The sequence below is a fragment of the Pseudoalteromonas sp. BSi20480 genome (assembly GCF_000241365.1).
Lineage (GTDB): Bacteria > Pseudomonadota > Gammaproteobacteria > Enterobacterales > Alteromonadaceae > Pseudoalteromonas > Pseudoalteromonas marina.
In genome coordinates, this window is sequence record NZ_BADX01000114.1 from 1 (window position 1) to 57671 (window position 57671).

At 40.4% G+C, this 57671-nt stretch carries 53 protein-coding genes, 1 rRNA gene and 2 pseudogenes (1 of these 56 running past the window's edge); 25 read left to right on the forward strand and 31 right to left on the reverse strand.

From position 1 onward, the window contains the following. Window positions 1-379 precede the first annotated feature (379 nt). On the reverse strand, window positions 380-2173 hold the full coding sequence (locus P20480_RS06635) for a choice-of-anchor I family protein (protein WP_008130733.1): 1794 nt from the start codon (window positions 2171-2173) through the stop codon (window positions 380-382). An 85-nt stretch (window positions 2174-2258) separates the two neighbouring features. Next, window positions 2259-3314 (reverse strand): acyltransferase family protein, encoded by a 1056-nt coding sequence (locus P20480_RS06630; protein WP_138922294.1) that lies wholly within the window; start codon window positions 3312-3314, stop codon window positions 2259-2261. 319 nt (window positions 3315-3633) lie between these two features. Here P20480_RS06630 and P20480_RS06625 point away from each other — a divergent pair, with 319 nt between their 5' ends. Then, entirely contained in the window at window positions 3634-4476 is an 843-nt protein-coding gene (locus P20480_RS06625) for a LytR/AlgR family response regulator transcription factor (protein ID WP_008130739.1), read from the forward strand. Window positions 4477-4504: 28 nt separating this feature from the next. Here the strand turns inward: P20480_RS06625 and glmU are convergent, their stop codons facing one another. From glmU to rpmH, 20 genes and pseudogenes are all read right to left on the reverse strand, one after another. Beyond that, window positions 4505-5863 carry a bifunctional UDP-N-acetylglucosamine diphosphorylase/glucosamine-1-phosphate N-acetyltransferase GlmU gene (gene glmU / locus P20480_RS06620; RefSeq protein ID WP_008130740.1) on the reverse strand — a complete coding sequence of 453 codons (1359 nt, stop codon included), beginning with the start codon at window positions 5861-5863 and terminating at the stop codon, window positions 4505-4507. A 291-nt stretch (window positions 5864-6154) separates the two neighbouring features. Next, complete coding sequence (locus tag P20480_RS06615) at window positions 6155-6577, reverse strand: F0F1 ATP synthase subunit epsilon (RefSeq protein ID WP_006793948.1); 423 nt, start codon at window positions 6575-6577, stop codon at window positions 6155-6157. 13 nt (window positions 6578-6590) lie between these two features. After that, window positions 6591-7976, reverse strand: coding sequence for a F0F1 ATP synthase subunit beta (gene atpD, locus P20480_RS06610; RefSeq protein WP_006793949.1), 1386 nt, complete (start codon window positions 7974-7976; stop codon window positions 6591-6593). Window positions 7977-8009: 33 nt separating this feature from the next. After that, window positions 8010-8870: a F0F1 ATP synthase subunit gamma gene (atpG, locus tag P20480_RS06605; RefSeq protein ID WP_008130741.1), complete on the reverse strand. Its 861-nt coding sequence runs from the start codon at window positions 8868-8870 to the stop codon at window positions 8010-8012. A gap of 60 nt (window positions 8871-8930) precedes the next feature. Beyond that, window positions 8931-10472 (reverse strand): F0F1 ATP synthase subunit alpha, encoded by a 1542-nt coding sequence (gene atpA / locus P20480_RS06600; RefSeq protein ID WP_006793951.1) that lies wholly within the window; start codon window positions 10470-10472, stop codon window positions 8931-8933. Window positions 10473-10486: 14 nt separating this feature from the next. Continuing rightward, window positions 10487-11020 carry a F0F1 ATP synthase subunit delta gene (gene atpH, locus P20480_RS06595; protein ID WP_006793952.1) on the reverse strand — a complete coding sequence of 178 codons (534 nt, stop codon included), beginning with the start codon at window positions 11018-11020 and terminating at the stop codon, window positions 10487-10489. A gap of 16 nt (window positions 11021-11036) precedes the next feature. Beyond that, entirely contained in the window at window positions 11037-11507 is a 471-nt protein-coding gene (gene atpF / locus P20480_RS06590) for a F0F1 ATP synthase subunit B (protein WP_006793953.1), read from the reverse strand. 41 nt (window positions 11508-11548) lie between these two features. Further along, the gene (atpE, locus tag P20480_RS06585) at window positions 11549-11782 is read right to left on the reverse strand and encodes a F0F1 ATP synthase subunit C (RefSeq protein ID WP_004335261.1); all 234 of its coding nucleotides are present in this window, start codon (window positions 11780-11782) and stop codon (window positions 11549-11551) included. Window positions 11783-11835: 53 nt separating this feature from the next. Further along, window positions 11836-12693, reverse strand: a complete 858-nt coding sequence (gene atpB, locus P20480_RS06580) for a F0F1 ATP synthase subunit A (protein WP_006793955.1) — start codon at window positions 12691-12693, stop codon at window positions 11836-11838. 15 nt (window positions 12694-12708) lie between these two features. Then, a complete protein-coding gene (locus P20480_RS06575) occupies window positions 12709-13089 on the reverse strand; it encodes an ATP synthase subunit I (RefSeq protein WP_006793956.1) in 381 nt (126 codons plus the stop codon). 142 nt (window positions 13090-13231) lie between these two features. Continuing rightward, on the reverse strand, window positions 13232-14158 hold the full coding sequence (locus P20480_RS06570; protein ID WP_008130759.1) for a ParB/RepB/Spo0J family partition protein: 927 nt from the start codon (window positions 14156-14158) through the stop codon (window positions 13232-13234). 20 nt (window positions 14159-14178) lie between these two features. Continuing rightward, window positions 14179-14964: a ParA family protein gene (locus P20480_RS06565; protein ID WP_006793958.1), complete on the reverse strand. Its 786-nt coding sequence runs from the start codon at window positions 14962-14964 to the stop codon at window positions 14179-14181. Between the two features lie 14 nt (window positions 14965-14978). Next, entirely contained in the window at window positions 14979-15599 is a 621-nt protein-coding gene (gene rsmG / locus P20480_RS06560) for a 16S rRNA (guanine(527)-N(7))-methyltransferase RsmG (RefSeq protein ID WP_008130761.1), read from the reverse strand. 15 nt (window positions 15600-15614) lie between these two features. After that, window positions 15615-17504 (reverse strand): tRNA uridine-5-carboxymethylaminomethyl(34) synthesis enzyme MnmG, encoded by a 1890-nt coding sequence (mnmG, locus tag P20480_RS06555; protein ID WP_006793960.1) that lies wholly within the window; start codon window positions 17502-17504, stop codon window positions 15615-15617. 426 nt (window positions 17505-17930) lie between these two features. Further along, the gene (mioC, locus tag P20480_RS06550) at window positions 17931-18380 is read right to left on the reverse strand and encodes an FMN-binding protein MioC (RefSeq protein ID WP_006793961.1); all 450 of its coding nucleotides are present in this window, start codon (window positions 18378-18380) and stop codon (window positions 17931-17933) included. A gap of 942 nt (window positions 18381-19322) precedes the next feature. Continuing rightward, entirely contained in the window at window positions 19323-20687 is a 1365-nt protein-coding gene (gene mnmE, locus P20480_RS06545) for a tRNA uridine-5-carboxymethylaminomethyl(34) synthesis GTPase MnmE (RefSeq protein ID WP_008130768.1), read from the reverse strand. Window positions 20688-20821: 134 nt separating this feature from the next. Further along, window positions 20822-22455: pseudogene (yidC, locus tag P20480_RS18335) on the reverse strand (membrane protein insertase YidC). An 8-nt stretch (window positions 22456-22463) separates the two neighbouring features. Next, entirely contained in the window at window positions 22464-22739 is a 276-nt protein-coding gene (gene yidD / locus P20480_RS06540; protein ID WP_006793977.1) for a membrane protein insertion efficiency factor YidD, read from the reverse strand. A 126-nt stretch (window positions 22740-22865) separates the two neighbouring features. Further along, window positions 22866-23291, reverse strand: coding sequence for a ribonuclease P protein component (gene rnpA, locus P20480_RS06535; protein WP_006793978.1), 426 nt, complete (start codon window positions 23289-23291; stop codon window positions 22866-22868). Window positions 23292-23298: 7 nt separating this feature from the next. Then, a complete protein-coding gene (gene rpmH, locus P20480_RS06530; protein ID WP_004335215.1) occupies window positions 23299-23433 on the reverse strand; it encodes a 50S ribosomal protein L34 in 135 nt (44 codons plus the stop codon). A 518-nt stretch (window positions 23434-23951) separates the two neighbouring features. Here rpmH and dnaA point away from each other — a divergent pair. From dnaA to P20480_RS06495, 7 genes are all read left to right on the forward strand, one after another. Continuing rightward, window positions 23952-25340, forward strand: coding sequence for a chromosomal replication initiator protein DnaA (gene dnaA, locus P20480_RS06525; protein WP_010558115.1), 1389 nt, complete (start codon window positions 23952-23954; stop codon window positions 25338-25340). A gap of 13 nt (window positions 25341-25353) precedes the next feature. After that, window positions 25354-26457, forward strand: a complete 1104-nt coding sequence (gene dnaN / locus P20480_RS06520) for a DNA polymerase III subunit beta (protein WP_006793980.1) — start codon at window positions 25354-25356, stop codon at window positions 26455-26457. 15 nt (window positions 26458-26472) lie between these two features. Beyond that, on the forward strand, window positions 26473-27567 hold the full coding sequence (recF, locus tag P20480_RS06515; protein ID WP_008130777.1) for a DNA replication/repair protein RecF: 1095 nt from the start codon (window positions 26473-26475) through the stop codon (window positions 27565-27567). A 12-nt stretch (window positions 27568-27579) separates the two neighbouring features. After that, a complete protein-coding gene (gyrB, locus tag P20480_RS06510) occupies window positions 27580-30006 on the forward strand; it encodes a DNA topoisomerase (ATP-hydrolyzing) subunit B (protein ID WP_008130779.1) in 2427 nt (808 codons plus the stop codon). Between the two features lie 140 nt (window positions 30007-30146). Next, entirely contained in the window at window positions 30147-31049 is a 903-nt protein-coding gene (gene glyQ / locus P20480_RS06505; RefSeq protein WP_008130780.1) for a glycine--tRNA ligase subunit alpha, read from the forward strand. Between the two features lie 2 nt (window positions 31050-31051). Next, window positions 31052-33121, forward strand: a complete 2070-nt coding sequence (glyS, locus tag P20480_RS06500; RefSeq protein WP_008130782.1) for a glycine--tRNA ligase subunit beta — start codon at window positions 31052-31054, stop codon at window positions 33119-33121. Between the two features lie 104 nt (window positions 33122-33225). After that, window positions 33226-33675: an early set domain-containing protein gene (locus tag P20480_RS06495; protein WP_008130788.1), complete on the forward strand. Its 450-nt coding sequence runs from the start codon at window positions 33226-33228 to the stop codon at window positions 33673-33675. A gap of 122 nt (window positions 33676-33797) precedes the next feature. On the opposite strand, the gene tusA is transcribed toward P20480_RS06495, so the two are convergent. From tusA to fadB, 3 genes are all read right to left on the reverse strand, one after another. Next, window positions 33798-34037, reverse strand: a complete 240-nt coding sequence (gene tusA, locus P20480_RS06490) for a sulfurtransferase TusA (protein WP_006793987.1) — start codon at window positions 34035-34037, stop codon at window positions 33798-33800. A 290-nt stretch (window positions 34038-34327) separates the two neighbouring features. Next, complete coding sequence (fadA, locus tag P20480_RS06485) at window positions 34328-35497, reverse strand: acetyl-CoA C-acyltransferase FadA (RefSeq protein ID WP_008130791.1); 1170 nt, start codon at window positions 35495-35497, stop codon at window positions 34328-34330. Window positions 35498-35501: 4 nt separating this feature from the next. Continuing rightward, window positions 35502-37661: a fatty acid oxidation complex subunit alpha FadB gene (fadB, locus tag P20480_RS06480; RefSeq protein WP_008130792.1), complete on the reverse strand. Its 2160-nt coding sequence runs from the start codon at window positions 37659-37661 to the stop codon at window positions 35502-35504. 192 nt (window positions 37662-37853) lie between these two features. Between fadB and P20480_RS18340 the strand changes: the two are divergent. From P20480_RS18340 to P20480_RS06445, 8 genes and pseudogenes are all read left to right on the forward strand, one after another. Further along, window positions 37854-39740 (forward strand): annotated as a pseudogene (locus P20480_RS18340) (transglycosylase SLT domain-containing protein). Between the two features lie 116 nt (window positions 39741-39856). Further along, window positions 39857-41179 carry a Xaa-Pro dipeptidase gene (pepQ, locus tag P20480_RS06475; RefSeq protein WP_008130795.1) on the forward strand — a complete coding sequence of 441 codons (1323 nt, stop codon included), beginning with the start codon at window positions 39857-39859 and terminating at the stop codon, window positions 41177-41179. Window positions 41180-41236: 57 nt separating this feature from the next. Further along, window positions 41237-41851 carry a YigZ family protein gene (locus P20480_RS06470; RefSeq protein WP_006793993.1) on the forward strand — a complete coding sequence of 205 codons (615 nt, stop codon included), beginning with the start codon at window positions 41237-41239 and terminating at the stop codon, window positions 41849-41851. A 96-nt stretch (window positions 41852-41947) separates the two neighbouring features. Continuing rightward, the gene (locus P20480_RS06465) at window positions 41948-43399 is read left to right on the forward strand and encodes a TrkH family potassium uptake protein (RefSeq protein WP_008130797.1); all 1452 of its coding nucleotides are present in this window, start codon (window positions 41948-41950) and stop codon (window positions 43397-43399) included. Between the two features lie 36 nt (window positions 43400-43435). After that, window positions 43436-44098, forward strand: a complete 663-nt coding sequence (locus P20480_RS06460; protein WP_008130798.1) for a flagellar brake domain-containing protein — start codon at window positions 43436-43438, stop codon at window positions 44096-44098. Window positions 44099-44562: 464 nt separating this feature from the next. Further along, window positions 44563-44775: an EF-hand domain-containing protein gene (locus tag P20480_RS06455; protein WP_006793996.1), complete on the forward strand. Its 213-nt coding sequence runs from the start codon at window positions 44563-44565 to the stop codon at window positions 44773-44775. A 144-nt stretch (window positions 44776-44919) separates the two neighbouring features. Further along, window positions 44920-45132 (forward strand): calmodulin, encoded by a 213-nt coding sequence (locus P20480_RS06450; RefSeq protein WP_006793997.1) that lies wholly within the window; start codon window positions 44920-44922, stop codon window positions 45130-45132. An 80-nt stretch (window positions 45133-45212) separates the two neighbouring features. Then, entirely contained in the window at window positions 45213-45428 is a 216-nt protein-coding gene (locus tag P20480_RS06445) for an EF-hand domain-containing protein (protein WP_006793998.1), read from the forward strand. Window positions 45429-45493: 65 nt separating this feature from the next. Here P20480_RS06445 and trkA read toward each other — a convergent pair whose 3' ends face one another. The 4 genes from trkA to def all read right to left on the reverse strand — a co-directional run bounded on the left by trkA (window position 45494) and on the right by def (window position 49725). Continuing rightward, entirely contained in the window at window positions 45494-46870 is a 1377-nt protein-coding gene (trkA, locus tag P20480_RS06440) for a Trk system potassium transporter TrkA (protein WP_006793999.1), read from the reverse strand. 85 nt (window positions 46871-46955) lie between these two features. After that, window positions 46956-48251 carry a 16S rRNA (cytosine(967)-C(5))-methyltransferase RsmB gene (rsmB, locus tag P20480_RS06435; protein ID WP_008130806.1) on the reverse strand — a complete coding sequence of 432 codons (1296 nt, stop codon included), beginning with the start codon at window positions 48249-48251 and terminating at the stop codon, window positions 46956-46958. Further along, entirely contained in the window at window positions 48244-49197 is a 954-nt protein-coding gene (fmt, locus tag P20480_RS06430) for a methionyl-tRNA formyltransferase (protein ID WP_006794001.1), read from the reverse strand. The genes rsmB and fmt overlap by 8 nt, the downstream gene beginning before the upstream one ends. A 21-nt stretch (window positions 49198-49218) precedes the next feature. Next, entirely contained in the window at window positions 49219-49725 is a 507-nt protein-coding gene (def, locus tag P20480_RS06425; RefSeq protein WP_006794002.1) for a peptide deformylase, read from the reverse strand. 119 nt (window positions 49726-49844) lie between these two features. On the opposite strand from def, the gene P20480_RS06420 reads away from it, so the two are divergent. From P20480_RS06420 to hemF, 6 genes are all read left to right on the forward strand, one after another. Beyond that, complete coding sequence (locus P20480_RS06420) at window positions 49845-50966, forward strand: LysM peptidoglycan-binding domain-containing protein (RefSeq protein ID WP_006794003.1); 1122 nt, start codon at window positions 49845-49847, stop codon at window positions 50964-50966. A 31-nt stretch (window positions 50967-50997) separates the two neighbouring features. Next, complete coding sequence (dprA, locus tag P20480_RS06415) at window positions 50998-52089, forward strand: DNA-processing protein DprA (RefSeq protein WP_008130810.1); 1092 nt, start codon at window positions 50998-51000, stop codon at window positions 52087-52089. Window position 52090: 1 nt separating this feature from the next. Further along, window positions 52091-52564, forward strand: a complete 474-nt coding sequence (locus tag P20480_RS06410; RefSeq protein WP_008130811.1) for a DUF494 family protein — start codon at window positions 52091-52093, stop codon at window positions 52562-52564. Window positions 52565-52682: 118 nt separating this feature from the next. Next, window positions 52683-53252 (forward strand): DNA topoisomerase family protein, encoded by a 570-nt coding sequence (locus tag P20480_RS06405; RefSeq protein WP_008130812.1) that lies wholly within the window; start codon window positions 52683-52685, stop codon window positions 53250-53252. A gap of 24 nt (window positions 53253-53276) precedes the next feature. Continuing rightward, entirely contained in the window at window positions 53277-53840 is a 564-nt protein-coding gene (gene tsaC, locus P20480_RS06400; protein WP_006794007.1) for an L-threonylcarbamoyladenylate synthase type 1 TsaC, read from the forward strand. A gap of 1 nt (window position 53841) precedes the next feature. Continuing rightward, a complete protein-coding gene (hemF, locus tag P20480_RS06395) occupies window positions 53842-54792 on the forward strand; it encodes an oxygen-dependent coproporphyrinogen oxidase (RefSeq protein WP_006794008.1) in 951 nt (316 codons plus the stop codon). Between the two features lie 42 nt (window positions 54793-54834). Here the strand turns inward: hemF and P20480_RS06390 are convergent, their stop codons facing one another. Further along, a complete protein-coding gene (locus tag P20480_RS06390) occupies window positions 54835-55272 on the reverse strand; it encodes a group II truncated hemoglobin (RefSeq protein WP_021032469.1) in 438 nt (145 codons plus the stop codon). Between the two features lie 53 nt (window positions 55273-55325). Between P20480_RS06390 and aroE the strand changes: the two genes are divergently transcribed. Together aroE and P20480_RS06380 are read left to right on the forward strand one after the other, a co-directional pair. Further along, window positions 55326-56150, forward strand: coding sequence for a shikimate dehydrogenase (aroE, locus tag P20480_RS06385; protein WP_006794010.1), 825 nt, complete (start codon window positions 55326-55328; stop codon window positions 56148-56150). Next, window positions 56147-56407, forward strand: a complete 261-nt coding sequence (locus tag P20480_RS06380) for a DUF1488 family protein (protein ID WP_008130816.1) — start codon at window positions 56147-56149, stop codon at window positions 56405-56407. The genes aroE and P20480_RS06380 overlap by 4 nt, the downstream gene beginning before the upstream one ends. Here P20480_RS06380 and P20480_RS06375 read toward each other — a convergent pair. Next, complete coding sequence (locus tag P20480_RS06375; protein ID WP_006794012.1) at window positions 56390-56926, reverse strand: gamma carbonic anhydrase family protein; 537 nt, start codon at window positions 56924-56926, stop codon at window positions 56390-56392. The two genes, P20480_RS06380 and P20480_RS06375, sit on opposite strands and share 18 nt — an antisense overlap. Before the next feature lie 580 nt (window positions 56927-57506). On the opposite strand from P20480_RS06375, the gene P20480_RS18345 reads away from it, so the two are divergent. Continuing rightward, a 16S ribosomal RNA gene (locus tag P20480_RS18345) occupies window positions 57507-57671 on the forward strand; its annotated part runs 41 nt beyond the window's last position; the annotation flags it as partial.

Consider the following 57671-nt stretch of genomic DNA (forward strand, 5'->3'; position numbering starts at 1 on the left):
AGAACGTTGCGACGTTGTCGCTAGGGATGCGTATAATACATCCTTTATTTTTCGAGTCAATACTTTGTTTTCAAATTTCTTTTTAGAATCTTTAAAAGTAAAGTTTTACTTAACTCTCTGATTAACTCTTGCCTCGCTATGCGTTGGCGCCTGCCGTCTCAGTGGGTCGCATTATAGGGATATTCGAGTGGGGGTCAACGTTTAATTCATGCTTTTTTTGAATAAAAATACTTTTAGTACGAAAGGTATACAAATAAAGGGGTAGAGGGCGCTTTTAGCTTAAAAAACATGCATTTTTAATCTCTACTTAAATGCTAATACTCTATCAATATAGAAAGCGGAAAATAAAGCATGATATTTTCCGCTTTTTACAGAGTGGTTAATTAGCTGAAACTTCCCATACTGCGATAGAACCAGATATCTCATTACCTATGATAAGTAGCGGTTCGCCAGTTGCACTTTGTTCGCGTGGTATGAATGTCATCCCTTCTGGTGCTAGATCACCGGTAATTTCTGCACCAGCTATTAAACCTCGGTTATAAAAGTAGTCTTCAAACTGCACATCATATGGGTTAGTAATATCGTAAATCATGATCCCGCCCATACGCTCGAGTCCAATAAATGCAAAGGTGCGTTCGCCAATTGTACCTATAGTTAGCGCTTCGGGTTCTGCGCCTTTATCGTCTGAGCGTGTATCGCCTTTATTTTCATCTTCATTATTATTAAACGCCTCGCCATGAACTGATGCGGTAATACGACCTATATCGTCTCCAGAATCAAACACCACCAGCCCATTGCTGTCCCAAATGGTAAACGAACGTGCGCCATAGGCATAAAGCGATTCGTATTGACCATCGTTATTATTATCACCTTTAACCGTTGTCACTTTTAAACGGCCGATGTCGTTATCGTCGTTATTTAAGTAATCAAAATTAGCAGCAAGCGTTAGGTCTTCGACGCGGCTTTCATCTATGTAAGCAAGACAACCATCGTCTTCATCGAAATCTACGCCGCCTTTAGCTATGCAATCTGCCTCATTGGTTGTATCAAAAAAGTATTCGCGTGCATCACCTTCATTAGCCGACACTATAAAGTTTGCACCTTTCCAGCTAAAGCTTGAAATTGTGTCTGGCTGATACATGCCATATAAGCCAGGGTATGATTTAAAATTAACACCGCCGTCTTTATCTGATGCGTCTATTTGCAAGCTAGACCAGTCTTTAAACCCTAACCCTTTTAACTCAAGAGAGTTATCTTCTAAATTAACGATGGCTAGTCCATTATTTTCTTGAATCGATACGTAGGCATATTTGTTATCTTTAGAAATACTGACGTATTCTGGCTCTAAGTCCATAGCTACGGTGGTATTGATTAAATTACCATTTATGGTGCGCCCTGCTGGATTAGCAAATACCAGTCCGAGTGCTTCAAGTTCAGATTGCTTATCGTTGTATGCTGTAAAATCAATATTGGTAGCATTGTCGGCAATTACACCATCATTAACATTGATAATGCTGATAGAACCCTGTGGATCAATACTATAGTCGCCGTTAGGTTCCCCTTCGTTGGCAATAACTACTTTTGCTCCATCATGGCTAAATGTAACCATATCGGGCAAAAAACCAGCAGTTACATTTTTTATAAATATTGGTGTATCGCCGCTTATGTCGTAAAAGGCAACTTGACCTGCCTCTCCAACACTTTTAGCAGCCATTGCTACAGCAAGTAACTGGTTATTTTCATCTATTGCTATGCTGTTTGCGTCACCGGAGGTGTTGTCGTTTAAGGTAAGTGTAATTGCCGTACCTAAGTTGGTTGTATTTACAATGCCTTCGTTGTCTTGCACTAGAGCAGCTGTATCGAATGTGTCTGCAGGAATAATATTTACAACCGCAGCATCTCCCGAGCTATTAATAGCGTAAATCCATTTTTTTGATGCTTGATATGCGACTATTTCGGCAGCACCTTCAGGGCTTTGCGCATTGAGTACTGCTCGTCCTATTAGGTTAATAGTTAAAGCCGAATTTGCATTAGTGCCGTTAATTCCATTTTCACCTGCTGTACCTTGCTCGCCTTGAGCTCCTTGTGCGCCATTTTGACCATCATCGCCATCTAATGAGCAACCAGTCAGCATAGATAAAAGTGAAAGCGCTATTATTGATTTTTTTAACATTGTTCTTTTCCTTAGTGTGGTATTTGGTAAATATCAACACAGAGGTATTACAAAGTTATGGCACTTTTAATAAAGCTTTTTTACCTTAAAAAACCAGCTGATAGGCTAAAGGTAAAATAAGCAACATACCCAATACATAACCCATTTTTTTAAGCGCTGGCGAATAGTTGTTTTTTATTTTAAGACCTAGCAAGGGCCTAATAATATCAATGCGCATTACCAATAATGTAATAGCTGCGCACGTCCCCCAAGTGCACACAATAATTAAAAATAACTCAACCATAAGACCAAGGTTAAAAGGTTGTAGCACAAAGCATAAAATAATTAATACACTTTGATGCAATACATAAAAGGGAAACACCCAGCTATTTAGTGTGTTTAAGTAAGCTGCTTTAAAATTTAAAAAACGCTGCGCTAAGGTAAGCATGGTAAGTACACCAACTACTCTTTGAGTATTATATATTGCAGTCCACACATAGTTTCGTAAATCCAGTTCATTTTGATACGCCAAAGCAATACACACATACAATAGAGTAAAGCTTGCACACAATAGCCAAAGGTATCGATTTAAACTTTTCCAAAAATAAGTGTTTTTAGCTAACAAGTAGCCTGTAAATAAAAATATGAAGCCGCTTACTTCGCGTATTGCATCACCTTTTAAACAATTATTAGCAAGCAACATGGCTATTACCAATAGGCCTGTAAGCATAGAAAATGATAGGTTTACTTTAATCGTATTTAATAAAGAAGAAAAAATAGAAAACTTTGCTACTAATGAGTATATAAAAACAATAAGCATAAACTGCCACAAAGAGCGTAAATACCATAAATGATTTACATCAACATGCGGCCATACTCCAGATTGGTAATTAACAAATATGCTATTACTGGTATCTAAAAACGCTAAATAGAACTGCCAATACGTCATATCTATAACGCCTTGTTGATGCATTTCGGCATAAAGCTGAAAAGGCACAATTAACCATAACCCCACCAGCAGGGGGAGTAATATGAAAATAGAACGCTTTAAAACAAATAAGGCACATAATTTATAGCCACTTACTTTATCAAGCATAAAACGAAGTGCTACCCCTGATATAAACCAAATAAGCAGCATTCTCCAAGGGGAAAACAGCAACATAAAATACTCTACGTGTTCAGACGTATAATTACTTTTAAAATCGAAACCCCCAATTTTGGCTATACAACATACTTATGTGAATAAAAAATGAGAGTCGCAAATGCAATTACTCTCAACCAATCAATAAAGTAATGCCGAGAGTGCGCAGATTGTATTGCGTTTAATTGAGTACTCATACGTTAACCAATGTGTTTGTGATACCAGTAGTTAACTTAAAATAACTCGCAAAAACTATACATAAGTGCTTATATTACAAGCAATAGTGATAAAAGGTGGTATACAGGGATAACTGTCGCCTATAAATATAAAAGCACACATAATGAACCTTCAACACTTTCAACGTTTTCAAACTTTTTATGCCGCGGTACTCCTGTTTAGCTACGTTGTAATAAACAATACGGTTAATGCGACAACTCAAATAATGGAGGCGCAAAGAGACGGCGCACTTCCTTTTTTAATATGGGAGCCGTTTATATGGGAATATTCAAGTGCATTTAGCACGTTACTTATATTTCCGGCTGTAGTGTGGCTATTAAAAAAAGTACCTTTTAATTGGCATAATATTGCGCTTTCGCTGTGCACTTACTTTGTAGCGTCTATTATTTTCAGCGTATTCCATATTAGTGTAATGGTTGGAGGACGGAAGCTCATTTATTGGTTGAACGAACTTCACTACAACTTTGGCCTCAGCTGGTTTGAATTTTTATATGAATACCAAAAAGATGCGATAAGCTTTTTATTCTTTATCACCCTTATTAAAGTTTATCAGTATATTGTTAAACAGCTGTTGGGAGAGGCTTCATCTATTGATGAAGGTGCGCAACACAGTACTGACACTATAAATCGCTTATTAGTTAAAAAGCGGGGTAAAGAATTTATTATAAAAATTGACGACGTGGATTGGCTAGAATCTTCAGGTAATTATGTAAACTTACACATTGGCACGTCCATTTACCCTTTAAGAGTGACGCTCACTGAATTAAGTAAACAACTAGAAGTGCAGGGCTTTTGTAGGATTCACCGAAGTCATGGCGTAAAACTCGATAAAGTAGAATGCATTACACCACTCCCCAGCGGCGACAGCGCAATAAAACTAACTACAGGTAAAGTGCTCAACCTTTCTAGGCGTTATAAAGATCAATTTAAACTTAAGCTGCAATAAAAAAGGCTACCTAAGTAGCCTTTAATTATTATTTTTTAACTGGTCGTTTCCAGCCAGTTAAATTACGTTGCTTTGAACGTGCTATTGCCAGCTGCTCGTCTTCAACAGTGCTAGTGATCACAGAGCCTGCTCCCACAGTTGCAGTAGAACCAATGTTTACAGGAGCAACAAGTGATGAGTTAGAGCCAATAAAAGCGTTATCGCCAATAATGGTTTTTGCTTTATTAACACCATCGTAGTTACAAGTAATAGTGCCTGCGCCAATATTCACCTTTTCGCCAATTTCAGCATCACCTAAATAACTTAAGTGATTAGCTTTAGAGCCTTTACCTAAACGCGTTTTTTTCATCTCAACAAAGTTACCAATGTGAGAGTCTTCTTCCATTACCGCACCTGGGCGAAGGCGTGCATAAGGGCCAAGTGTACATTTAGCCGCTACGCTTGCATCTTCAATAAGGGTATTAGCTTTTATTACCACGTTATCGCCAATGGTACAGTTTTTAAGGACGCAATTAGGGCCAATGTGTACGTTATTGCCAAGAGTTACATTACCTTCAAAAATAACGTTTATATCAATTAATACGTCTTCGCCTGTTTTAACATTGCCACGTACATCAATACGGGCAGGGTCGGCGAGGGTAGCACCATTTAACATTAACTCTTCTGCTAGCCATGCTTGGTAAGCACGCTCTAACCCTGCTAGTTGTACGCGGTTGTTTGCGCCTTCAACTTCCATTGCATGATCTGGCTGAGCCGATGTAATTTCTACACCTTCACTGTGCGCCATTGCCACTATATCAGTTAGGTAGTATTCGCCTTGCGCATTATTGTTAGATAAGTTGCCTAACCAGGTTTTTAACAGTTTGCCATTAACCGCCATAATACCGGTGTTTACTTCGCTAATTAGTAACTGTTCTGCACTTGCATCTTTTTGCTCAACAATACCAACAAGCTTGCCACTTTCACGTAGCATACGACCGTAGCCATTTGGATTAACCAAGTTAACGGTTAATACCGCTAGCCCATTTTTTGGTGTTGCAGCTAATAAGCGCTCAAGCGTTGATTGCTTAGTTAAAGGAACATCGCCGTATAAAACCAATACAGTATCGTCATCGTTAATATGAGGGTTTGCTTGTGCTACTGCATGGCCAGTACCAAGTTGCTCTGCTTGCAGTACCCACTTTACATCGTTATCGGCAAGTTGTTGTTGTAATAGTTCGCCGCCGTGTCCGTAAACTAAATTAGTGGTTGTTGCACCCAGTGCCTTTGCGTTATCAATAACATGCTGCACCATAGGTTTACCTGCCACTTTATGCAGCACTTTTGGTAGAGCAGAGCGCATACGAGTACCTTTACCCGCAGCAAGAATTACTGTAGTTAGAGCCATTAAAACAATTTCCTTTTTCCGTTGTTTTAGTTAACAAGTCTGTTTATGCAGAAGATTGCGTAAGTCACGCCCTGTGCAAATACTCAGTAAACTAATTTGCTAGCACTGAATCTTGACTGAAAAATAGACTTAATTGAATAGCGTTATTGTAGCGAGGATTGGTGAAGGATATAAGTGAAAAGCTCAGTTAATAACTTCGACGACTAAAAAAAGCTTAAATTTAAACACGGAACTTAGCAACAAGCACAAAAAAGCCCACTTTAAAGTGGGCTTTTTATAAACCAGATAGGCTTACTTTTTACGTAATTGCTGAATAACACGTAGTTGTGCTACCGCTTCAGCTAGCTGCATTGCCGCTTGATTATAATCAAGCTCTGACGATGCACCTTTTGCCATTTGCGCTTCAGCGTCACGTTTAGCTTGCTCTGCAGCTTGTTCGTCTAGGTCTTCACCACGAACGGCTGTGTCTGCAAGTACGGTCACTATGTTCGGTTGAACTTCTAGTGTACCGCCAGCAATATAGATGAGTTCTTCTTCACCAAATTGCTTAACTAAACGCACCATACCAGGTTTAAGGGCAGTTAGTAGTGGCGCGTGACCGGCATTAACACCAAGCTCACCTTCACTACCAGATACTTGAATCGATTCAACCAAACCAGAAAACAAGTTCTGCTCTGCGCTTACTACGTCAAGATGTACAGTCATAGCTGCCATACTACCCTCCTAATTACATGCTTTTGGCTTTTTCTTGAGCTTCTTCGATAGAGCCAACCATGTAGAACGCTTGCTCTGGAAGGTCATCAAACTCACCGTTTAAAATGCCTTTGAAGCCAGCAATTGTGTCTTTAAGTGAAACGTATTTACCTGACGCACCTGTAAATACCTCTGCCACGAAGAACGGCTGAGATAGGAAACGTTGGATTTTACGTGCACGAGATACAAGTTGCTTATCTTCGTCAGAAAGCTCGTCCATACCTAGGATTGCGATGATGTCTTTAAGTTCTTTGTAACGCTGAAGAACTGTTTGAACGCCACGCGCTGTATCGTAGTGCTCTTGACCAATTACTAATGGGTCAAGTTGACGTGAAGATGAATCAAGTGGATCTACCGCTGGGTAAATACCAAGTGATGCGATATCACGTGAAAGTACTACTGTTGCATCTAAGTGAGCAAACGTTGTTGCTGGAGATGGATCCGTTAAATCATCCGCAGGTACGTATACCGCTTGGATTGATGTGATTGAACCTGTCTTAGTAGATGCGATACGCTCTTGAAGTACACCCATTTCTTCAGCTAGTGTAGGCTGGTAACCTACCGCTGATGGCATACGACCAAGTAGTGCTGATACTTCTGTACCCGCAAGTGTGTAACGGTAGATGTTATCTACGAAGAAAAGTACGTCGCGACCTTCGTCACGGAACTTTTCAGCCATAGTAAGACCTGTTAACGCTACGCGTAAACGGTTACCTGGAGGCTCGTTCATCTGACCGTATACAAGCGATACTTTATCAAGTACGTTTGAATCGTTCATTTCATGGTAGAAATCGTTACCCTCACGAGTACGCTCACCAACACCTGCGAATACTGAGTAGCCGCTGTGCTCGATTGCGATGTTACGGATAAGTTCCATCATGTTTACGGTTTTACCAACACCGGCACCACCGAATAAACCAACTTTACCACCTTTAGCAAACGGACATACAAGGTCGATTACCTTGATACCTGTTTCTAAAAGTTCTACTGAACTTGATTGCTCTTCGTATGAAGGCGCTGCACGGTGAATAGACATACGGTCTTCTTCGCCGATTGGGCCAGCTTCATCGATTGGCTCACCAAGTACGTTCATGATACGACCAAGTGTTGCTTTACCAACTGGAACTTGAATCGCTTCACCTGTGTTTGATACTGCTGCACCACGACGTAAACCGTCTGTAGTACCTAGTGCGATAGTACGTACCACACCGCCACCTAGCTGCTGTTGAACTTCTAGAGTCAAACCAGCTAAATCGCCATCTGTTACTTTTAGCGCGTCATATACGGCTGGCACGTTGTCTTGTGAAAATTCAATATCCACAACGGCACCGATAATTTGGACGACCTTACCTAAACTCATGTCTATTCCTCTCGTTAATCTTTGCCTGAAGCATTAAACTGCGGCTGAACCAGAAACAATCTCACTAATTTCTTGTGTGATTGCCGCTTGGCGGGCCTTGTTGTAAACAAGCTGTAACTCATCCATAAGGTCGCCAGCGTTATCAGTTGCGGCTTTCATCGCAACCATACGGGCAGCCTGTTCAGAGGCAGCATTCTCAACCACACCTTGGTATACCTGAGATTCTACAAAGCGAACTAACAAAGACTCTAAAATAGCGTCTGGGCTAGGTTCGTATAAGTAGTCCCATGTGTGGGCAGATACTTCTTCTTCAGCTTTTGGCAAAGGGAGTAACTGATCTATTGTTGGCTCTTGCTTCATGGTATTAACGAAGTTGTTATATACCAGGAATAAACGGTCAATTTTACCTTCAGAGAATGCATCAAGCATTACTTTTACAGGACCAATAACGTCTTGTACTGAAGGTTTATCTCCTAGGCCTGCTTTTTTAGCAAGCACTTGACCACCAAAGCGTTGAAAGAAACCAGCAGCTTTGCTGCCTAAAGTTGCAAACTCTGCGTCTACACCTTTTTCTTTCCATGCTTTTATGTCTAATGCAACTTTCTTAAACTCGTTTGAGTTTAAGCCGCCACATAGACCACGGTCAGTAGAGATAACAATATAACCAACTCGTTTTACTTCACGTTCTTCTAAGAACGGGTGAGTAAAATCAAGATTTGCTTGAGCAACACGACCAATCACTTTGCGTAATTTGTCAGCGTATGGACGGCTTGAAGCCACTCGTTCTTGCGCCTTTTTCATTTTAGACGCAGCAACCATTTCCATTGCGCTAGTGATCTTTTGAGTATTTTTAATACTCCCGATCTTGCTTTTAATCTCTTTTCCGCTGGCCATGACTCTCTCTCCGAATCAAGGTGTGCTTTAGTAAACTAAAGCGCACCATTAATAACTAAATTACCAAGTTTGCGTAGACTTGAACTTCTCTAGAAGTTCTTTAAGCTGCGCTTCGATCTCGGCGTTGTAGTTACCAGTTTCATTGATTTGAGCCACAAGCTCTGCGTATGTGCTACTTGCGTAAGAAAGTAAAGCTGCTTCGAAATCCATGATTTTAGCGATTTCGATATCTTTAAGATAACCTTTCTCAGCTGCAAATAACGACAAAGACATTTCAGCAACAGACATTGGCGCGTACTGTTTCTGCTTCATTAGCTCTGTTACACGCTCACCATGCTCAAGTTGAGCACGTGTAGCATCGTCAAGGTCAGACGCGAACTGCGAGAACGCAGCTAATTCACGGTACTGAGCTAGGGCTAGACGGATACCGCCACCTAGTTTCTTAACGATTTTAGTTTGTGCAGCACCACCAACACGCGATACCGAGATACCAGCGTTTACTGCCGGACGGATACCTGAGTTGAATAAGTCAGTTTCTAAGAAGATCTGACCATCGGTGATAGAGATAACGTTAGTCGGTACGAACGCAGAAACGTCGCCGCCTTGAGTTTCAATGATTGGCAATGCCGTCAATGAACCAGTTTGTCCTTTCACTTCACCGTTAGTGAACTTTTCAACGTAATCAGCGTTTACACGCGATGCACGCTCTAAAAGACGCGAGTGAAGGTAGAATACGTCACCTGGGTATGCTTCACGACCTGGTGGACGCTTAAGTAGCAATGAGATTTGACGGTAAGCAACAGCTTGCTTAGATAAATCATCATATACGATTAATGCGTTTTCACCACGGTCACGGAAGTATTCACCCATAGTACAGCCCGAGAACGGTGCTAAGTACTGAAGTGCCGCAGACTCAGAAGCAGATGCTACAACTACGATAGTATTTGCAAGTGCACCGTGCTCTTCTAATTTACGTACTACGTTAGCAATAGTAGATGCTTTTTGACCAACCGCTACGTACACACACTTAACGCCTGTGTCTTTTTGGTTGATGATCGCATCGATTGCTAGTGCAGTTTTACCTGTTTGGCGGTCACCGATTACAAGCTCACGCTGACCACGACCAACTGGAATCATCGCATCAATAGATTTGTAACCAGTTTGTACTGGCTCATCTACAGATTGACGCTCGATTACACCTGGTGCAATTTTTTCTACAGGTTCAAACCCGTCGTTGTCTAAAGCGCCTTTACCGTCGATAGGAGCACCTAGCGTGTTTACAACACGACCAAGTAAGCCAGCACCAACAGGAACTTCTAAGATACGACCAGTTGTGTATACTTTTACGCCTTCAGTAAGGTCAGCGTATGGACCCATTACTACTGCACCAATTGAGTCGCGCTCAAGGTTTAGTGCGATAGCATAACGGTTGCCAGGAAGCTCAATCATCTCACCTTGCATACAGTCAGCTAGACCGTGGATGCGGATGATACCGTCAGTAACAGATACAATTGTACCTTCGTTACGAGCTTCACTTACAACTTCGAACTTCTCAATACGTTGTTTGATTAGTTCTGAAATTTCAGTGGAATTAAGTTGCATGCTCTTTTTCCCAATTACGATTGTAGTGTTGTGGCTAAGCGGTTTAATTTTCCGCGTACAGAGCCGTCGATTACAGTGTCGCCTGCCTTAATAATAAGGCCGCCAACTACTGACGCGTCTTCACTACAATTCAGCTTAACTTTGCGTGCGAAACGTTTTTCAAGTGTCGCTACCAATGACTCTTGCTGCGCTGCAGTAAGAGGGGTTGCCGAAATCACGTCTACATCGATTTCTTTGTCATACTCTGCTTTAAACGCAGCGAATAACTGTGCAACCTCAGGCAGTGCAATCAAACGTCCATTTTCAGCCATCACCTTCACTAGGTTCTGACCTTGTTCGTTGAGCTGCTCTGCGCATAAGTTAATAAATAACTCAGCTTGTGCAGAAGCAGTAGGCAATCCAGCTAAAATGGCTGATGCTTGCTCGTCGCTGGCAACGTGGCCAGCGAAAAACAACATGTCATTCCAGCTTTCAATAGCGCCTTTTTCAACGGCAAGTTCAAAAGCCGCTTTAGCGTATGGGCGAGCGATAGTAGTCAATTCAGACATGCTCATACCCTCCTAATTACAGCTCAGCGACAAGTTTTTCAACGATGTCACTATGTGCGGCTTGATTGATTTCACGCTCTAAAATTCTCTCTGCGCCAACCACAGCCAGTGTTGCTACTTGCTTACGTAGCTCTTCTGTCACACGGTTACGCTCTGATTCAATTTCAGAGTGCCCTTGAGCAATAATTTTTTCACGCTCTTCTTGTCCACGAACTGTTTCTTCGTCAACAATTAGCACGGCACGCTTTTTAGCTTGATCAATGATATCAGCCGCTTGAGCTTTTGCATCTTTAAGCTGTTCTGCAGCTTTTTGTTGCGCAAGTTCTAAGTCTTTTTCGGCTCTATCAGAGGCAGCTAAACCATCTTCGATTTTCTTCTGGCGAGCTTCAATTGCACCGTTTAGTGGTGGCCATACGAACTTCATACAAAAAAGTACGAACACCGTAAACGCAATTAATTCACCGATAAGAGTGGCGTTTAAGTTCACAACCGCTCCTCCTTAAATAGTAAGCTGTTCAAAAAATAAAATTAAAGTACGAACAACAATACCATCGCGATACCAACACCAATCATTGCTACAGCATCGATTAGACCAGCAAGGATAAACATTTTAACTTGTAGCGATGGTGCAAGCTCAGGTTGACGCGCACATGCTTCAAGGAATTTACCGCCCATGTTACCAAAACCGATTGCTGTACCGATTGCACCGAAGCCGATAAGTAAAGCTACTGCGATGTACTTAAGACCTAATACTAGTTCCATTTTTTTCTCCAAAGTTTCAATTGTAATTAAAAGTAAAAATTAAAAGTTATAAATTAGTGATTATCTGAACTTGCCATGCTTAGGTATACGATTGTTAGCATCATGAATACGAATGCTTGCAATACGATTACTAATATATGGAATACAGCCCAAACAAAGTGCAACGGTAGTTGCATTAAGCCAATCGCACCTATAAGGATGAAGATTAGTTCACCTGCATATAAGTTACCGAACAAACGCAGCGCCAGTGAAAATGGCTTAGAAACCAATGCGATAAGCTCTAGTAATAGATTGAATGGGATTAAAAGAATCTGCATAGCTGTATTGTTTGAACTAAACGGGTGAAGTGTTAGCTCTTTAATAAAACCGCCGATACCTTTAATTTTAATTGAGTAACCAATCATTAATATAAACACACCTAGCGCCAGCGCTGCAGTTAAGTTTATATCTGTTGTTGGTACAATTTTCATGTATACGTCGTGTGAGTCCATGCCAAAGGCTTGCTCACCTACTAAACCAGCAAATGCAGGTAAGAAGTCAACTGGGATTAAATCCATTAAGTTCATTAAGAATATCCAAACGAATATCGTTAATGCTAATGGTGCAATCAGCTTGCTTTTACCATGGAAAGTATCACGTACGTTGTCGCCAACGAACTCAACTATCATTTCAATGAAACACTGAAATTTACCTGGTACGCCCAATGTTGATTTTTTAGCGGCACTACGGAAGATCCATAAAAAGATAAGACCTAGTCCGATTGACCATGCGAGGGTATCTACATGCCATGTCCAAAAACCACTGTCCGTACATGCTTTATTGAAGGCTAGACCGGCGTCGGTCGAGCACATCTTAGCATTGGTTAAGTGGTGCTGGATATGGCTAGATAGAGTAACTTCTTCTGCAGCCATGTTATATCCCAAAAGTTAATGTTTAAAAAAAACGGGTGCAAACAATCCAGTGAATAAAGCCAGTACATAGATACTAAAAAAGGGCAGTAGAACTACCGGAAAATGCTTTAGTACTAGCGCAAACAATATGATTGTCAGCATAAACTTTAGTGCGTTACCGCGTTTTAACGCGTTATACGCTTGTTCTGCACGACTCGCCCCCATAAATCGGAATGCGTAAAGTGCAAAAACACAGTGAGGAAGTATCGCAACTGCACCACCAGCTAACGCTGACAGACTGGCTTCAACTCCCAAACCAATAAAAATAATTACGGCAGCAAATAATGCTACAACACCCTGAAGACAAATTAGTTTAAATGCGGCAAGCCTATACGGACTTGCTAACTTATTATTCACTTTTTGTTAACCTTAATGGCGTTCAAATCGTTAGGGTGTGAAAACTGGCGAAATTATACTGTATCCTGCCAGTTTTGCAACTTGAGTAGAGTGTTTGTAACACAAATTTGCTACAAATGTCTCTTTTTAGACATGTAATAGATCAATGGTGGGTATTGTCGTGATTAATACGATTCAAAATGCCGTCAAGCTCGTCTAAATTAGTATATGAAATAACCAATTTACCTTTGCCTTTTTTGTTGTAGTTTATCTCTACTTTAGCACCTAGGTTTTCAGCTAATTGTTGTTCTAACTGTTTAACATCTGGGTCTTTTTGGTGTTCTTGCTTGGCGGGTGCAGGTTCTAAAATTGCACGCACTAGCTTTTCAGTTTCTCTTACTGTTAGTCCCTTTGCAACGGCAGTTCGTGCTGCGTCAGACTGCGCTTCGCCTTCAAGTGCGAGTAAACAACGCGCATGGCCCATTTCTATGTCACCATGTTCTAACAGAATTTTTACATCACTATTTAAATTATTTAAACGTAATAAGTTTGTTACGGTGGTTCTTGATTTGCCAACTGCATCAGCCACTTGCTGATGTGTTAATTCAAACTCATTTAATAAACGATTAAGCGCAACCGCTTCTTCCATTGCATTTAAATCTTCACGCTGAATATTTTCAATCAGTGCTATAGCAACGGCGGCTTCATCGGGTACATCTTTAATAATACATGGAACTGCGTCTAGTTTTGCAATTTGCGCTGCGCGCCAACGACGTTCACCGGCAATAATTTCATAGCTATTGTGGGCAATAGGGCGCACAACAATAGGTTGAATAATTCCTTGTGAGCGAATAGAGCTGGCGAGTTCTTCGAGTGCCTCTTCAGACATGTCTTTACGAGGTTGGTACTTGCCTGAATGCAAAAACTCAATAGGCAATGTTTGTAACGGGTTATCTGTAGCACTAACTGTGCTTTGGACAACCTCTGTTACGTTTTGTGTGTCTTGTTCCTTGCTGGCGCTCGGTGCAGGCTTAGACGAACTTAAAAGTGCATCGAGTCCTCGGCCTAAACCTCGTTTTTTAGCAGACATGTTATTTTTTTACCTCAAAGTTAGGCGACAACGGACGCTGTTTTTTCTTTTCTGCGCAGCATTTCACCGGCAAGTGCCAAATACGCTTTTGCGCCACTTGATGCTCTGTCGTAGTACATAGCAGGTGCGCCAAAACTTGGCGCCTCAGCTAGACGAACATTTCGTGGGATCACAGTGCGATACACTTTATCACCAAAATGTTGTTTTAATTGTTCTGAAACGTCGTTTGCTAGGCGGTTACGCGGATCGTACATAGTGCGTAATATGCCTTCAATTTTTAATTCAGGATTTACTAATTTAGCCAATTGCGTAATGGTATCCATTAATGCTGTTAGGCCTTCCAGTGCATAATATTCACATTGCATTGGTACTAAAATAGAATCTGCAGCGGCCATAGCATTAACAGTTAACATGTTTAATGAAGGCGGGCAGTCTATAAATATAAACTCGTATTGGTCCTGAATTTTTTCAAGTGCATTACGAAGACGCACTTCACGGGCAAATAATTCCATTAGTTTAACTTCGGCAGCGGTTACGTCTCCGTTTGCTGCAATCATATGGTATTCGCCAGATGTTTCTTTAATGATTACGTCTTCAATAGGCTTATCTTCAATAAGTAGGTCGTAAATAGTGGGCACGTCGCCATATTTATCTACCCCACTGCCCATAGTGGCATTACCTTGCGGGTCGAGATCAATTAACAGCACTTTACGCTTCGTTGCGGCCATAGACGCAGCGAGATTAACAGCGGTCGTAGTTTTACCTACACCCCCTTTTTGATTTGCTAATGCGATGACTTTTGCCACAGTGTCTCTGATCCCTAGTCTTTAGAAAGAATAATTAAATGTCGTTGTGCATCTAACTCAGGTACTTCTAATGCAATTTTTTTCTCAAACTTTACGCCAGCGGGTAATGACTCTAACTCTTCGCTAGGGTAAACGCCTTTAAGCGCAATAAAATGGCCAGATTGATCAATTAGGTGTGAACACCAGTCAACCATATCTTGTAATGATGCAAATGCACGACTGAGTACGCCATCTAATTTAACACTTGGTTGATATTCTTCAACTCTTGACTGTACCGGGGTAACATTATCAAGCCCAAGTTCATGCTTTACGTGCATTAAAAAGCGTACACGTTTACCTAAGCTGTCGAGTAACACGAATTGGGTATCAGGAAGTGCAATAGCTAATACAATACCAGGAAGCCCAGGGCCTGTACCAACATCAATATAATGATGACCGGGTAAATGAGGTGCAACAACAAGGCTATCCATAATATGCTTTACCATCATTTCTTGAGGTAAACGTACTGAGGTTAAGTTATACGCTTTGTTCCACTTATCCAATAGTTCAACGTAACGAACAAGCTGTTGCTGTTGTTTTTCTGTTAGCGCAATATCAGTTTGCGCTAACAATGTAGTTAATTGTTGTTGTAACACTAGGTGCCCTTACCGTTACGCAGATTTGCGTAATAAGCCTTGCTTCTTCAGATACACTAATAATAACGAAATAGCTGCTGGTGTGATACCAGAAATACGCGAAGCCTGACCAATAGTGTCCGGACGAGACTCTTCTAATTTTGCCACTACCTCGTTTGATAAACCTGATACGGTTTTATAATCAAACTCTTTTGGTAATATTGTTTCTTCATGGCGAAGCTGTTTATTGATCTCATCCTGCTGACGCGCAATGTAACCTGCGTATTTTGTATGGATCTCAACCTGCTCTAAAGCCGCTTTATTTGTAAATTCAGATCCTAAGCCTTCAATAGCCATTAGATCATCATAACGGATCTCTGGGCGGCGTAGTAATTCTTCTAAACTTGCTTCACGCGTTAATGGAGCTTTTAATAAAGCGTTTACTTGATCAACAACAGTATGATCTTTGTGAATCCACGTGTCTTTTATACGTTGTTTTTCTTTTTCGATAATTTCCATTTTTTCGTTAAATGCCTGCCAGCGCTCATCGTTAACTAAACCTAGCTCACGGCCTTTTTCAGTTAAACGAATATCGGCATTATCTTCACGCAACAATAAACGGTATTCAGCACGGCTGGTAAACATACGGTAAGGTTCTTTTGTACCAAGCGTTGCTAAGTCGTCAATTAATACACCAACGTATGCTTCGTCACGACGTGGCGTCCACGAATCTTTACCTTGCACTTTAAGTGCCGCGTTCATACCAGCAATTAAGCCTTGTGCACCCGCTTCTTCGTAGCCAGTAGTTCCGTTTATTTGGCCTGCAAAGAATAAGCCTTCAATAAATTTAGTTTCTAGTGATTGTTTTAAATCACGTGGATCAAAGTAATCGTATTCAATAGCATAACCTGGTCGGCAAATATGTGCATTTTCAAAACCTGTGATCGATTGCACTATTTCTAATTGCACATCAAACGGTAGACTTGTCGAAATACCATTAGGGTAAAGCTCGTAAGATGTTAAACCCTCTGGCTCTACAAATATTTGGTGTTTGTCTTTATCTGCAAAGCGAACAATTTTATCTTCAATAGATGGGCAGTAACGTGGACCAATGCCTTCAATAACACCTGAGTACATAGGTGAACGATGCAAGTTTTTGCGTATAACATCATGTGTTTTTTCATTTGTGTAAGTGATGTAACACGGTATTTGTTGCGGGTGGTCACTTTGTTTACCTAAAAATGAAAATACAGGTGTAGGGGCATCGCCTGGTTGCTCCTGCATTTTGCTAAAATCAACCGTACGCGCATCAATACGTGGTGGAGTACCTGTTTTTAAACGATCTACTCTAAAAGGCTGTTCACGTAATCGTTGTGCTAAAGCTATTGATGGTGGATCGCCTGCACGTCCGCCTTTGTAATTTTCTAAACCAATATGTATTTGGCCACCTAAAAATGTACCTACGGTAAGTACTACACTAGGTGCACTAAAACGTAACCCCATTTGAGTTACTACGCCGGTTACTCGATCGTTTTCAACAATAAGATCATCACACGACTGCTGAAATATTTTTAAGTTTTCTTGATTTTGTAATGTGGTTTGAATAGCCGCTTTATACAAAGCGCGATCAGCTTGTGCACGGGTTGCACGAACCGCAGGTCCCTTTGAAGAATTTAAAGTACGAAATTGGATCCCGCCTTTATCAATAGCTTGTGCCATTGCACCGCCAAGCGCGTCAATTTCTTTTACCAAATGACCTTTGCCTATCCCACCAATTGCTGGGTTACAAGACATTTGACCAAGGGTATCCATATTGTGAGTCAGTAGCAGGGTATTCATCCCCATACGGGCAGCTGCCAATGCGGCTTCAGTGCCTGCATGTCCACCACCTACTACGATAACGTCAAAATTTTCATGAAAAATCATTAATGGGATCCTACTTAAATCAAACCGGTAAACTTCAAAAGGGAGCGTATTCTACCTAGAAATGAGCAGAAGATAAATGATTAAACTGTGCTCAGATCTAAGTAAGTGATCTCTAATAATATAAAGGATCTTTTAAAAAGATCTTTTAATACTATTACTACTACTGATCGGGTTTTCTGTTGATAAGCTTTAGATCTTGTTTAAAAACATTAAATTAGATCAGATCTAAAGGTGTTAATATGATCGGATCATCCCACAAATAAGCACTGATCAAAAAGCCACTTTATGCACAGGGGGAGATTAGTTAGATCTTATCCCATGGATAAGCATGCTTTAAAATGCAGTTTATTCAAACTTTATCCACATTATTAATTAAATTATTAGTAAATTGTGAGTAACTTTTATATGAGATTTTACTTGATCTCTTTATTTTAAACCTGTTTGGGTAACCCAAGTGTCTAACCAAGCGAGGGCTGTGTCTTCAGGGAGTGACTCGTCTAATATATTTAACTCTAAGCGTTCAGCCACTTTTATAGCGCCTTTTTTGCTTAGTAGTGCTTCTATATTGCGCCCTGCTAAGTTATATGTGTCGTAGCTGGTATCACCTAATGCAATAACCGAAAACTTTAAATGCTTCAAATCAGTTGATTGCGCTACTTGTTCTACAAAGCTTAAAAGATTATCGGGATAATCACCTGCGCCATAAGTAGATGTACATATTAACCAGAGCGTATTGTGTTGATCTATTTCATTAAATTTTGGCTGATCATGGAGTTGGGTTGTAATACCTTGGTTATTTAGCTCATCGCTTAATTGCTCCGCAACATACTCGGCCGATCCCATTTGGCTGCCCACAATAATATTTACTGAACTCATGATTAGTTATGATCGCATTAGTTTTAATTGCTGCCTATGATAGCCGAGTACAAACTGCAGTAAAGGGAAGAGTGTGGGTTTGGATAACTATTTTTAGTCTAATTTTTAGATCATTGTTTAAAGTTTTTTTAAGTTGTTGATTTATATATATGTAAAATAATACCTTCAAATGTAACCTTCTGATCAAACTGTTAATAAGATTGGGGGAAGTTCTGTTTAACTTTATGTTCTATGTAACTAAAATTTTGTAAGTTATTGATTTTAAGCTTTTGTAAGTCCAATTATGATGAATGTTTAATATAGAAGTAATGTTGATCATTGTGTGGATATAAAGGGTGTTGATAACCGATTATTTAGATCGAAAATAATTTTAAATAACGATCAATTAAATATGATCTTATTAAATAAATATCAAAATAGTTTTTATAACGGCCGCTTTTTACTAAAAATAGAGCTAATAACGTGTATTTCAGCTAAAAAATTTTGGATTTTTGTCCAAAAAAATGGAAATTGTGGATAACTGATCTGACTAAATTTAAAGTTTTTGTGATATTCGATCATGCATTTACATGTTTGAGCTGGTGGATAGCGCGATCAATACACACTTGTGATCGCCTTATTTTTTGATATAAAGCCAAATAAGGCTGCAATTTTAGCTAATAAAATATTAAAAACAGTGATTTCAGCTTGTTTTAAGGTTAATTATAGTGGCTTAACTTATTCGTATGTGGGAGATATATCACCTTAAATAGGCGGTTATATCTTGTAAAGTAGGCCATTAATAAGCATTTAAAGATACTAATTTAGAGAAAATAAGAGCCTAAAATAGCACTCAGCTTATCTAAAAATACCCATATGTTGATATAGAAAGGCTTAATTTAGGCAGTAAAAAAGGGACGTTTTTTACGCCCTTAATTTTTAATTATTTAATTGTTAGGTCTTTTATTTACCAATACAGAACGAGCTAAATATTTTTCCAAGTAGATCGTCTGAAGTAAACTCACCGGTTATTTCGTTTAAAAATTGCTGCGTTAGGCGCAGCTCTTCGGCCAAAATTTCACCCGCAACATGCATTTCAAGCTGCGTTTTACCCGTATCTAAATGATAAGCTGCGCTTTCTAAAGCGTCTAAATGACGGCGACGAGCCATAAAGCCACCTTCTGTTGCGCCGTCAAAACCTATACAGGCCTTTAAATGTTCACGTACGAGCTCTATACCTTCAGCGTTTTTAGCACTTAAACTTATGACCGGGTATTGTTGGTTTTCATCCAAGCCTACAATATCACCCGATAAATCGGCTTTGTTTCTGATCACTGTAACCCCCATACCTTTTGGTAATTTTGCCATAAACTCTGGCCAAATTTTATGTGGGTCGGTGTCTACAGTATCGGTGCCATCAAGCATAAATAAAACGCGGTCGGCTTGGTTTATTTCATCCCATGCGCGCTCAATACCTATTTGCTCTACGCGGTCAGGGCTTTCACGAAGACCTGCGGTATCGATAATATGCAGTGGCATGCCATCAATATGGATGTGTTCGCGCAGTACGTCGCGGGTGGTACCTGCTATTTCGGTTACGATTGCTGCTTCTCTGCCTGCTAGGGCATTTAGTAAGCTTGATTTACCCGCGTTAGGACGACCTGCAATCACAACACGCATACCTTCGCGCATTATGCTTCCCTGTTTAGCTTGGTCAGTTACGGTGTTTAATTGGTTTATAATTGCGTTTAGATCGCCCGATACTTTGCCATCTGACAAAAAGTCTATTTCTTCATCTGGAAAGTCGATTGCTGCTTCTACGTACATACGAAGATGAATTACTTTTTCAACCAGTGTTTCAATGTGTTTAGAAAACTCACCTTGAAGTGATTGTAAGGCGCTTTTAGCTGCTTGTTCACTGGTGGCATTAATTAGGTCACTAATTGCTTCTGCTTGGGTTAAATCAAGCTTGTCGTTCATAAATGCACGCTCTGAAAACTCACCTGGTTTTGCTAAACGTACACCTTCTATTTTGCTAATTTCTTTAAGTAGCATATCAAGCACAACTGGGCCACCATGACCTTGCAACTCAAGTACATCTTCACCAGTAAATGAGTTAGGTCCGGCAAAATAAATGGCAATACCTTGGTCAAGCTGATCGCCATTTAAGTTTTTAAATGGTACATAATCGGCGTATCTCACTTTTGGTATTTTACCAATAACTTTTTCAGCAACGCTTTTGGCAAGGCTGCCAGAAACCCGAATAATACCAACACCACCACGCCCAGGTGCGGTTGCTTGTGCTGCAATTGTGTCTTGATTGATCATGCTATTTAATTTACCAACAATGTGTACGTTATGGCGCTATTGTAACCTATGAAATTACCACTCGCGAATGCTCTGATAAAAAATGGGCAATAAAAAAGGCGACCTAAGTCGCCTTTATAATAAGTAGGGCTAAGTTAGCCTCTTACTTTTATTCCTTTCTTTTCCATACCGCGATAAATATAAAGCATTTGCGCGATTGAAATAAGATTAGATACTAACCAGTAAAGTACTAAGCCTGATGGGAACCATAAGAAGAATACAGAGAAGATAACCGGCATAAAGGTCATCATTTTTTGCTGCATTGGATCGGTAACCGTCATAGGTTGAAGCTTTTGAGTTATAAACATACTAGCACCAAATAAAATTGGTAATACGTAGTATGGGTCTTGTGCTGATAAATCAGTTAACCAAAGCATAAACTCAGCATGGCGAAGTTCTGTTGATTCTAAAAATACATAAAACAACGCTAAGAAAATAGGCATTTGTAGCAAAATAGGGAAACAACCACCCATTGGGTTTACTTTCTCTTTTTGTACATCTCCATAGTAGCTTGACCGAACTTTTGACGGTCATCACCATACTTTTCTTTAAGAGCTGCCATTTTTGGTTGAAGGGCACGCATTTTAGCCATTGACGTGTATTGCGCTTTAGTTAGCGGGTACATCAATGATTTAACAATAATAGTGATAGCAATAATTGCTAAACCCCAGTTACCAAGAATACTGTAAAGCCATTTTAGTAATACAAATAGTGGCTGTGAAATAAACCATAACCAGCCGTAGTCTACAGTTAGGTCTAAGTCAGGGTGAAGCGCTTCTAATACATCAGACTCTTTAGGGCCCATGTAGTAAATAGAAGTAATGGTTTGCTCTGAACCGGCTTGAACATTAACAGGTTCTGCTTTTGTACCAATGATAGCGGCGTTACTGCTTGTAATTAAGCTATAAAGGGTGTTGGTTTGGTCTTGCTTTGGTACCCACGCACTTACAAAGTAATGTTGAATAAATGCAATGTAACCACCTTGCGTGCTTTCATTTAGGTTTTTGTCGGCCATGTCAGAAAAGCTATACTTTTCGTATGGTTCTTCGTCTGTACCGTAAGCTGCACCTAAATAGTTTTGATCAACTAAGCTGCCTTTTTCTTGTACTGTGCGCTTAACTTGTGTGTAAAGCTGCACTTGAATAGGAGCACTGGTTGTATTGTTTACTGTGTATTCTAAGCCAACATCATATTGACCTTTTTTAAATACATACGTTTTAGTAAAGCTAACACCGTTGCTATCAGTAAACTGTAACGGTACGCGTAACTCATCACCTGTTAAGGTATAAGACGTTTGTTCGCTGTGGTAAGTAGGGCGACCGTTTGCAGATGCGTCTGGGCCATTTAAACCAATTAAACCACTTTGTGAAAAGTATTGATTACCCTCAAATTCACCCAGCAGCATGAAAGGTGTTTCTTCGCCTTTCACTTCTTCGTATTGAAGTAAGTCCGATTCAACAATATCACCACCTTTGGTGTCGATTTTAACTTTAAATACGTCTGTTGTTATTTCTATAACAGAACGTTTAGCTAATGTTGTTGAAGCCGGTAAGCCAGAGTCTGACGATGAAGGTATAAAATCATCCGATTCAGTTGAATTTGCTTGTTGCGTTTGTGTTGTGGCACTTGGATCGACTTTTGGCTGGTTATAATCATTATTCCATTCTTGGAACAATAAAAACGACACTAGCATTAGGCCAATGAATAAAAACGTGCGTTGCGATTCCATAACAGCTCTTATTTCTCGTGTTGGTGGTTAATATGGGTTATTTTTTCAGGTACTGGGTCATCACCACCTGAATGTAAAGGATGGCATTTTAATATGCGTTTTAATGCTAACCAACTTCCTTTTATCAATCCATGCAATTTTATTGCTTGAATTGCGTAATGTGAGCAGCTTGGATTAAAACGACAATGCGGACCTAATAGCGGGCTAATCCACTTTTGATAACCGCGGATCAATAACACTAAACATAATGTCGGTAAAGCAACAAGTGGTTTGAGTAACCTCATGATGTTTATGCCCCTAGTTAAATTTAGTGAGATAGATATCATGTATTTAAAGGCTCTATTGGAAATTTTAAATGCATGATTAAAAGGTGAGCTAAAGATACATTAATTAACCCTGTAATTCTATTGCTATTGGGTTTGTTTATTAGATTTAGCTGATTTGTTTGGGCGTTTCTTAAAGGGTGGAGGCTTAGGCGCACCTGGTTTACAGCGTTCGTTGATTTTTCGCCATAACTTGGTCAGTTGCTTGGTTAATTCTTCATTAGACTGCTCGTCAATGCCATTTTTAACCATAAGCACAATATCAATGTTATCGATGTTGTGTTGATTTAAACGAAAACTTTCGCGAGCAAGACGTTTAATACGGTTTCGTTGGCATGCCTTTTTTACACGTTTTTTAGCAACAGTAAGTCCTAACCTAGGTTTTTCTTGGTCATTGGGTTTAGCTAATAGAGTAAAGTAAGGAGTTGCAGCCCGAGCGGGTTCGTTAAATATACGAGAGTAATGCGAGGGAGTTAACAGACGTAACTCCCTGCCAAAGCTAAAGTCTTCCACTTTTAAATTAAGCAGAAAGAACTTTGCGGCCTTTAGCGCGGCGACGTGCTAATACTTTACGGCCATTTACAGTTGCCATGCGAGCACGGAAACCGTGTGCACGTTTGCGTTTTAAAACGCTAGGTTGAAAAGTTCTTTTCATAACAATCTCATCCGATCGGTTAAAGTTAAAACATCCTATGCAGGTCGCGATCCTGGCACAGGTGCCATTGCGAGCGCGAGATATTATAGATGAAACGACCTAAAGTCAATAATAATTACGCGTTAAGCACCGTGTTTATTAAGCAGGCAGTTAGTGATAGTAAAGCGCGATCTAGTAGGATCATCATAAATAAGAAGTTTTCCACAGCCCTTGTATAAAAAGTGAATAAAAGCGGGGGAAAAGTAAATTGGATCGTAAAATTGGTTCGCGATCTTGGTGTTATTTTGTTATGATCTGTTATCAGGCTAATAATTAAAAATTTAATTAAATCAGGTTGTTAGCTTTTTTTCATGTCGTTATACATAATTTTATAAAAATCAGCCTTTTACTTGTGGATAAAGTGCCTTCATAATACTTGGTCTTGGGCCGCTTATTTGGCTATTTAAACGCAATAAATGCATGGTTTTTAACCATTTTTGATGTGCGGGAATAAAAATTATATCTCTGGGAGTTTAACTGTGTATCTGTCGGTTTGGCAAAGTTGTTTATATGTATTGCAAGATGAATTGCCTTCGCAGCAGTTCAGTATGTGGGTAAGACCACTTCAAGCAGAAAGTACCGAAGATACTCTGACTATTTATGCACCTAATCGCTTTGTGCTTGATTGGGTGAGAGAAAAATACCTTAACCGCATTAACGAACTACTCGTCGAGATTTGTGGTGACGAAGCACCGGAACTTCGTTTTGATGTAGGTAGCAAACCACTTTTAAATACACAGGTTGCACCTGCTACAGAAACACAGCCTGCACCTAGTATTCAAGCATCAGCAAAGCAACAGCCGCGTGAGCAAAAACCGGTTGTTGAACCCGCACCTAAATCGGGCTATAAATCAAACATTAAAGAAAACTACACCTTTGATAGTTTTGTTGAGGGTAAATCTAACCAATTAGCAAAAGCGGCTGCAACTCAAGTGGCCGATAACCCTGGCTCTGCATTTAACCCTGTATTTATATACGGTGGTACGGGCTTAGGTAAAACGCACTTACTCCATGCTGTAGGTAATGGCATTATGGCAAATAAGCCTGATGCTAAAATTGTGTATATGCATTCAGAGCGTTTTGTACAAGATATGGTTAAAGCACTACAAAATAATGCAATAGAAGAATTTAAACGTTATTACCGTAGTGTTGATGCATTAATGATTGATGACATTCAATTTTTTGCCAATAAAGAACGTTCTCAAGAAGAGTTTTTTCATACCTTTAATGCGTTGCTTGAAGGTAATCAGCAAATTATTTTAACTTCTGACCGTTACCCTAAAGAAATTGAAGGGGTAGAAGACAGGCTTAAGTCTCGTTTTGGTTGGGGATTAACAATTGCTATTGAGCCTCCAGAGCTTGAAACACGTGTAGCCATTTTGATGAAAAAGGCGCAGCAGAGTAAAATAAACTTACCTCATGAAGTGGCTTTTTTCATTGCAAAAAAATTACGTTCAAATGTACGTGAACTTGAAGGCGCACTTAACCGTGTAATTGCAAATGCAAACTTCACTGGACGTCCTATTTCTATCGACTTTGTAAAAGAAGCATTGCGTGACTTATTGGCGCTGCAAGATAAGCTCGTCACAATTGATAATATACAGCGTACAGTGGCTGAATATTATCGAATTCGTGTCTCGGATTTACTTTCTAAACGCCGAAGCCGCTCTATAGCAAGGCCTCGTCAGGTTGCTATGGCGCTGTCTAAAGAATTAACCAATCACAGTTTACCTGAGATTGGAGACGCGTTTGGTGGCCGTGACCATACAACGGTTTTACATGCGTGTCGTAAAATAAAATCGTTACGTGATGAAAGTCACGAAATTAAAGAAGATTATCAAAATTTAATAAGAACATTGTCATCTTAGGGCTGACTTTTTTATGCAAATAACAATATCAAGACAACAATTTTTAAAGCCATTGGTTCAAGTATCGGGCGCAATTGAGCGTAAGCATACGTTACCAATTTTATCTAACGTTTTGTTAGTAGTAGAAAACGGACAGCTTTCGATGACAGGGACCGACCTTGAAATTGAATTAGTGTCTGGTGTTTTTGTTGGTGATGATATTGCCGATACAAAATTAACTTTACCTGCTAAAAAGTTACTCGATATTTGTAAAAGTCTACCTGAAGGTTCAGACATTACGTTAAGCTTACAAGACCACCAGTTGTTATTAACGAGTGGTAAAAGTCGTTTTTCACTTACAACGTTATCAGCGGCTGACTTCCCCAATTTAGAAGAATGGGATGGTGAAGTTGAATTTCAACTAACGCGTTTAGAGCTTCGTAAATTACTTGAAAGCACGCACTTTTCAATGGCAAACCAAGATGTACGTTATTACTTAAACGGTATGTCGTTTGAAGTTGATAATAGCGATATTAAAACGGTGGCTACCGACGGACACCGCTTGGCGATTGCACAGAAAAAGCTTACTCAATCACTTAATACTCAACGCCAATTAATTATTCCACGTAAAGGTGTGCAAGAAATCATGCGCCTTATGGTTGCCGACGATGAGCTAGTCACTATTCAATTCGGTGCTAATCACATTCGTATTATTGACATTGAGTTTACGTTTACCAGTAAACTAGTTGATGGTCGTTTTCCTGATTACCGTCGTGTACTTCCACGAGGCGGTGATAAAACAATTATTGCCAACCGTGAATGGTTACGAAATGCTTTTCAGCGTGTATCTATTTTATCAAATGAGAAGTTTCGTGGTGTACGCTTAAACTTATCAAATGGTTTATTAAAAATTACTGCCAATAACCCAGAGCAAGAACAAGCTGAAGAGGTTGTTGAAGTAAATTATCAGGGTGATGAGTTAGAAATTGGTTTTAATGTTTCATATGTTTTGGATGTATTAAACACATTAAAAACTGAAGATGTACAGTTTACGTTAGCAGACTCAAACAGCAGTGCACTAATAGAAGGCGCTGGTGATGATGAAGCAATGTATGTTGTTATGCCTATGCGTTTATAAGATCACAAACATATAATGAGCTTAAGTCATTTGAGCCTCAAATATTTTCGTAATATTGAGGCGCTGACGCTAGAACCTGTTAATGGCGTAAACATTATATATGGTGAAAATGGCAGCGGAAAAACCAGCCTTTTAGAAGCTATTTATTACCTTTCTCACGGCAAGTCTTTTAGAACACCAAAGCACAAAAGCATTATTGCACACCAGCAAGAGCAATTTGTAATTCATGGCCGAAAGACGGTGCATGATTTATCAATTCCTATTGGTATTAGCAAAACGCGTTTAGGTGAAACAAATTTAAAGATTCAGGGTAAAGCGAGCCGTAAAATATCTGAGCTTGCACAGCTAATGCCTGTTCAAATTATTACGCCTGAAAGTTATTCTTTATTTTTTGGTGGGCCAAAAGAGCGTAGAAAGTTTTTAGACTTAGGTTTGTTCCACGTGGAACATGAGTTTTTTTACTTGTGGCAATCGTTTAATAAAGTATTAAAACAGCGTAATGCTTTACTAAAATCTAAGCCTAAGAATTATTTTGACCAAATTAAGTTTTGGGACAAAGAATTTGTTAGACTGGCTGAAGAAATAAATAAATTAAGATTGGCGTATATAAGTAGGTTTAAGCAGCAATTTTTTGATAAAATGTGCTCAGAATTAACGCTTATACGCGATTTAGAAATGACGTTTAATGCAGGCTGGAAAGAGAATGAATCTCTTGCAGATGCGTTAGAGCAAAACTTTGAGCGAGATGCTCGCCAAGGATTTACAAGTAAAGGCCCACATAAGGCCGACTTTAGTTTCAGTGTCGCTGGCAACAGTGTAGAGAATACGTTCTCACGCGGGCAGTTAAAGTTATTATTGTATGCGTTAAAAGTAACGCAAAATAGCTTAATTGAGTCAGAGACCGATAAGCAATCTATATTGCTAATAGATGATTTACCCTCAGAGTTAGGCGAAGATACAAAAGAGAAAGTTGGACAACTATTGTCTCACTGCAGTTCTCAAATATTTATCTCTTCAATTTTATCTGAGAGTATTTCTGCTGTGGTGGAACCCATGCAACGAGAACTAAAAATGTTCCACGTGAAACATGGCAACCTAATAACAAGATAAGTGGGATTAACCATGTCTGAGAATTATGACTCGTCGAGTATTAAAGTACTTAAAGGATTAGACGCAGTAAGAAAGCGTCCTGGGATGTATATAGGGGACACCGATGATGGCACAGGCTTACACCACATGGTGTTTGAGGTCGTTGATAACTCAATAGACGAAGCCCTTGCTGGTCATTGTGATGATATTTTTGTAACGATTCACTTAGATGGCTCTGTATCGGTTAGAGATAATGGCCGTGGTATCCCAGTGTCTATCCATGAAGAAGAAGGCGTTTCTGCTGCCGAAGTAATCATGACGGTACTTCATGCTGGTGGTAAGTTTGATGATAACTCTTATAAAGTATCAGGCGGCTTGCATGGTGTGGGTGTTTCGGTTGTAAACGCACTTTCAGAAAAATTAAAACTAACCGTGCGTCGAGAAGGTAAACTTCATGAGCAGTTTTACACTATGGGTGTACCAGATGCGCCACTCGCTGTTATTGGAGATTCTGAAACAACGGGTACAGAACTACGTTTTTGGCCAAGTGCAGAAACATTCACTAATTTAGATTTTCATTACGATATTTTAGCAAAACGCCTACGTGAACTGTCGTTCCTTAACTCGGGCGTTAGTATCATTTTAAATGATGAGCGTGAAGAAAATAAAAGCGACCACTTTAAATACGAAGGTGGTATTCAGGCATTTGTTGAATACATTAACCGTAACAAAACACCTATTCATAAAGGCGTTTTCCACTTTACACATGAGCGTGTAGAAGACGGAATTAGCGTTGAAGTATCAATGCAATGGAATGACGCATACCAAGAAAACATTTACTGTTTTACAAATAACATTCCACAACGTGATGGTGGTACTCACTTAGCCGGTTTTAGATCTGCGCTAACACGTACACTTAATAACTTTATGGAAAAAGAAGGCTTTAACAAGAAAGCAAAAACAACCAGTAACGCAACCGGTGACGATGCGCGTGAAGGTTTGACTGCTGTAATTAGTGTTAAAGTTCCTGATCCTAAGTTCTCTTCGCAAACAAAAGATAAGCTAGTATCTAGCGAAGTTAAGTCTGCCGTAGAACAAGCAATGGCTGAGAAGTTCACTGAGTTTTTATTAGAAAACCCAGTAGATGCAAAAATTGTTGTTGGGAAAATTATAGATGCATCACGTGCGCGTGAAGCGGCACGTAAAGCGCGTGAAATGACACGTCGTAAAGGCGCAATGGATCTTGCAGGTTTACCGGGTAAATTAGCCGATTGTCAGGAAAAAGATCCTGCACAATCAGAACTTTATATAGTGGAAGGGGACTCTGCTGGCGGTTCAGCCAAGCAGGGTCGTAACCGTAAGAATCAGGCGATTCTTCCGCTTAAAGGTAAAATTCTAAACGTAGAAAAAGCACGTTTTGATAAAATGCTGTCTTCACAAGAAGTTGCAACACTAATTACTGCATTAGGTTGTGGTATTGGCCGTGACGAATATAACCCTGAAAAACTACGTTATCACCGTATTATCATCATGACCGATGCGGACGTAGATGGTTCTCACATTCGTACTTTATTGCTTACGTTCTTCTATCGTCAAATGCCGGAAATTGTAGAGCGCGGATATATTTATATTGCTCAACCACCACTTTATAAAGTGAAAAAAGGTAAGCAAGAGCGCTATATAAAAGATGACCCAGCACTTGTTGAGTACTTAACATCGCTTGCACTTAATAATGCAGCTTTATACACAAGTGCAGACGCATCTGCGCTTGAAGGTGAAGCATTAGAGAAAATAGTTCACGATTACCAAAATACAGTTAAAGTAATCGAGCGCTTAAAACGTAAATACCCTAACACGGTAATGGAACGTTTAATCTACCAAAGCGAGTTGACCAAAGAAGACCTTGCAGACGAAGCTAAAGTAATTGCGTGGACAAAAGAGCTTGTTGACGATTTAGTTGACCGTGACGAAGATGCAACTATTTTCAACGCTGCAACTCAGTATGATGCAGAGCGTAACTTGTATTATCCTGTTGTGAATATTCGTCAACACGGTGTAGATAAGTCTCACGTACTAAGCTACGACTTCATCACATCGCGTGACTACCAACGTATTGCTGTGACTGGTGTTAACATTGCAAACATCATTACAGAAGGTGCTTATATTCAACGCGGTGAGAAAACAAAACCTGTTGATAACTTTGTGGATGCTTTGGAATGGTTGATCACTGAATCTAAGCGCGGGATCTATATTCAACGCTACAAAGGGTTGGGTGAGATGAACCCAGATCAACTTTGGGAAACTACCATGGATCCAGACGCACGCCGTATGTTACAAGTAACCATTGAAGATGCTGTAGGCGCGGATCAGTTATTTGCTACGCTTATGGGCGATCAGGTAGAGCCACGTCGTGACTTTATCGAAACTAACGCACTACGCGTAGTTAACTTAGACGTGTAAAAACATATTTAGATAATAAAAAGGAGCCTAAGGGCTCCTTTTTATTTTCTACAAATACACAAACTGCTTAAAACCTGAGTGTACACACGGTATACTAAGGATAATTTTCACGCTACTTCTTAGATAGTAAAAAGCCAAATATGCAAAAATACGACGTAAAAACCTTCCAAGGTTTGATCCTGGCTTTACAGGATTATTGGGCACAGCAAGGCTGTGTCATTATTCAACCACTTGATATGGAAGTGGGCGCTGGGACATTTCACCCGCAAACATTTTTGAAATCAATTGGCCCTGAGCCAATGTCTAGCGCATACGTACAACCGTGTCGCCGTCCTACGGATGGCCGCTATGGTGAAAACCCAAACCGCTTACAACATTACTACCAATTTCAGGTAGTCTTAAAACCATCACCAGATAACATCCAAGAGCTTTACTTAGGCTCACTAGAAGCAATGGGTATTGATACCCTAACTCACGAAGTACGCTTTGTAGAAGATAACTGGGAATCACCAACGCTAGGTGCATGGGGCTTAGGTTGGGAAATTTGGTTAAACGGTATGGAGGTAACGCAATTTACCTACTTCCAACAAGTAGGTGGATTAGAGTGCTCACCAGTAACTGGCGAGATTACTTACGGCCTAGAGCGTTTAGCAATGTATATTCAAGGCGTAGATAGCATTTACGACCTAGTATGGGCAGACGGTCCACTAGGGCGCGTAACTTACGGTGATGTGTTCCATCAAAATGAAGTTGAGCAATCAACCTACAACTTTGAACATGCAAACGTAGAAGACTTGTTTGCGCAGTTTGATAAGTGTGAAGCTGAGAGCCAAAAGTTAATAGAAGCAAATTTACCACTTCCTGCCTACGAGCAAGTGATGAAAGCATCGCATGCATTCAACCTATTAGACGCGCGCCATGCTATATCGGTAACAGAACGTCAGCGTTATATTTTACGTGTTCGTGCGTTATCAAAAGCGTGTGCACAAAGTTATTACGATGCACGCGAAGCGCTTGGTTTCCCGCTGTGTAAGGATAAGTAAGCATGACAGCACAAAATTTATTAGTAGAAATTGGCACTGAAGAGTTGCCACCAAAGTCGTTGCGTAAACTTGCCGAGGCATTTGCTGCAAATTTAACTCAAGAGTTAGAATCGCTAGAATTAGCACATCAAGGCGTAAGCTGGTATGCATCGCCTCGTCGTTTAGGTTTACAAGTTAAAGCACTTGAAGCTAAACAACAGGACAAAGAAGTTGAAAAGCGCGGCCCAGCAACTAAAGCAGCATTTGATAGTGAAGGTAACCCTACAAAAGCAGCAATGGGTTGGGCACGCGGTTGTGGTATTGAGGTAAGTGAAGCACAAACACTTGAAACGGATAAAGGCGCATGGTTATTGCACATTGCTAAAGTAGCAGGGCAAGAAACTAAAACGCTAATGGCAGATGCTATCGCAAAAGCGTTAAGTAAATTACCAATACCAAAGCCAATGCGCTGGGGTGCGAATAAAACACAATTTATTCGCCCAGTTCATACCGTCACTATTTTATTTGGTAGCGAATTGCTAGAAGGTGAGATTCTTGGTAAGCAAGTAAGTAACCAACTTCAAGGTCACCGTTTTCATCACCCAGAAAAAATTAGCATTAACCATGCTGATGAGGTTTTTGATGTACTTAAATCTGCTTACGTTATTGCTGATTACGAACAACGTAAAGCGCAAATACGTGCACAAATAGAAGAAGCTGCAAGCGCAGTTAACGCTGTTGTTGCAATGGATGAAGATTTACTAGAAGAAGTTACTTCACTGGTAGAGTGGCCAGTTACTTTAACGGCAACATTTGAAGAAGCATTTTTAGATGTACCAGCCGAAGCGCTAATTTACACCATGAAGGACGATCAAAAATACTTCCCGTTATTAGATCAAAACGGCAAGCTTTTAAATAAGTTTTTGTTTGTATCTAACATCGAGAGTAAAGATCCAAGCGTAGTAATTTCTGGTAACGAAAAAGTTGTACGCCCACGTTTGGCTGATGCACAGTTCTTCTTTGAGACCGACAAAAAGAAAACATTAGAAAGCCGTTTAGAATCGCTTGATACCGTTTTATTCCAAAAGCAATTAGGTACGCTTAAAGACAAGTCTGAGCGTATTAGCGAACTTGCAGGGTATATTGCTGAGCAATTAGGCGCAGATAAAGACTTAGCAAAACGTGCAGGCCTATTAAGTAAAACAGACTTAATGACCGAAATGGTAATGGAATTTACCGATGTACAAGGTGTAATGGGAATGCATTACGCTCGCTTTGACGGTGAAGCAGAAGATGTAGCGCTTGCACAAAACGAGCAATACATGCCACGCTTTGCAGGCGACAACTTACCTACAAACCTAATTAGTTGTGCAGTAGCCATTGCAGATAAGTTTGATACGCTGGTGGGTATTTTTGGTATAGGCCAAGCACCAAAAGGTGATAAAGACCCATTTGCACTTCGTCGTGCTGCTATTGGTGCACTGCGTATTATGGTAGAAAAAGAGTTACCTCTTGATATTTTAGACCTAGTAGCAAAAGCACAAACATTGTTTGGCGATAAGCTAACTAATCTAAATGTATCAACCGACGTATTTGAATTTATGCTTGGACGTTTCCGTGCATGGTATCAAGACGAAGGTATTGAAGTAGATGTTATTCAAGCTGTGCTAGCACGTCGTCCAACTAAACCAGTTGATTTTGACCGTCGTGTTAAAGCCGTAAGCCACTTCCGTACTTTAGACGCAGCAGAAGCCCTTGCAGCCGCAAATAAACGCGTAAGTAACATTCTTGCTAAAAATGACATCACAAGCCAAGGTAATGTTGTTGAGAGCTTATTAAGCGACGACGCTGAAAAAGTATTGGCATCACAAGTGGCAAAATTTGCAACTGAGCTTGCACCACTTTATGCCGATGGAAACTACCAAGAAGCGCTTAGCCAATTGGCAGGCATTCGTGAAAGTGTTGATAACTTTTTTGACAACGTAATGGTTATGGCCGACGATGAAGCTGTTAAGCAAAATCGCCTTGCGCTATTAAGTCAGTTAAGTAGTTTATTTTTAGATATTGCAGATATTTCTGTTTTACAAAAATAACAACCATTAGCAATTTAAAAAGACCAGCATAACGCTGGCTTTTTAGTTTTAATACCTACCTAGATTAATTAAGCTAATAGGTATAATGAATAGGATGAAAATTGATGATTTCAATAAAAAAAATAATACCACTCGCTATTGCTGGGTTACTCAGTGCATGTTCAAGCCAAATATCAATTAACGATGTATTGCCACAAAAAGAACTCGACCGCACCATGTACCTGCGAGGCGATTTTACTTTATGGGACGCAGAGCCACAGTACCAATTTAGCTTAGTGGGCCCAGCACTGTATCAAGCGCAGGTAAAATTTAGCACACCGGGTAAAGTGTACGAATTCAAAATTGCCGATGCCGATTTTAGTGAAGGCTTTAACTGTGGTTACAGCGACTCATTCCCACAAGGTCAAAGTTTAACACTTGGGCAAGCAGCAACGGCAGACTGTAATACTATTTATAATTACTTTAGTTACACACCTGCGATAAAAGGCACATACATAGTAAGCATTGATTTTAGTGACTATGACGAGCCAAAAGTGACTATTACTAAGAAATAGCAGAATGTTTATAGTTGTCAGTTTTTAGCGTAAAGAGAAGTAAAAAACCGTACTTGATTTAACGAGCACGGTTTCTATTTTAAAACTGAGAACTGAGAACTGAGAACTGAGAACTGAGAACTTTACAACCCTTTCTTCACCACATATCTATACGGTGCTTCATCGGCATCTTTAGCCACCAGCGTGTGATCCATAAATACACAAAAGCTTGGAATATCACGGGTGGTTGATGGGTCATCAGCGGTTATTAACAGTGTTTCACCGTCGTTCATTTTACGAATAGCAGCACGTACCATCATTACTGGCTCGGGGCAGCGAAGGCCAATGGCATCTAATTGGTGATCGGGATTATCAAAATTCATAGTACGTATGCCTGTAAATAGTTTTCAAATCTGTGACTTTACGAGTAGTCAGATTTTTTGTTGCGCCAAAGTTTAGCGTAATTTTAAGTATATATTAACTATTTTACTTAGATCTGGATCAGTTTAAACTTCAGTTTATTTATATCAACGCTAAATTATAAACCCGATCACAACAACACAAATCTAAATTGCGTTAGTATAGCGCCTTAAAATTTGGCAAATAAAAAAGGCGAACTAACTTTCGTCAGTGCGCCTTTTTACTCACCAAGATGGTTCACGTGTTAAGAGTATTAGTCTTGAACACGCTCAAATACAGTTGCGATACCTTGGCCTAAACCAATACACATTGTCGCTAAACCGTACTTAGCATTTTTGTCTTCCATTAAGTGAATTAGCGAGGTGCTAATACGCGAACCAGAACAACCCAGAGGGTGACCCAGTGCGATAGCGCCGCCATTCAAGTTAACTTTTTCGTCAACCACATCAGCTAAACCTAAGTCTTTAAGTACTGGTAGTGATTGCGCAGCAAAGGCTTCATTAAGCTCAGCTACGTCGATGTCATCAATAGTGATACCAGCTTGGGCAAGTGCTTTTTTACTTGCTGGTACTGGGCCGTAACCCATGATTGATGGATCGCAACCAGCAACCGCCATTGCTTTAATGCGCGCACGAATTGGTAAACCTAGCTCTTTTGCTTTTTCTTCGCTCATTACTAACATAGCTGATGCGCCATCAGATAGTGCTGAAGACGTACCGGCTGTTACTGAACCCGAAGCAGGGTTAAATACTGGGCGAAGCTGAGATAAACCTTCAACTGTTGTTTCAGGACGAATTACTTCATCATCTTCAACTAAAATTAAAGAACCATCTGCTGCATGACCTTCCATTGCTAAAATTTCGCGGCGGAAACGGCCTTCAACTGTTGCAGCATGTGCACGTTGATGTGAGCGATAAGCAAATTCATCTTGCTGCTGACGGCTGATACCGTGAATAGTCGCAAGGTATTCTGCTGTTAAACCCATAGAGCCAGACGCTTGTGCAATTGAAGTTGCTAAGCCTGGGTGAAAGTCGTTACCGTGAGTCATAGGAACGTGGCCCATGTGCTCAACACCACCAATTAGGTAAGTGTCGCCAGCGCCCGTCATAATGGCGCGTGCTGCGTCATGCAATGCTTGCATTGACGAACCACATAAGCGGTTAACTGTGGTTGCTGGTACTGAGTGTGGAATACCCGCAAGTAGTGATGCGTTACGTGCAACGTTAAAGCCTTGCTCTAATGTTTGCTGTACACAACCCCAATAAATGTCGTCGATTGATGCTGGATCAACCGCTGGGTTGCGTTCTAGTAAGCCCTTCATTAAATGAGCGCTTAAGTCTTCCGCACGCTTGTTTTTAAATACGCCGCCTTTTGAGCGACCCATTGGTGTGCGGATACAATCTACAATTACTGGATTATTCATGATATTAACCTTCCACCTTATAGAAAACACGGCCTTCTTCAGCCCATTTGCGAGTTTGCTCTGATACTTGGTAAATCGCACCTAGGTGAGCGTACTTGTCTGCTGCTGCAACAAAGTTAGCTAAACCAGTTTGATCTAAGTAACGGAACGCGCCGCCTCTAAATGGAGGGAAACCAACGCCGTAAACAAGTGCCATATCAGCTTCTTGTGGAGAAGCAACAATGCCTTCTTGTAAACAAAGAAGTACTTCGTTGATCATTGGAATCATACAACGGTCAATGATTTCTTGCTTATCGAATTCTTTTGGTGCATCAGTAATTGGCGCTAGTAGCTCAACGGCTGTTGCATCGCTTGATTTTTTAAGACGACCACGACGGTCTGTTTCGTACTTGTAAAAACCTGCTTTGTTCTTTTGACCAAAACGTTTTTCGTTAGCAAAAACAGTTACCGGATCTTTTTCTGCACGTGCCATACGCTCAGGGAAACCGTCCGCCATTACGCCAGTACAATGATAAGCCGTATCAATACCTACAACATCAAGTAGGTAAGCCGGACCCATAGGCCAGCCAAATACGTTTTCCATTACTTTATCTACTTTTGCAAAGTTAGCGCCTTCAACCACTAATTTGCTAAAGCCTGCAAAGTACGGGAATAAAACACGGTTTACAAAAAAGCCTGGGCAATCGTTTACAACAATAGGAGACTTGCCAAGTTTAAGGGCGTAATCAACGACTGCGTTAATTGTTTTGTCTGACGTTTTTGCACCACGGATAATTTCTACTAATGGCATTTTTGGCACTGGGTTGAAAAAGTGCATACCACAGAAGTTTTCTGGTTTATCAAGTGCTTCAGCAAGTAGGTCAATACAGATAGTCGACGTATTTGATGTAAGTACAGTGCCTTCTGGCATGTTCTTTTCAAGGTCTGCTAATACTGCTTGCTTAACTTTAGGGTTTTCTACAACGGCTTCAACAATAATGTTAGCGTCTTGTAGGTCTGCATCGTTAAGTGTTGGCTTAATTTTGCTTAGTGTTGCCAACATTTTTTCCATTGGCATGTGGCCACGCTTAACTTTTGCACCTAATAATTTAGACGCTTCACCCATACCTAAATCAAGCGCATCTTGTTGGATGTCTTTCATTATGATTGGTGTGCCTTTATAAGCAGACTGATATGCAATACCGCCGCCCATAATACCCGCGCCTAATACTGCAGCTTGTTTAATTTCTACATCGCTGTGCTTAGCAAGTTTGCGTGCTTTGCCTTTGATGAATTGGTCATTTAAGAAAATGCCCGTTTGCGCTGCCGCTTCGTTGGTACGCGCAAGTTTTGCAAAGTTAGCATTTTCGATTGCCATTGCTTCATCGCGAGTACAGTTTGCCGCTGCTTTAATAGTACGCACTGCCATAACCGGAGCAGGATAGTGGCCTTTGGTTTTACCCATTACCATACCTTCTGCCATAGCAAAGCTCATACCTTGCTCAACACGGTTTAATTTAAGTGGCTGTAGTTTTGCGTTGCGTTTTGCTTGCCAATCTAGCTTGCCTGCAATCGCTAACTCAAGTGTTGCTACACTTGACTCTAAAAGTTTGTCAGCACTAACTACTGCGTCAAACGCACCTACTTTAAGGGCGTCAGCTGCGCGGTTTTCAGCGCCAGAAGTGATCCACATCATGGCGTTATCTGCGCCAATGATACGTGGTAAGCGCACTGTGCCACCAAACCCAGGCATTATGCCAAGTTTAACTTCTGGTAGGCCCATTTTAGCGCTTTCGCTTGCAACACGATAATCGGTAGCAAGTGCCCACTCACATCCGCCGCCAAGTGCTAAGCCGTTTACAACGCTTAGAGTTGGGAATGGAAGATCTTCAATTGCATCAAAAACGTCAGTTGCGTTTTTGATCCACACGACTAAATCTTCTTCAGGTTTAGTAAATGTAGGTAAAAATTCGAAGATGTCGGCGCCAATAATAAAGTGGTCTTTATCACTGGTAAAAACCATGCCTTTGATATCAGAATTAGCAGCTAATTCTTTTAATGCTGCTGCACAATCTGAAAGAGTTTTTTGAGATAATGTGTTTACAGAACCTGCAACACAAAACTTAAACTCGGCGATGTTTTCCTTTAGGAAGCTAACTTCAAAGGAATCGCTTTTATATAACATTTTATTCTCCCTAGTTGACGAACTAAGACTGGTACGATGAGTTTGCATTTCAATCAGTGTGCTTGCTTTGAGTAGAAAATGCAACGAAAAATTTAACTCGGTTACAAACGACTGGTTAAAATATAGCTGGTTTGGTGCTAAGGTGGTGAAAAAGCTTTTATTCACTACTTTAATTTTTTATTAAAGGACATTATGAAAAAACAATTATTTAGTTTTTCGGCAGCTGCTTTTATTTTTCCTCTTTATTCTGCCGAGGCTAGCATCGATAACGACGCATTTTTAGATGCTGAAAAAAAAGTACGCAACGCAAGTTACCGCGAGTTTAAAAACGTAGTTAATAACCTAAACCACCCACTAAAACCGTATGTAGAAAAACATACTGGCAACGAAACCCGAGCATAAAATATCAAGCAGAAATAGAAGATTACTTAAATATATATCAGCATACGCCACTTGAATGGCCCGTTCGTAAAGTATGGCTGGAGTATCTTGAAAAAAATAATAGAAAAGCGGCGTATATTCGTAATTACCGCGACACCAGTAACGCTGAATACACCTGTACATATTTGGGGTATCAATTAGATTTAGGCGCCCCAGAAAAAGCCATTTTAAATCAGGTGACTGATTTATGGACGGTGGGAAAGTCGCAACCTAAGGAGTGCGATTCGTTATTCTCGTACTGGCGCAAAAAAAGGCTATATGAATTCCGATACTGTATGGCAACGAATTACACTTGCCGCGCAAGGCGGAACGCAAAGCCTACTACCTTATTTAAAAACACTTTTACCAAAAAATGAGCGTTACCTTGCTGACTTATATTTAAAGGTTCGCCGCGACCCAAGCGCTGCGGCGGGATTATATCGCTATAAAAATAAATCGCCTAAAGAGGGTGAAATTGCACTTTATGGTGTTAAGCGTCTAATTTGGCGCGACAAAGAACTAGCGCTGCGCGCATGGGAAAAAATAGAGCGTATGTTTAACTACAGCGATAAAGAAAAGGCAGATTTATACTACACCTTTGCTTTATCACTTGCTTCTAGCGGACATAAGCAAGCCAGTTTTTGGTTAAACAAAGTGCCAAAAGAGCGCCAAGACAACAAATTAATGCAATGGCAGCTTGGTAACATGCTTAAAACCCAAGATTGGGCAGGTATTGCTGCGTTTTTTACAGGCAAAGAAAATCTTAGTTTAGGCCAGCAATATTGGCTTGCGTATAGTTATGCAGAACGCGGTGACGATCAAACAGCTAAAAAAATGTGGCAAAGTATTGCGACTAACCGAGACTACTACGGTTTTTTAGCCGCTGCGCGTTTAGGTTTGCCGGTTGATCTAAATAATCAACCAAAAGTGGTGAGTGAGCAATTAATCGCAAAGGTGAGTAATGCCCCTGGTTTTAAACGTTCAAAAGCATTATATGAGTTAGATCGTGTTACTTCAGCGAGACGTGAATGGAATTACTTAACAAACACTTCAAATGAAGAAGAAAAGCTTGCAGCCTCTGTTTTATCTACCAATTTGGGATGGCACGACAGCACGATATTCACACTCGCAAAAATAAAAGCCTGGGATAATGTTGAACAACGTTTTCCATTTGCTTTTCAAGACATATTTGAGCGCTACAGCAAGCGTAATAAAATAGATGTAGCTTGGAGTATTGCTATTGCAAGGCGTGAAAGCTCATTTGCTCCTGACGCGCGATCAAGTGCTAATGCTCGAGGTTTAATGCAATTACTGCCAAGTACTGCTAAGTATGTAAATAAAGGCAGTGTGTCTAATAGTCGATTATATCAACCTAAAACAAATATTAGGCTAGGTACCAGTTATTTACGTTACTTGAAAAAGAAAAATCATGGTAACGAGATACTTGCTACAGCATCTTATAACGCAGGCTACCATCGTATAAAACGTTGGGTGCCTGATGATGCAATGCCAGCAGAGTTATGGATAGAGCTTATTCCGTATAGAGAAACACGCGATTATGTCAAAAATGTATTTGCTTACAGGCAGGTATATCATACTCGTATGGGCCGAGAGGGTAATTTACTGGCTCCCATACTGGAAATGAAAATAGGCGGTTAGTAAACATAAGTTTAAATAAGGGGGATTGTGCTCACAGTGGGCCATCCCCCTTTTTTGAGCGTAATAGCTATAAGTGGTAGACTCAAAGCAAGTTAAATTTAACAGATGGATTAACAATGGATAAATTAGCCGTTTTATACGCCGAACATATTGCAACACTGCAGCAGCGTACTCGTACAATTTGCGAAAGCGAAGGGTTAGAAGGATTAGTTATTCACTCTGGCCAAGCAAAGCGCCAATTTTTAGACGACATGTATTACCCGTTTAAAGTTAATCCTCACTTTAAAGCTTGGTTACCTGTTATTGATAATCCACATTGCTGGATTGTTGTTAATGGTAGCGACAAACCTAAGCTTATTTTTTATCGTCCTGTTGATTTTTGGCATAAAGTACCTGACGAACCACGTGATTTTTGGGCTGAGTATTTTGATATAGAACTATTGTTACAACCCGATCAGGTTGAAAAGCTACTTCCTTATGACAAAGCAAAGTACGCTTACATGGGCGAATACATAGAAGTAGCTCAAGCACTTGGCTTTAGCATAATGAACCCAGAGCCCGTGCTTAACTATTTACACTTTAATAGAGCATACAAAACGCAGTATGAACTTGAGTGTTTACGTAATGCTAACCGCATAGCGGTTGATGGCCATAAAGCTGCACGCGACACTTTTTTTAATGGTGGTAGTGAGTTTGATATTCAACAAGCGTACCTTATGGCTACACGCCAAAGCGAAAACGAAATGCCGTATGGCAATATAGTGGCGCTTAACGAAAACTGCGCTATTTTGCATTACACTCATTTTGAGCCAAACGCACCGCAAACGCATAACTCATTTTTAATTGATGCTGGCGCAAACTTTAACGGCTACGCCGCAGATATAACGCGTACTTATGACTTCAAAATGCAGGGTGAATTTGCTGAGCTAGTTAATACAATGACGACGACGCAAATCGAATTAGGCAAAGGATTAAAGCCAGGTATGCTTTACGGCGACTTACATGTTGAGTGTCATAACCGCATAGCGCAAATTCTTAGCGACTTTAATATAGTTAACTTACCGGCTGCAGATATTGTAGAGCGTAAAATCACCTCTACTTTCTTTCCGCATGGTTTAGGGCATCACCTTGGTTTACAAGTACACGATGTGGGCGGCTTTATGAGTGACGACAAAGGTACTCATCAAGCATCTCCAGAAGGGCATCCATTTTTACGTTGTACACGTATGATAGAGAAAAATCAGGTGTTTACTATTGAACCTGGCTTGTACTTTATTGATTCGTTGTTAGGTGATTTAGCGCAAACCGACAACAAGCAATACATCAACTGGGATAAGGTTGAAGCGTTTAAACCTTATGGAGGTATTCGTATTGAAGATAACATTATTGTGCACGATGATAGTTTAGAAAATATGACGCGCGACTTACACTTAGATTAAGTGATAAGTTAGCAAGAGAAGGGGCCTAATGGCCCCATTTTTTTGGTTAAGTAAAATATGTCAGAATATAAATACCCAGCCGGTGCTGTGTTTCACCAAGAAGAAATTAAAAAAAGCACGTTTATTGTGCATATTGCACACACTCCCGATTTAGCCGCAGCTAAAGCTTTTATTAAAAGTATTGAAGATAAATACAGCGATGCTCGGCATAATTGTTGGGCCCATGTGGCAGGTAACCCCGGTGGCAGCCACGTGTATGGTTTTTCAGATGATGGTGAACCCAATGGTACGGCCGGCAAACCAATGTTAAATGTGCTGGTGGGATCGGGACTTGGTGAAGTTACTGCCGTGGTGACCCGGTATTTTGGAGGGATTAAACTTGGAACTGGCGGGTTAGTACGAGCTTATGGCGGGTCGTTAAATAATGCATTAGCCAAATTAGACACCGTACTTAAAGTTCCAAGTGTTGAGCTAATTGGCAGTAGTGAATACAGTATGCAAGGCGCAATTGAGCAGCTACTTAAAACGCACTACCAAGTGCTCAACATTGAAAAGCAATTTACTGCTAATATTGATTGGGTGATCACCATTGATAGCCGCCAAGCACAGCAAGCAATTAAAGATATTTTTGATTTAAGTCACGGCGCAGTTGAGTTAACTATTAAAGAGTAATAACCTACACAAGTTGCATATAATGCATATTCATTCTATTTAACCAGGCTAACGCAATTGAGCCTGAATTTACTAATAATAAAAGCGATTAGCTAAATGCAATTTCGTACCATCATAAAAATTCTTGGGCAACTTGTTGCGCTGTTTAGTATTACCATGGTGCCACCTGCTGTGGTGTCTTTAATTTATAAAGATGGTGGTGGTGTTCCTTTTGTTTTAGCGTTTATTTTCAGTATTATTATTGGCTTAATAGCGTATTACCCAAACCGACATGAAAACGGGGATTTAAAAGCGCGTGAAGGCTTTTTAATTGTGGTTTTGTTTTGGTTGGTACTGGGGGCATTCGCATCCTTGCCTCTTATCTTTTTACAAGAACCTAACTTATCCCTTGCTGATGCGGTGTTTGAAGCCTTTTCGGGTTTAACAACCACAGGCGCTACGGTGCTGACGGGGATTGAATATTTACCTAAGTCAGTGCTGTTTTATCGCCAGCAATTACAGTGGTTTGGCGGTATGGGGATCATTGTATTAGCTGTTGCAATACTGCCCATGCTAGGTGTTGGTGGAATGCAGTTGTATCGTGCTGAAATCCCCGGCCCAGTAAAAGATTCAAAAATGACCCCTCGCATAGCCGATACCGCAAAGCACCTTTGGTATATTTATGTGTCGTTAACCATTGCCTGTATGTTGGCGTATTGGGCGGCGGGAATGGACTGGTTTGATGCCATTTGTCATGCGTTTTCTACCGTCGCCATTGGTGGGTTTTCGACTTATGATGCTTCTATGGGCCATTTCGACAGCCCGGTTATTAACTTTATTTGTGTATTCTTTTTAATCATTGCCGCTATTAACTTCTCCTTGCACTACGCTGCGGTGGCAAGCCGGAACGTGCAGGTCTACATTCGCGACCCCGAGTTTAAAGTATTTTTATGCATTCAATTGGCGCTGGTGGTTATTTGTTTTACTGTGTTGTCGTCGAACGAGATATACGCCAATGGTGATGAAACCCTTGACCAAGCACTATTTCAAGCGGTATCAATGAGTACAACGGCGGGTTTTGCTACCGATAACTTTTCAACATGGCCGCTGTTTTTACCTATTTTATTAATATTTTCGAGCTTTATTGGTGGTTGTGCAGGGTCTACTGGGGGCGGTATGAAAGTGGTGCGCGTGTTTTTACTTTACCTGCAAGGCGTACGTGAGCTAAACCGCCTAGTGCACCCTCGTGCTATTTATTCAATCAAACTTGGCCGTAAAGCATTGCCCGATAAGGTTGTAGAAGCTGTATGGGGGTTCTTCTCTGCCTATGCCTTAGTATTTATTATTATTATGCTGGCGCTTATGGGCACGGGAATGGATAATATTACGGCGTTTTCGGCCACGGCAGCGTGTTTAAATAACTTAGGCCCAGGGTTGGGTGATGTTGCGTCGCATTATGGTGCAATAACCGACGGCGCTAAATGGTTGCTGACTATTGCAATGGTATTTGGCCGACTAGAAATTTTTACTTTGCTTGTGTTATTTACGCCTACGTTTTGGCGCGGATAAAACACAACGTTTTACTACTATGTTTATGGAATGGATATGCCAGCAACACATGCAGATAAATTAAATAATATACCGGTTGGCAGTTTAGTTGACTTAGAAATATTAACACCCACTAGCAGTAAGCGCGTGAAAACAGAAATGGTAGGCTTGCTTGATGAAAAGTTTATTATTTTAAACTTCCCTACAGCCAAACGTTTACCGGGTGGAAATGATTACTTACGAGATGGCGTCACCGTCGTTGTAAGAGCATTAATAGAGGGTGACGATGGACAAATAATTGCGTTTAGACAGCAAATTAAATCTATTGCATCACACCCCGTTAGGCTGATTTTTATAAACTACCCCAAGCAAGTTCAGCTATTTAGTTTACGTTCGCAAACACGTATTCCAACTCTATTACCTGCAAAACTTAAACTCAGTGATGACAAGGTACTCGATGGTGTTATAAAAGATATTTCGCTAACGGGGGCTATGTTTGATGTAAAAACTGACGCAGATCTAGAAAGCATCAAAGACTCACAATGCACTGTGGTATTAGGTAGTAATAGCAAAGGCTTTGAAGGCGAAGTGTGCAGCGTGAAAGATCATAATACAGGCGTGCGTTGCGGTATTAAGTTATTAGCCAGTAAAGAAGAGATGAAAGCTTTTATGAAAGAGCACTTTATTGACCCCGCTATGATAGAACTTGATGCCGATTAGGTTTTAATGTCGCTATTTTGCAACAAAATAGCGACTTTTTACTTTATGAACGAAAATAAATTACCAACCACTAAATTATTATTTTTTATTAAATAAAAGCAGAGATATAGCATTCAAATTTTTTATATTTTATTTTATTTTTACACCTTGTTCAGTTTAAAACTTCCTGCTCAATACCTAATTACACCTTGATCATTTAAATAACTTCGCTTTGTGGTTTTTTACATTAAACCTAAATGTCTGATTTTTAATAACTTATAGTTTTTAATTAAACCAGCGTTGCTAAATAGCTACAAAAATAATGCTTAAATTTGCACTTTTTTCAGTATTTAACACGTAAGGCACTGAAAAATATAAACTAATAAATATTGGCATTTAAGTTGTAATAGTCTGGTTGTACTAATCGAAAAACGTGATTAACAGTAAGTACCAATCACTCACATACAACTTGAAGGATACATACTATGAAACGCATTAATAAAACATTAGCACTTATCGCACTCGCTTCTTCGTCAGCCGCTTTTGCAGGCTCTGACTTTAATACACTCGATGTAGACGGTAATGGTGCAATTAGCCAAGCCGAAGCATCAGTTGATGCAAAATTAATGAGCATGTTCTCAGAGCTCGATACAGACCAAAATGGTGAGTTATCAAAAGAAGAGTTTTCAAAAGCCTAAATTCAGTAAATGGAATCCTGAGTTGCCAAAGACAACCTAAGTAGGCAAGGGAGCTTACGAAAAAGGATAACAAGGAAGTGAAACCATTTTAAAAGGCAATAAGCCCATTTTTTTGATAGAACATTAAGTATGAAGGATTAAGTTATGAAACATTTAAATAAAGCATTAGCACTTATTGCATTAGCGTCTTCTTCAGCTGCGTTTGCAGCATCAGATTTTGACAGTTTAGATACCGACAGCAGTGGAGCAATTAGCCCAAGTGAAGCGGCAATAGACACCGATTTAATGGCTGAGTTTACAGAGCTAGATACAGATGGTAACGGTGAGCTGTCTAAAGACGAGTTTGCAAAATTTTAAAGTTAACCGGTATTGGTTTAGCTATTTTTCACAGACAGGGATCTTAGAAAAGGATTTCTCATTTTACTAGGAACATCACTATGAAAACATTAAATACGACACTTGCGGTTTTAGTTTTAGCGTCTTCTTCAGCAGCTTATGCAGCGGTAGACTTTGCATCGTTTGATAGCAACAGTGACGGTGTTATCAGCATGGAAGAAGCTCAAGTAAACTCACAACTAGTGAAAATTTTTAAAGATTTAGACACAGATGGAAATGGTGAGCTTTCTAAAGAAGAATTTGCCAAAGTACAGTAGCATTGATAAGCCCCAATCATACTCCACTAAAGCCGCCATTTTCAGCGGCTTTTTTGTTTGATGCGTTATAAAAATATAGCACTTACTTGGAAGAGCTTTTCTACTACGTTGATATGTTTTTTATCAATTAAAAACATAATCACGTGATCGCCCGACATAATAATGGTGTCGTCGTGGGCAATGAGTACATCGTCGTTACGCACAATGGCCCCAATAGTTGTTCCGGCTGGTAGTTTTATATCGGCAATTGCACGGCCAACTACTTTGGAGGTATTTTCATCGCCATGAGCAACTGCCTCAATAGCCTCTGCAGCCCCTTTACGCAATGAATACACGTTAACAATATCACCTCGACGTACATGGGTTAACAATGCAGAAATTGTTGCCTGTTGCGGCGATATGGCAATGTCTATTTCGCCACCTTGTACTAGGTCTACATACGCACCACGTTGAATAAGCACCATGGTTTTTTGCGCGCCCATGCGTTTGGCAAGCATGGCCGACATAATATTGGCTTCATCGTCGTTGGTAACGGCAATAAACACATCCACTTGTTCGATATGTTCTTCAGAAAGAAGTTCTTGATCGGAGGCGTCGCCACAAAATACTACCGTGTTGTCGAGCATTTCTGAAAGCTGTTCAGCACGTTCTTTACTGCGCTCTATTAGCTTAACGGTGTGATTTTTTTCAAGAGAGCGAGCAAGGCCTGCACCAATGTTACCGCCACCAGCAATCATTATTTTTTTGTATGAACGCTCAAGCTTCTGCAGTTCGTTCATTACGGCGCGTATATGTTTGGTTGCCGCAATGAAGAACACTTCATCGTCGGCTTCAATAACGGTTGTACCGAGCGGTTTAATGGCTTTGCCTTGACGGTAAATAGCTGCAACGCGAGTTTCTACATTGGGTATATGCTCTTTTAATGCAGATAAGGCATAGCCCACTAATAAACCACCGTAATAGGCTTTTACTGCAACTAGCGAGAGCATACCATCGGCAAACTGCAATACTTGCAATGCGCCAGGGTAGTCAATTAAGCGGCGTATATACTTAGTAACTAACGCTTCTGGGGCAATGTAATGGTCGATTGGTAAATCATCGTTTTGGAAAAGTTTTTCACGGTATTTTAAATACTGCTCAGAGCGAATTCGAGCAATTTTAGTGGGTGTATTAAAAATACTATACGCCACTTGGCACGCCACCATGTTTACTTCATCTGAGCTGGTTACCGCAATAATCATATCGGCATCGTCTGCGCCGGCGCGGCGCAAAACATCAGGGTGAGCACTGTGGCCCATTACACCTTGAAGGTCGTATTTATCTTGCAGTTCGCGTATACGATTACCGTCAATGTCTACTACGGTAATTTCGTTTTGTTCGCCTACTAAGTTTTCAGCTAGCGTGGCGCCAACCTGTCCAGCACCGAGTATGATTATTTTCATTATTTACCAGTGTATTAAGTAGTAATAAAAAGCCATTTTTAAATTTAAAAATGGCTTGTTGTACGCGTTATTAAGCCCTGTTTAACTAGGCTTTTTTAACCATTTTAGCGTAATAAAAACCATCACTTTCACCCGGAAGTAGCTGTAAACCCGGTATGGTGAGGGTGTCTTTATCATGAAGTGGAATATGCTCTACGTCATCGTTATTAGCTAAAAATTTAGCAACTTGTTGTTGGTTTTCTTTTGGAAGAACCGAACATGTTGCATATACCAATGTACCACCAGGCTTGAGTAGAGGCCAAATGCTATTGAGTATATCGCCTTGTAGTGCGGCTAAGTCTTCAATGTCGGATGCACGGCGTAGCCATTTTATATCAGGGTGGCGACGAATAACGCCGGTTGCTGAACAAGGCACGTCTAATAAAATACGATCGAACTGTTCATCGTCCCACCATGTGTGCGGTTGCGATGCATCACCACATTGTAGGTCGGCACCTAAACCTATACGGGTTAAGTTTTGCTTTACGCGTTCAAGGCGAGTGGCATCGCTATCAAGTGCAAGTACGTCGGCGTCGGCAAGCTCTAATATATGGCATGTTTTACCGCCGGGTGCTGCACAGGCATCTAAAATAACGTCATCATCTTTTGGCTCTAAAAAGCGAGCAGCTAATTGCGCTGCTGCATCTTGCACTGAACAAGCACCCGTATCAAACTCAGGAAGTGAAAAAACATCACGCGGCTTGGCTAGTTTAATCCCGTCTATAAAGTTTGGGTTTAATGTATGTTCTATATCGTTAGCCGTTAGCATATCACTGTATTCTTGCGTGCTAAATTGTGATTGATTTACACGTAACCACATTGGCGCTTGTTGCTGGTTTTCTTCAAGTATGGCTTCCCAGTTTTCTGGGTAGGCTTCTTTTACCTGTTTAATAAACCAATTGGGGTGGTTGTATAAACACACTGGAATAAGCTTTGCTTTTTCTTCAAGCTCTGCTTGCTGGCGTTGAAAGCTACGTAAAATAGCATTTATTAACCCTTTTAATCCTAGTGCACGCATTTGACCCAGTGCATTTACGGTCTCGCTTATTGCTGCATGCGGTGGAACGCGCATGTGCTGCAATTGATAAATACCTACGTAGAGTAAAAACTGAAAAATTCTGCGTTTACCTTTTAATGGGCTTTCTACTAAATGTTGGCAGTAGTTTTCAAGGCTAGGTAAGTAGCGTAATACGCCATAACAAATTTGCTGTAACAGTGCTTTGTCTTTTGGTGGTAAACCTTGGCTTGCAAATGGTAGTTCTTGATTAAGCGAAGCGCCTTTATCAACCACGTTATATAAAGTCTCTGCGGCTAGCGCTCGTACGTTTTGTACTTTATTCATTATTTTCGCCTAATAGTGTGCCAGGGCTAACCCAGTCACTGCGACCATTTAAAAAGTCGCTAATTGCCATTGGTTTTTTACCTTGCGGTTGTAACTGAGTAATACTTAAAGCGTGTTCACCACAGGCAACCACAACACCGTTTTTATCACTTGTTAAAATTTCGCCTGGCTTACCTGATTGATCAACTACTTTAGCTTGGTATATTTTTACGGTTTGCTCGCCCATTTGGGTAAAACACACTGGCCAAGGATTAAAAGAGCGAATATTACGCTCTATTTGCACGGCGCTCATAGACCAATCTATATTTGCTTCTTCTTTAGAGAGTTTTTTAGCGTAGTTAGCTAGCTCATCATTTTGAGGCTCAGGGGTAATGTCGTCATTAGCTAACTTATTAACGGTGTCGATTAATGCACTAGGACCTAACTCTGCTAGTTTGTTATATAAACTGGCACTGGTTTCTGTGTCACTAATAGGGCAGCGGCTAATATGCAGCATGTCGCCGGTATCTAAGCCCTCATCCATTTGCATTATGGTTACGCCCGTTTCCTCGTCACCCGCCCAAATTGCACGTTGAATAGGCGCAGCACCACGCCAGCGAGGTAGTATAGAACCATGCACGTTTAAGCAGCCTAAGCGTGGCGCATTTAAAATAGCTTTGGGTAAAATTAAGCCATAGGCCACCACAATCATTATGTCGGCGTTTAAAGCGGTGAGCTCTGCAAGTGCCTCATCATTTTTTAATGACTGAGGCTGAAAAACAGGCAAGTCATTTTCAAGTGCTAGCGCTTTAACTTCGCTCGCTTTTAATTTTTTACCACGACCTGCTGGGCGATCTGGTTGACTATATACGCCCACAATTTCATGTTCGCTATTTATTAGCGCTTGTAAATGGCGTGCGGCAAAATCCGGCGTACCGGCAAATATTATGCGTAATGGTTGGATCACTGAGTTTTCCTAAGGTACTGATTACTGTGCTGCAAACTTAGCTTCTTTTTCAAGTTTTTTACGAATACGTTGGCGCTTTAATGGAGATAAGTAATCAATAAATAGCTTGCCTTGAAGGTGGTCTAGTTCGTGTTGAATACAAATAGCTAATAGCTCATCTGCGTCTAACACAAACTCTTCACCGTTTTCGTTTAGTGCGGCCACAGTCACTGTTTCTGCTCGGTCTACTTTTGCGTACGAGTTAGGCACTGACAAACAGCCTTCTTCGCTAATCGTTGACCCATCTTTTTTAATGATTTGCGGGTTAATTAATACCAGTGGTTCGTCACGCTCTTCAGAGACATCAATAACCACAATACGCTGGTGGATATTTACTTGTGTTGCTGCTAAACCAATGCCATTTTCGTCGTACATGGTTTCGAGCATGTCTTTTACAATTTGGCGAACTTGGTCGTCAACGTCTGCAACATCTTTTGCTATTGTACGTAAACGCTCATCTGGAAATCTTAAAACTTCTAACCTAGCCATTAGTTACCTTTTTCACTTGTGCTTAATTTAGGGTATTGTATGCTCTTATTTTAGCCATTCACGTTCACCTTTAACAGGTTTTGGGCAATAATAATGAAAAAACAATACAAGGAAGCTCAATGAAATTTCCGTTAGTTGCAATCATACTGGCACTAAGCACCTCTTTTGGGGCGATTGCTGATGTGCTAAAAATAAAAAAAGATGCACCAAAACAGTATGTTGTAAAAAAAGGTGATACGTTGTGGGATATATCTGGCATTTATTTAGACGAGCCATGGTTGTGGCCAGAACTATGGCAAATGAACCCGCAAATCGATAACCCTCACCTAATTTATCCGGGTGATGCATTGGCACTTATATACGATGCTGACGGAAATCCACGTTTAGTTATTAATAAAGCGTACCGAAAGCTGTCACCTCAAGGACGTATTACCCCAAAAGGGTTGAATGCAATTACCACCTTACCTTTGCAAATGATTAAACCTTATTTAAGTTACGAGCAAGCGATTAACAGCGACGATATAAAAAATATGCCGTATGTGTTAGGTGCTAACGAAAACACAAAAACACAAACGTTAGGCCATATTTTATACGTTAAAGGTGACTTAAAAGTACATGGTGCTTATGCGATTTACAACGAGGGTGAACCCTACAGAGATTTAAACACAGGCGAAGTATTAGCAACGCGTGCATCGTACGTTGGCATGGCGCGAGCGTTTAGGAGTGGCGATGAAAGTAATGGTGTGCCGTCGTCATTACGTGTTGAGTCAGTAAAACGAGAAATTAAACAAGGTGATTTTTTAATGCCAGCAATGGAGGGGCAGTTGCTGCCAGCCTATTTTGATATTCACCGCCCACTAGAGCCAGTTGAAGGGCAAGTTATAGCGTCTCCTCGCCAAGTAAGAGAATTCAGCACGATGGATGTTGTAGTGCTAAACTTAGGCAGCGAGCAAAATATTGAACCAGGTCATGTTTTAGATTTAGAGCGTGAGTCACCTACGGTTATTGATGGCCCTCGTGGTCCTCGTTACCCAGAGGATTCAAGTAAATTTGAAAAACTGTTATCTGATGCAAGTCAGTTGTTTAGTAATAAAGCTGACGAAGATAATACAACATGGAAAATGCCTAAAGAAAAAGTAGGCGAGTTAATTGTATTCAAAGTGTATGACAAAGTAAGTTATGCATTAATAACAAAAAACCAGCACCCAATTCGCGTTGGAGATATTGCAGTTATTCATTAAGAAGTAGCGAGTCGGTGCTCTAGGAGAGAGCATGGATCAGTCATCAGGCAAGTTAGCTCACTGGCTTGCCTTTTATATGTGTAAGGGATTAGGCACAAAAACCTTATTAGCCCTATCTAAACACCACCCACTTGAGTCATTGTTTGACTTACCCCACGCTAAATTACACGAGTTAGGGTTAACGGCTAATCAGGCCAGTAATTTACTCAATACAGATTGGCAAAAAGTACAGCATTATGAGCGGCTTGTTGCAGAGCATAATATTGAAGTTATTTGTTTTTTTGATACACGTTACCCAGATTCACTAAAACACATAGCTAGCGCACCTTTATTACTATTTTGTAAGGGCGATGTGTCTTTGCTTTCTAGCTCGCAAATAGCCATTGTTGGTAGCCGTAACGCCACCCCTACAGGGCTTGAAATAGCTTCCGAGTTTGCCTACGAATTAACAAAGGCTGGTATTACTGTGACATCGGGCATGGCTAGAGGAATAGATGGCGCAGCACATAAAGGTGCTTTAGCAGGGAGTGGTAAAACTATCGCGGTATTAGGCACGGGTGTTGATATTTACTACCCTAAACGCCATAAACTATTAACAGAACAAGTACTCAATAGTGGTTTATTAATTAGTGAGTTTTTACCCGGAACCGCCGCTAACGCACATAATTTCCCTCGTCGAAATAGGATTATTTCGGGCTTATCTTTAGGTGTATTAATTGTTGAAGCTGAAATTAAAAGCGGCTCATTAATTACTGTGCGTTATGCGCTTGAACAAAATAAAGAGGTGTTTGCAGTACCAGGCTCTATTAAAAACCCGCTTGCACAAGCCAGCCACTTTTTAATTAAGCAAGGTGCTAAACTTGTTGAAAATGTGACAGATATTTTAGATGAAGTGAGCTTTTCTTATCAAAGCGGTCTATATAGTAAAGAAGAAACGCTTCAGCAAAGTAGTGATTGTGAAGTTTTAAACAGTATTGGGTTTGAGGTAACAACTGTTGACGATATTGTACGCCGTGTTCAATGGCCAATAGATAAAGTACTGGCAAGGTTGCTTGATTTAGAGTTAGACGATCAAATTGAACGCATTTTAGATGGTTATATTAGGCTTAGCGTAGGAAGGTAGCATGTTCGATATTCTTATGTATCTATTTGAAAATTACATTCATAGCGAAGCTGACATTTTTGCTGAGCAAAATGAATTAACCGACGAGTTAGTTCGTGCAGGCTTTAATAAACCAGAAATATTTAAAGCCTTAAATTGGCTAGAACAGTTAGCCGATTTACAACACAGCGATGAATCTCCTTATTTAATCGCTAACCCAGGGCGCGCTATTCGTATATTTACAGAAAGCGAATGCGATATGCTAAACGTTGAGTGTCGTGGTTTTTTAATGTTTGTTGAGCAAATCGGGGTTATTAACAGTATTACCCGTGAAATGGTTATGGATAAGCTCGCAGCACTTGATAAGCCAGCGATTAGCTTAGATGATTTAAAGTGGATAGTGCTTATGGTGTTATTTAATGTCCCCGGTTCTGAAGAGGCATACGAGCAAATGGAAGACTTAATTTTTGATGAGCCCACCGAGTTATTGCATTAATACCTTATGAATTTATTTATATAACCCAAATTACTCGAGATGAAGCGCATAGCATAGCTTGTATCTTTAAGTGGTTTGGGTATATTAGGCGAAAATTCACTTACCTCTTAGGAACACTATGAGTAAAATCGACCATTCGCTTTTTTCGGCGAATAAGCACGCCTTAGAAAAAGAATACGAAGTATGCCCACAGTGTGGTTCAGAGTTAGTGATCCGCAACAGTAAGTCAGGCCCTTTTTTGGGGTGTGCAAGTTACCCTCAATGTGACTTTATTAGGCCATTAGTACACCACGAAAGTAACGAAATAAAAGTACTTGAAGATTCCTCTTGCCCTCAATGCAGCAAACCGCTGGTTGTTAAAAATGGCCGTTACGGTATGTTTATTGGTTGTACGGGGTACCCTGATTGCCATTATATTGCAAACGACAACGAGCAAAAGGAACAAGAGGCTACGTTACCAGCATGCCCAAAATGCAAAAAAGGCCACTTAGTTGCTCGCAGTAATAAGTTTGGTAAAGTATTTTATTCATGCGACAGCTACCCAAGCTGTAAATACACGCTTAATAATAAACCTGTAGAGCAGCCATGCCCAAAATGTGATTGGCCCATCGTCATAGAAAGACACATGGCAAATGGTACACTACTGCAATGCCCGCAAAAAAGTTGCATGCATAAGCTTACTCAATAACGTTTAACATTTTTGGAGACCACCTTGTCAGAACTTTCAAATACGCCTTCAGCACTTACATGTTTAAATGAAGGCGAAGTTATTGTTTATCCAACAGAGGCTGTGTTCGGCTTAGGATGTGACCCCGATAATCAGCATGCTGTTGAAAAATTATTGGCAATTAAGCAGCGACCAGTTGAAAAGGGCCTTATTTTAATTGCTGATAATTATGGGCAATTATTAAAGTATGTTGATGATGCTAAAGTACCTATGGACAAACGTGCAGACATATTTTCTAGTTGGCCTGCTGCTATTACGTGGGTTATGCCAGCGGCAAAAAGCACACCAAAATGGTTAACAGGGCAGTTTGATACCATTGCGGTTAGGGTAACAAATCACCCAACAGTTAAGCGCTTATGCCAAGAGTTTGGAAAGCCACTGGTATCAACCAGTGCAAATTTAACAGGCCAAGAAACAGTAATAAGCATTGAGCAAGCAAAGGAGCAATTTGCTGATCAAGTTGGCTTTTATGTTGATGAGCCGTTAGGTGGAAACACACAACCCAGCACAATAAAAGATGCCATGACCGGTAAAGTATTTAGAGGGTAATATGCAAAGCGAATTATTAGAACAAGTAAAAGCCTACTTTATGGCTTTGCAAGATACCATTTGCCAAGGGCTAGAAGCTGCAGATGGCAGTGCTAAATTTGTCGAAGATAGCTGGCAAAGAGCTGAAGGCGGTGGTGGCCGTACTCGAGTAACTACTGATGGTAACGTAATTGAGCAGGGGGGCGTAAATTACTCTCATGTATTTGGCGCATCCATGCCAGGTTCTGCAACCGCCCATAGGCCAGAGCTTGCAGGGCGTAGTTTTCATGCTTGTGGGGTTTCACTTGTTATTCATCCCAAAAACCCGCACGTACCAACAAGTCATGCCAACGTACGCTTTTTTATAGCCGAAAAAGAGGGCGAAGAGCCAATATGGTGGTTTGGTGGAGGTTTTGATTTAACCCCTTTTTACCCGGTATTTGAAGACGTACAGCATTGGCATCAAGTTGCACACGATATATGTGTGCCGTTTGGTAGTGATGTTTATTCAAAATACAAAACATGGTGCGATGAGTACTTTTACCTTAAACATCGTGATGAAACACGTGGGGTGGGTGGTTTATTTTTCGATGATTTAAATGAACTAGGCTTTGAGCAAAGCTTTGCATTTATGCAGTCAGTCGGCAATGGCTTTTTAGATGCCTATATTCCGATTATTGAACGTCGCAAAAACGATGAGTACACTGAACAGCAACGTGACTTTCAGCTCTACCGCCGTGGTCGTTACGTTGAGTTTAACTTAGTGTGGGATAGAGGCACATTATTTGGATTGCAAAGTGGCGGGCGAACAGAGTCTATTTTAATGTCGATGCCACCACTAGCGCGCTGGGAGTATAACTTTACACCAGCTGAAAACAGCCTTGAGGCAAACTTATATCAGTATTACTTGCGACCACAAGCTTGGCTTTCAAGTAAACCAGAAGAGCTAATAGCCCGAGAGTGGCAAATATAAACAATTTAAAAGACGCGAAAGCGTCTTTTTTATTGTTTATGATTAATGTTGGTTAATCATGTGGCTTGCTAGCTGAGCAAATGAGTTTTTAAGCCCTTCTCGAAGTAGTGGGTTGTCAATTTCAATATCAAGAGTTTTGTTCATACAATACATCCATTGATCCCGTAAGTTCTGGTCAATTAAAAATGGCATATGGCGTTTACGTAACATGGGCTGCCCATGATTTTGCTCAAATAGTGAAGGCCCACCTAACCAACCAGATAAAAACTCGAAAAAGACTTGGCGAATTCTATCTAATGGTTGAGGATGCATATCATATAACGGTTTAGCGTATTCATCTGAGGCCATAATGTCGTAGAATCGTTCAGAAATAGCGCGTGCACCTTTCTCTCCGCCAATGATTTCGTAAGGCGTTTTTTCAGGTGTAGGTGTTTGATCTACTTTCTTAGGCTTAGATTTAGAAAAAAGTCGTTTAATCATATTATTTATCATCGATTATAAGCAGCACTTAGCTGCAAAGAGGTTGTTTTAAAATGGACAAATATGCGGTTTTTGGAAATCCAATTAAACATTCAAAATCCCCCGCGATACATAAACAATTTGCTATCTCGCTAGGTGAGCAAATCGACTATCGCGCAATATTAGCACCTATCGACAGCTTTGAAAAAACAGTATCGACATTTTTTGAGCAAGGTGGAAAAGGTGCGAACGTTACCATGCCATTTAAAGAGCAGGCGTTTGCAATGGCTGATGAACTTACACCGCTTGCTAAAATAGTCGGTGCAGTTAATACACTTAAAAAAAGAAACGATGGAACATTATTAGGAGATAACACCGACGGTGTTGGTTTTGTAAATGACCTCCTTGCTAACAAAGTTGTGATTACAAATAAGCGTATTTTAATAATTGGTGCTGGTGGTGCTGCAAGGGGGGTAATATTACCATTGCTTGAACAAAAACCCGCAGAAATTATTATTGTTAATCGTACCGCTCAAAAAGCAAAAGACTTAGCTCAGCTATTTGCTGAATACGGAAAAGTTTCAGGCTATGGGTTCGATGATTTACCAGTAAGCGATTACTCACTAATTGTAAACTCAACGTCTAGTAGCATGAATAACGAATTACCAGCCTTAGCTAAAAAGCACTTAACATGCTGTGATGTTGCATACGATATGTTTTATTCACTGACAAACACTATTTTTATGAACTGGGTTGCAGAGCATAATAACAATACTAAGCTTTTAGATGGTAGTGGTATGTTGGTAGGGCAGGCAGCACAAGCTTATTATGTTTGGCATAACAAAATGCCAGAAATTCTCCCCGTGGTTAAAGCACTTAAACAAGGCTCACTAAAATGAACCAAGCTGTACAATTTATAGATAGACTCGAGTTTAGAGAGCCTGATCATCAGTTAGTGTTTTTTGCTCAAGTGAGTGGCATGCTGGTGGAGTGTGTTATTGCGATAAGTAAACTTAAACTCACGGATGAAAGTCACGCTACAGATTATTTTGAAAAATACCGTTTTGAATACGAAGAACGTGCCGAGCAACTAATAGAAGAAGAAAGTTATAACTCGGCAGGTCAAATTGAAGTGGAATTAGTTAGCTTCAGCTAGATATTCATCTTTTAATTGGACATAGTTATCTGCCGATATCTTTAAGAAAGCGAGCTCCTGCTCAGTCAATGGACGGGCTTGCTTTGCTGGACTTCCTACATACAAATAGCCTGATTCCAGGCGCTTATTTGGTGGTACCAACGAGCCCCCACCAATAATAACATCATCTTCTACAATTACATTATCCATGACAATCGCACCCATACCCACGAGTATACGGTTACCAAGTACGCACCCATGTAGCATCACTTTGTGACCAACCGTTACATCATCGCCTATTATAAGAGGGTAACCATCTGGATTGCTTTTAGTTGCACGCGATAAATGTAATACACTGCCATCTTGAATATTAGAGCGCTCACCAATACGAATATGGTTAACATCGCCGCGAGCAGCAACTAAAGGCCATACACTGCTATCATCGCCTATAGTAATATCACCGACTAATACAGACGACTCGTCTATATAAACAGACTTATTAAACGCAGGGGTAATTCCTTTATAAGAACGTATTGCCATATATGCACCTTTAAATTAAACATATTAAGTGTATTAGTGTAGCAGTAGTGCTTATTTCAGTGCCAGTAAAGCCTATATTGTTTATAAAACTATCAGTTTTAAGGGCTTTCGTTCATATACTGACCGAACAGTGTTTTATTTTAGTTTTTCTTTGAAAAAGTACTTGCGTAAAAATCTGTTCTCCCTATAATGCGACCCCACTGAGACGGCAGGCGCCAACGCATAGCGAGGCAAGAGTTAATCAGAGAGTTAAGTAAAACTTCGGTTTTAAATTATCGTAAGAAAGTTTAAAACAAAGTATTGACTCGAAAAATAAAGGATGTATTATACGCATCCCTAGCGACAACGTCGCAACGTTCTTTAACAATATAAAGCAATCATCTGTGTGGGCACTCGTACAGATTGAGTTCTAACAGCCAAGCTTAGTTCGCTAAGTGAGGCAAACAAATTAGAGTCTCAATTGAAACTGAGTGACCAACAGGATAATTACTTAGGTAGTTATTCAGCACAGTCAATTCAATATCGAAAGATATTAAATAAATTCAGAATTCATTGAGCTGTCGAAAGACACAAAACTTTTTAATTGAAGAGTTTGATCATGGCTCAGATTGAACGCTGGCGGCAGGCCTAACACATGCAAGTCGAGCGGTAACAGAAAGTAGCTTGCTATTTTGCTGACGAGCGGCGGACGGGTGAGTAATGCTTGGGAACATACCTTGAGGTGGGGGACAACAGTTGGAAACGA

Excerpts from the sequence above, each read along its gene's own strand:
- rsmB (WP_008130806.1), bottom strand. The coding sequence starts at position 48,251 with ATGAATAAAGTACAAAACGTACGAGCGCTAGCCGCAGAGACTTTATAT.
- pepQ (WP_008130795.1), top strand. The coding sequence starts at position 39,857 with ATGGATAAATTAGCCGTTTTATACGCCGAACATATTGCAACACTGCAG.
- P20480_RS06495 (WP_008130788.1), top strand. The coding sequence starts at position 33,226 with ATGATTTCAATAAAAAAAATAATACCACTCGCTATTGCTGGGTTACTC.
- P20480_RS06570 (WP_008130759.1), bottom strand. The coding sequence starts at position 14,158 with ATGTCTGCTAAAAAACGAGGTTTAGGCCGAGGACTCGATGCACTTTTA.
- trkA (WP_006793999.1), bottom strand. The coding sequence starts at position 46,870 with ATGAAAATAATCATACTCGGTGCTGGACAGGTTGGCGCCACGCTAGCT.
- def (WP_006794002.1), bottom strand. The coding sequence starts at position 49,725 with ATGGCTAGGTTAGAAGTTTTAAGATTTCCAGATGAGCGTTTACGTACA.
- hemF (WP_006794008.1), top strand. The coding sequence starts at position 53,842 with ATGCAAAGCGAATTATTAGAACAAGTAAAAGCCTACTTTATGGCTTTG.
- fadA (WP_008130791.1), bottom strand. The coding sequence starts at position 35,497 with ATGAATAATCCAGTAATTGTAGATTGTATCCGCACACCAATGGGTCGC.
- aroE (WP_006794010.1), top strand. The coding sequence starts at position 55,326 with ATGGACAAATATGCGGTTTTTGGAAATCCAATTAAACATTCAAAATCC.
- atpE (WP_004335261.1), bottom strand. The coding sequence starts at position 11,782 with ATGGAACTAGTATTAGGTCTTAAGTACATCGCAGTAGCTTTACTTATC.
- glyQ (WP_008130780.1), top strand. The coding sequence starts at position 30,147 with ATGCAAAAATACGACGTAAAAACCTTCCAAGGTTTGATCCTGGCTTTA.
- atpB (WP_006793955.1), bottom strand. The coding sequence starts at position 12,693 with ATGGCTGCAGAAGAAGTTACTCTATCTAGCCATATCCAGCACCACTTA.
- P20480_RS06390 (WP_021032469.1), bottom strand. The coding sequence starts at position 55,272 with ATGATTAAACGACTTTTTTCTAAATCTAAGCCTAAGAAAGTAGATCAA.
- P20480_RS06460 (WP_008130798.1), top strand. The coding sequence starts at position 43,436 with ATGCCAGCAACACATGCAGATAAATTAAATAATATACCGGTTGGCAGT.
- P20480_RS06455 (WP_006793996.1), top strand. The coding sequence starts at position 44,563 with ATGAAACGCATTAATAAAACATTAGCACTTATCGCACTCGCTTCTTCG.
- yidD (WP_006793977.1), bottom strand. The coding sequence starts at position 22,739 with ATGAGGTTACTCAAACCACTTGTTGCTTTACCGACATTATGTTTAGTG.
- glmU (WP_008130740.1), bottom strand. The coding sequence starts at position 5,863 with ATGGCTCTAACTACAGTAATTCTTGCTGCGGGTAAAGGTACTCGTATG.
- P20480_RS06625 (WP_008130739.1), top strand. The coding sequence starts at position 3,634 with ATGAACCTTCAACACTTTCAACGTTTTCAAACTTTTTATGCCGCGGTA.
- P20480_RS06450 (WP_006793997.1), top strand. The coding sequence starts at position 44,920 with ATGAAACATTTAAATAAAGCATTAGCACTTATTGCATTAGCGTCTTCT.
- atpD (WP_006793949.1), bottom strand. The coding sequence starts at position 7,976 with ATGAGTTTAGGTAAGGTCGTCCAAATTATCGGTGCCGTTGTGGATATT.
- atpA (WP_006793951.1), bottom strand. The coding sequence starts at position 10,472 with ATGCAACTTAATTCCACTGAAATTTCAGAACTAATCAAACAACGTATT.
- mioC (WP_006793961.1), bottom strand. The coding sequence starts at position 18,380 with ATGAGTTCAGTAAATATTATTGTGGGCAGCCAAATGGGATCGGCCGAG.
- atpH (WP_006793952.1), bottom strand. The coding sequence starts at position 11,020 with ATGTCTGAATTGACTACTATCGCTCGCCCATACGCTAAAGCGGCTTTT.
- dnaN (WP_006793980.1), top strand. The coding sequence starts at position 25,354 with ATGCAAATAACAATATCAAGACAACAATTTTTAAAGCCATTGGTTCAA.
- P20480_RS06630 (WP_138922294.1), bottom strand. The coding sequence starts at position 3,314 with ATGTTGCTGTTTTCCCCTTGGAGAATGCTGCTTATTTGGTTTATATCA.
- P20480_RS06375 (WP_006794012.1), bottom strand. The coding sequence starts at position 56,926 with ATGGCAATACGTTCTTATAAAGGAATTACCCCTGCGTTTAATAAGTCT.
- mnmG (WP_006793960.1), bottom strand. The coding sequence starts at position 17,504 with ATGATTTTTCATGAAAATTTTGACGTTATCGTAGTAGGTGGTGGACAT.
- gyrB (WP_008130779.1), top strand. The coding sequence starts at position 27,580 with ATGTCTGAGAATTATGACTCGTCGAGTATTAAAGTACTTAAAGGATTA.
- recF (WP_008130777.1), top strand. The coding sequence starts at position 26,473 with ATGAGCTTAAGTCATTTGAGCCTCAAATATTTTCGTAATATTGAGGCG.
- P20480_RS06410 (WP_008130811.1), top strand. The coding sequence starts at position 52,091 with ATGTTCGATATTCTTATGTATCTATTTGAAAATTACATTCATAGCGAA.
- tusA (WP_006793987.1), bottom strand. The coding sequence starts at position 34,037 with ATGAATTTTGATAATCCCGATCACCAATTAGATGCCATTGGCCTTCGC.
- P20480_RS06635 (WP_008130733.1), bottom strand. The coding sequence starts at position 2,173 with ATGTTAAAAAAATCAATAATAGCGCTTTCACTTTTATCTATGCTGACT.
- rpmH (WP_004335215.1), bottom strand. The coding sequence starts at position 23,433 with ATGAAAAGAACTTTTCAACCTAGCGTTTTAAAACGCAAACGTGCACAC.
- fadB (WP_008130792.1), bottom strand. The coding sequence starts at position 37,661 with ATGTTATATAAAAGCGATTCCTTTGAAGTTAGCTTCCTAAAGGAAAAC.
- dprA (WP_008130810.1), top strand. The coding sequence starts at position 50,998 with ATGGATCAGTCATCAGGCAAGTTAGCTCACTGGCTTGCCTTTTATATG.
- glyS (WP_008130782.1), top strand. The coding sequence starts at position 31,052 with ATGACAGCACAAAATTTATTAGTAGAAATTGGCACTGAAGAGTTGCCA.
- P20480_RS06470 (WP_006793993.1), top strand. The coding sequence starts at position 41,237 with ATGTCAGAATATAAATACCCAGCCGGTGCTGTGTTTCACCAAGAAGAA.
- P20480_RS06405 (WP_008130812.1), top strand. The coding sequence starts at position 52,683 with ATGAGTAAAATCGACCATTCGCTTTTTTCGGCGAATAAGCACGCCTTA.
- P20480_RS06615 (WP_006793948.1), bottom strand. The coding sequence starts at position 6,577 with ATGGCAGCTATGACTGTACATCTTGACGTAGTAAGCGCAGAGCAGAAC.
- P20480_RS06445 (WP_006793998.1), top strand. The coding sequence starts at position 45,213 with ATGAAAACATTAAATACGACACTTGCGGTTTTAGTTTTAGCGTCTTCT.
- P20480_RS06380 (WP_008130816.1), top strand. The coding sequence starts at position 56,147 with ATGAACCAAGCTGTACAATTTATAGATAGACTCGAGTTTAGAGAGCCT.
- atpG (WP_008130741.1), bottom strand. The coding sequence starts at position 8,870 with ATGGCCAGCGGAAAAGAGATTAAAAGCAAGATCGGGAGTATTAAAAAT.
- P20480_RS06420 (WP_006794003.1), top strand. The coding sequence starts at position 49,845 with ATGAAATTTCCGTTAGTTGCAATCATACTGGCACTAAGCACCTCTTTT.
- mnmE (WP_008130768.1), bottom strand. The coding sequence starts at position 20,687 with ATGATCAATCAAGACACAATTGCAGCACAAGCAACCGCACCTGGGCGT.
- P20480_RS06465 (WP_008130797.1), top strand. The coding sequence starts at position 41,948 with ATGCAATTTCGTACCATCATAAAAATTCTTGGGCAACTTGTTGCGCTG.